This window comes from Vibrio gallicus, assembly GCF_024346875.1.
GTDB classification, from domain to species: domain Bacteria; phylum Pseudomonadota; class Gammaproteobacteria; order Enterobacterales; family Vibrionaceae; genus Vibrio; species Vibrio gallicus.
This window is the reverse complement of the sequence record NZ_AP024871.1, coordinates 1,038,087-1,095,757: the sequence shown is the minus strand read 5'-3', so window position 1 is coordinate 1,095,757 and position 57,671 is coordinate 1,038,087. Positions and strand designations below refer to the sequence as shown.

Annotated in this window: 58 protein-coding genes and 7 tRNA genes (1 of these 65 only partly in view); 30 read left to right on the top strand and 35 right to left on the bottom strand. The window is 44.3% G+C overall.

All coding sequences use genetic code 11. From position 1 onward, the window contains the following. Positions 1-430 precede the first annotated feature (430 nt). Positions 431-1,411, bottom strand: coding sequence for a catabolite repressor/activator (gene cra / locus OCU28_RS05090; RefSeq protein ID WP_261817251.1), 981 nt, complete (start codon positions 1,409-1,411; stop codon positions 431-433). A 295-nt stretch (positions 1,412-1,706) separates the two neighbouring features. Between cra and fruB the strand changes: the two genes are divergently transcribed. From fruB to OCU28_RS05070, 4 genes are all read left to right on the top strand, one after another. Then, entirely contained in the window at positions 1,707-2,837 is a 1,131-nt protein-coding gene (gene fruB / locus OCU28_RS05085) for a fused PTS fructose transporter subunit IIA/HPr protein (protein ID WP_261817250.1), read from the top strand. A 9-nt stretch (positions 2,838-2,846) separates the two neighbouring features. Next, entirely contained in the window at positions 2,847-3,794 is a 948-nt protein-coding gene (gene pfkB, locus OCU28_RS05080) for a 1-phosphofructokinase (protein WP_261817249.1), read from the top strand. Positions 3,795-3,851: 57 nt separating this feature from the next. Continuing rightward, entirely contained in the window at positions 3,852-5,588 is a 1,737-nt protein-coding gene (fruA, locus tag OCU28_RS05075) for a PTS fructose transporter subunit IIBC (protein ID WP_261817248.1), read from the top strand. Between the two features lie 179 nt (positions 5,589-5,767). Further along, positions 5,768-6,556, top strand: a complete 789-nt coding sequence (locus OCU28_RS05070; RefSeq protein WP_261817247.1) for a lipase family protein — start codon at positions 5,768-5,770, stop codon at positions 6,554-6,556. 45 nt (positions 6,557-6,601) lie between these two features. Here the strand turns inward: OCU28_RS05070 and OCU28_RS05065 are convergent. The 10 genes from OCU28_RS05065 to uvrY all read right to left on the bottom strand — a co-directional run bounded on the left by OCU28_RS05065 (position 6,602) and on the right by uvrY (position 10,864). Continuing rightward, positions 6,602-6,675: transfer RNA gene (locus OCU28_RS05065), tRNA-Cys, on the bottom strand. 48 nt (positions 6,676-6,723) lie between these two features. Then, positions 6,724-6,799 (bottom strand) — tRNA-Gly (locus tag OCU28_RS05060). Between the two features lie 40 nt (positions 6,800-6,839). Further along, positions 6,840-6,926, bottom strand: a tRNA-Leu gene (locus tag OCU28_RS05055). 80 nt (positions 6,927-7,006) lie between these two features. Continuing rightward, a tRNA-Gly gene (locus OCU28_RS05050) sits at positions 7,007-7,082 on the bottom strand. Positions 7,083-7,123: 41 nt separating this feature from the next. Continuing rightward, positions 7,124-7,210 (bottom strand) — tRNA-Leu (locus tag OCU28_RS05045). An 80-nt stretch (positions 7,211-7,290) separates the two neighbouring features. Next, positions 7,291-7,366 (bottom strand) — tRNA-Gly (locus tag OCU28_RS05040). A gap of 32 nt (positions 7,367-7,398) precedes the next feature. After that, a tRNA-Cys gene (locus OCU28_RS05035) sits at positions 7,399-7,472 on the bottom strand. Positions 7,473-7,765: 293 nt separating this feature from the next. Beyond that, positions 7,766-8,317: a CDP-diacylglycerol--glycerol-3-phosphate 3-phosphatidyltransferase gene (gene pgsA / locus OCU28_RS05030; protein WP_261817246.1), complete on the bottom strand. Its 552-nt coding sequence runs from the start codon at positions 8,315-8,317 to the stop codon at positions 7,766-7,768. 76 nt (positions 8,318-8,393) lie between these two features. Then, a complete protein-coding gene (gene uvrC / locus OCU28_RS05025; RefSeq protein ID WP_261817245.1) occupies positions 8,394-10,220 on the bottom strand; it encodes an excinuclease ABC subunit UvrC in 1,827 nt (608 codons plus the stop codon). After that, positions 10,220-10,864 carry a UvrY/SirA/GacA family response regulator transcription factor gene (uvrY, locus tag OCU28_RS05020; protein WP_261817244.1) on the bottom strand — a complete coding sequence of 215 codons (645 nt, stop codon included), beginning with the start codon at positions 10,862-10,864 and terminating at the stop codon, positions 10,220-10,222. Before uvrY ends, uvrC begins: the two co-directional genes overlap by 1 nt. A 424-nt stretch (positions 10,865-11,288) precedes the next feature. Here uvrY and OCU28_RS05015 point away from each other — a divergent pair, with 424 nt between their 5' ends. Together OCU28_RS05015 and OCU28_RS05010 are read left to right on the top strand one after the other, a co-directional pair. After that, the gene (locus OCU28_RS05015; RefSeq protein ID WP_261817243.1) at positions 11,289-13,652 is read left to right on the top strand and encodes a DNA polymerase II; all 2,364 of its coding nucleotides are present in this window, start codon (positions 11,289-11,291) and stop codon (positions 13,650-13,652) included. 55 nt (positions 13,653-13,707) lie between these two features. Then, on the top strand, positions 13,708-14,028 hold the full coding sequence (locus OCU28_RS05010) for an HI1450 family dsDNA-mimic protein (protein WP_261817242.1): 321 nt from the start codon (positions 13,708-13,710) through the stop codon (positions 14,026-14,028). A 53-nt stretch (positions 14,029-14,081) separates the two neighbouring features. Here the strand turns inward: OCU28_RS05010 and OCU28_RS05005 are convergent, their stop codons facing one another. Continuing rightward, positions 14,082-14,966, bottom strand: coding sequence for a LysR family transcriptional regulator (locus OCU28_RS05005; protein WP_261817241.1), 885 nt, complete (start codon positions 14,964-14,966; stop codon positions 14,082-14,084). A 109-nt stretch (positions 14,967-15,075) separates the two neighbouring features. On the opposite strand from OCU28_RS05005, the gene OCU28_RS05000 reads away from it, so the two are divergent. Together OCU28_RS05000 and OCU28_RS04995 are read left to right on the top strand one after the other, a co-directional pair. Further along, entirely contained in the window at positions 15,076-15,468 is a 393-nt protein-coding gene (locus tag OCU28_RS05000; RefSeq protein WP_261817240.1) for a CidA/LrgA family protein, read from the top strand. Next, positions 15,465-16,151, top strand: a complete 687-nt coding sequence (locus OCU28_RS04995; RefSeq protein WP_261817239.1) for an LrgB family protein — start codon at positions 15,465-15,467, stop codon at positions 16,149-16,151. Before OCU28_RS05000 ends, OCU28_RS04995 begins: the two co-directional genes overlap by 4 nt. Positions 16,152-16,200: 49 nt before the next feature. On the opposite strand, the gene OCU28_RS04990 is transcribed toward OCU28_RS04995, so the two are convergent. The 6 genes from OCU28_RS04990 to rnm all read right to left on the bottom strand — a co-directional run bounded on the left by OCU28_RS04990 (position 16,201) and on the right by rnm (position 20,282). Beyond that, positions 16,201-16,542 carry a thioredoxin family protein gene (locus OCU28_RS04990; protein ID WP_261817238.1) on the bottom strand — a complete coding sequence of 114 codons (342 nt, stop codon included), beginning with the start codon at positions 16,540-16,542 and terminating at the stop codon, positions 16,201-16,203. Then, positions 16,539-17,237 (bottom strand): pseudouridine synthase, encoded by a 699-nt coding sequence (locus OCU28_RS04985; protein WP_261817237.1) that lies wholly within the window; start codon positions 17,235-17,237, stop codon positions 16,539-16,541. Before OCU28_RS04985 ends, OCU28_RS04990 begins: the two co-directional genes overlap by 4 nt. A gap of 36 nt (positions 17,238-17,273) precedes the next feature. Further along, positions 17,274-17,672, bottom strand: coding sequence for a hypothetical protein (locus OCU28_RS04980; RefSeq protein ID WP_261817236.1), 399 nt, complete (start codon positions 17,670-17,672; stop codon positions 17,274-17,276). 128 nt (positions 17,673-17,800) lie between these two features. After that, positions 17,801-18,700, bottom strand: coding sequence for a 23S rRNA pseudouridine(2605) synthase RluB (gene rluB, locus OCU28_RS04975; RefSeq protein WP_261817235.1), 900 nt, complete (start codon positions 18,698-18,700; stop codon positions 17,801-17,803). A gap of 103 nt (positions 18,701-18,803) precedes the next feature. Beyond that, positions 18,804-19,424: an L-threonylcarbamoyladenylate synthase gene (locus tag OCU28_RS04970; protein ID WP_261817234.1), complete on the bottom strand. Its 621-nt coding sequence runs from the start codon at positions 19,422-19,424 to the stop codon at positions 18,804-18,806. A 3-nt stretch (positions 19,425-19,427) separates the two neighbouring features. Then, positions 19,428-20,282 carry an RNase RNM gene (rnm, locus tag OCU28_RS04965; RefSeq protein WP_261817233.1) on the bottom strand — a complete coding sequence of 285 codons (855 nt, stop codon included), beginning with the start codon at positions 20,280-20,282 and terminating at the stop codon, positions 19,428-19,430. A 371-nt stretch (positions 20,283-20,653) separates the two neighbouring features. Here rnm and OCU28_RS04960 point away from each other — a divergent pair, with 371 nt between their 5' ends. Genes OCU28_RS04960 through trpA form a run of 6 tightly spaced genes read left to right on the top strand, consistent with a single transcriptional unit; the run spans position 20,654 to position 27,316 of the window. Then, a complete protein-coding gene (locus OCU28_RS04960; RefSeq protein WP_261817232.1) occupies positions 20,654-22,270 on the top strand; it encodes an anthranilate synthase component 1 in 1,617 nt (538 codons plus the stop codon). Continuing rightward, positions 22,263-22,859, top strand: a complete 597-nt coding sequence (locus OCU28_RS04955) for an aminodeoxychorismate/anthranilate synthase component II (RefSeq protein ID WP_261817231.1) — start codon at positions 22,263-22,265, stop codon at positions 22,857-22,859. Before OCU28_RS04960 ends, OCU28_RS04955 begins: the two co-directional genes overlap by 8 nt. Positions 22,860-22,874: 15 nt before the next feature. Further along, on the top strand, positions 22,875-23,873 hold the full coding sequence (gene trpD / locus OCU28_RS04950) for an anthranilate phosphoribosyltransferase (protein ID WP_261817230.1): 999 nt from the start codon (positions 22,875-22,877) through the stop codon (positions 23,871-23,873). A gap of 2 nt (positions 23,874-23,875) precedes the next feature. Further along, a complete protein-coding gene (gene trpCF / locus OCU28_RS04945; RefSeq protein ID WP_261817229.1) occupies positions 23,876-25,267 on the top strand; it encodes a bifunctional indole-3-glycerol-phosphate synthase TrpC/phosphoribosylanthranilate isomerase TrpF in 1,392 nt (463 codons plus the stop codon). Between the two features lie 52 nt (positions 25,268-25,319). Continuing rightward, a complete protein-coding gene (trpB, locus tag OCU28_RS04940) occupies positions 25,320-26,510 on the top strand; it encodes a tryptophan synthase subunit beta (protein ID WP_261817432.1) in 1,191 nt (396 codons plus the stop codon). Then, positions 26,510-27,316 (top strand): tryptophan synthase subunit alpha, encoded by an 807-nt coding sequence (gene trpA / locus OCU28_RS04935; RefSeq protein WP_261817228.1) that lies wholly within the window; start codon positions 26,510-26,512, stop codon positions 27,314-27,316. The genes trpB and trpA overlap by 1 nt, the downstream gene beginning before the upstream one ends. A gap of 74 nt (positions 27,317-27,390) precedes the next feature. Here the strand turns inward: trpA and OCU28_RS04930 are convergent, their stop codons facing one another. Further along, on the bottom strand, positions 27,391-28,284 hold the full coding sequence (locus tag OCU28_RS04930; RefSeq protein ID WP_261817227.1) for a LysR family transcriptional regulator: 894 nt from the start codon (positions 28,282-28,284) through the stop codon (positions 27,391-27,393). Between the two features lie 212 nt (positions 28,285-28,496). On the opposite strand from OCU28_RS04930, the gene OCU28_RS04925 reads away from it, so the two are divergent. Then, the gene (locus tag OCU28_RS04925; RefSeq protein ID WP_261817226.1) at positions 28,497-29,531 is read left to right on the top strand and encodes a radical SAM protein; all 1,035 of its coding nucleotides are present in this window, start codon (positions 28,497-28,499) and stop codon (positions 29,529-29,531) included. Positions 29,532-29,586: 55 nt separating this feature from the next. Here OCU28_RS04925 and OCU28_RS04920 read toward each other — a convergent pair whose 3' ends face one another. Beyond that, positions 29,587-29,832, bottom strand: coding sequence for a YdcH family protein (locus tag OCU28_RS04920; protein WP_261817225.1), 246 nt, complete (start codon positions 29,830-29,832; stop codon positions 29,587-29,589). Positions 29,833-29,950: 118 nt separating this feature from the next. Further along, positions 29,951-30,568 carry a DsbA family protein gene (locus OCU28_RS04915; protein WP_261817224.1) on the bottom strand — a complete coding sequence of 206 codons (618 nt, stop codon included), beginning with the start codon at positions 30,566-30,568 and terminating at the stop codon, positions 29,951-29,953. Between the two features lie 161 nt (positions 30,569-30,729). On the opposite strand from OCU28_RS04915, the gene OCU28_RS04910 reads away from it, so the two are divergent. The 4 genes from OCU28_RS04910 to OCU28_RS04895 are packed head-to-tail and all read left to right on the top strand — an operon-like array spanning position 30,730 to position 32,375. Further along, positions 30,730-31,263 carry a septation protein A gene (locus OCU28_RS04910; protein ID WP_261817223.1) on the top strand — a complete coding sequence of 178 codons (534 nt, stop codon included), beginning with the start codon at positions 30,730-30,732 and terminating at the stop codon, positions 31,261-31,263. Next, positions 31,263-31,664 carry an acyl-CoA thioester hydrolase YciA gene (gene yciA / locus OCU28_RS04905; protein ID WP_261817222.1) on the top strand — a complete coding sequence of 134 codons (402 nt, stop codon included), beginning with the start codon at positions 31,263-31,265 and terminating at the stop codon, positions 31,662-31,664. The genes OCU28_RS04910 and yciA overlap by 1 nt, the downstream gene beginning before the upstream one ends. A gap of 2 nt (positions 31,665-31,666) precedes the next feature. After that, on the top strand, positions 31,667-31,963 hold the full coding sequence (locus OCU28_RS04900; protein WP_261817221.1) for a YciI family protein: 297 nt from the start codon (positions 31,667-31,669) through the stop codon (positions 31,961-31,963). Between the two features lie 4 nt (positions 31,964-31,967). After that, positions 31,968-32,375, top strand: a complete 408-nt coding sequence (locus tag OCU28_RS04895; RefSeq protein ID WP_261817220.1) for a GspS/AspS pilotin family protein — start codon at positions 31,968-31,970, stop codon at positions 32,373-32,375. Between the two features lie 61 nt (positions 32,376-32,436). Here OCU28_RS04895 and OCU28_RS04890 read toward each other — a convergent pair whose 3' ends face one another. From OCU28_RS04890 to OCU28_RS04880, 3 genes are all read right to left on the bottom strand, one after another. Further along, complete coding sequence (locus OCU28_RS04890; RefSeq protein WP_261817219.1) at positions 32,437-33,630, bottom strand: ISL3 family transposase; 1,194 nt, start codon at positions 33,628-33,630, stop codon at positions 32,437-32,439. Between the two features lie 121 nt (positions 33,631-33,751). After that, entirely contained in the window at positions 33,752-34,681 is a 930-nt protein-coding gene (locus OCU28_RS04885) for a class I SAM-dependent methyltransferase (protein WP_261817431.1), read from the bottom strand. Positions 34,682-34,698: 17 nt separating this feature from the next. Continuing rightward, positions 34,699-35,370 carry a TIGR01621 family pseudouridine synthase gene (locus OCU28_RS04880; RefSeq protein WP_261817218.1) on the bottom strand — a complete coding sequence of 224 codons (672 nt, stop codon included), beginning with the start codon at positions 35,368-35,370 and terminating at the stop codon, positions 34,699-34,701. Between the two features lie 222 nt (positions 35,371-35,592). Here OCU28_RS04880 and cls point away from each other — a divergent pair, with 222 nt between their 5' ends. Then, positions 35,593-37,047, top strand: a complete 1,455-nt coding sequence (gene cls / locus OCU28_RS04875) for a cardiolipin synthase (protein WP_261817217.1) — start codon at positions 35,593-35,595, stop codon at positions 37,045-37,047. Positions 37,048-37,114: 67 nt separating this feature from the next. Next, a complete protein-coding gene (locus OCU28_RS04870; protein ID WP_261817216.1) occupies positions 37,115-38,320 on the top strand; it encodes a cystathionine beta-lyase in 1,206 nt (401 codons plus the stop codon). 69 nt (positions 38,321-38,389) lie between these two features. Here the strand turns inward: OCU28_RS04870 and OCU28_RS04865 are convergent, their stop codons facing one another. The 3 genes from OCU28_RS04865 to OCU28_RS04855 form a co-directional block, all read right to left on the bottom strand. Continuing rightward, positions 38,390-39,151, bottom strand: a complete 762-nt coding sequence (locus tag OCU28_RS04865) for a transporter substrate-binding domain-containing protein (RefSeq protein ID WP_261817215.1) — start codon at positions 39,149-39,151, stop codon at positions 38,390-38,392. A gap of 79 nt (positions 39,152-39,230) precedes the next feature. Continuing rightward, positions 39,231-39,608 (bottom strand): ribosome recycling factor family protein, encoded by a 378-nt coding sequence (locus tag OCU28_RS04860; protein ID WP_261817214.1) that lies wholly within the window; start codon positions 39,606-39,608, stop codon positions 39,231-39,233. A 146-nt stretch (positions 39,609-39,754) separates the two neighbouring features. After that, entirely contained in the window at positions 39,755-40,516 is a 762-nt protein-coding gene (locus OCU28_RS04855; RefSeq protein ID WP_261817213.1) for a ferredoxin--NADP reductase, read from the bottom strand. 208 nt (positions 40,517-40,724) lie between these two features. On the opposite strand from OCU28_RS04855, the gene OCU28_RS04850 reads away from it, so the two are divergent. Beyond that, the gene (locus tag OCU28_RS04850) at positions 40,725-41,168 is read left to right on the top strand and encodes a hypothetical protein (protein WP_261817212.1); all 444 of its coding nucleotides are present in this window, start codon (positions 40,725-40,727) and stop codon (positions 41,166-41,168) included. Positions 41,169-41,314: 146 nt separating this feature from the next. On the opposite strand, the gene OCU28_RS04845 is transcribed toward OCU28_RS04850, so the two are convergent. The 7 genes from OCU28_RS04845 to pspA form a co-directional block, all read right to left on the bottom strand. Beyond that, positions 41,315-41,908 (bottom strand): DNA-3-methyladenine glycosylase I, encoded by a 594-nt coding sequence (locus tag OCU28_RS04845; RefSeq protein WP_261817211.1) that lies wholly within the window; start codon positions 41,906-41,908, stop codon positions 41,315-41,317. Further along, on the bottom strand, positions 41,908-45,006 hold the full coding sequence (locus OCU28_RS04840; protein ID WP_261817210.1) for an efflux RND transporter permease subunit: 3,099 nt from the start codon (positions 45,004-45,006) through the stop codon (positions 41,908-41,910). Before OCU28_RS04840 ends, OCU28_RS04845 begins: the two co-directional genes overlap by 1 nt. Next, on the bottom strand, positions 45,003-46,088 hold the full coding sequence (locus tag OCU28_RS04835; protein WP_261817209.1) for an efflux RND transporter periplasmic adaptor subunit: 1,086 nt from the start codon (positions 46,086-46,088) through the stop codon (positions 45,003-45,005). The genes OCU28_RS04840 and OCU28_RS04835 overlap by 4 nt, the downstream gene beginning before the upstream one ends. Continuing rightward, on the bottom strand, positions 46,085-47,119 hold the full coding sequence (locus tag OCU28_RS04830; protein WP_261817208.1) for an efflux RND transporter periplasmic adaptor subunit: 1,035 nt from the start codon (positions 47,117-47,119) through the stop codon (positions 46,085-46,087). Before OCU28_RS04830 ends, OCU28_RS04835 begins: the two co-directional genes overlap by 4 nt. Before the next feature lie 200 nt (positions 47,120-47,319). Then, complete coding sequence (pspC, locus tag OCU28_RS04825; protein WP_390623798.1) at positions 47,320-47,703, bottom strand: envelope stress response membrane protein PspC; 384 nt, start codon at positions 47,701-47,703, stop codon at positions 47,320-47,322. Further along, entirely contained in the window at positions 47,700-47,930 is a 231-nt protein-coding gene (gene pspB, locus OCU28_RS04820) for an envelope stress response membrane protein PspB (protein WP_261817207.1), read from the bottom strand. The genes pspC and pspB overlap by 4 nt, the downstream gene beginning before the upstream one ends. Before the next feature lie 8 nt (positions 47,931-47,938). Further along, entirely contained in the window at positions 47,939-48,607 is a 669-nt protein-coding gene (pspA, locus tag OCU28_RS04815) for a phage shock protein PspA (RefSeq protein ID WP_261817206.1), read from the bottom strand. A gap of 216 nt (positions 48,608-48,823) precedes the next feature. On the opposite strand from pspA, the gene pspF reads away from it, so the two are divergent. The 7 genes from pspF to OCU28_RS04780 all read left to right on the top strand — a co-directional run bounded on the left by pspF (position 48,824) and on the right by OCU28_RS04780 (position 55,543). Then, a complete protein-coding gene (gene pspF, locus OCU28_RS04810) occupies positions 48,824-49,789 on the top strand; it encodes a phage shock protein operon transcriptional activator (protein ID WP_261817205.1) in 966 nt (321 codons plus the stop codon). 97 nt (positions 49,790-49,886) lie between these two features. Further along, positions 49,887-51,518: an ABC transporter substrate-binding protein gene (locus tag OCU28_RS04805; RefSeq protein ID WP_261817204.1), complete on the top strand. Its 1,632-nt coding sequence runs from the start codon at positions 49,887-49,889 to the stop codon at positions 51,516-51,518. Next, entirely contained in the window at positions 51,519-52,481 is a 963-nt protein-coding gene (locus tag OCU28_RS04800; RefSeq protein WP_261817203.1) for an ABC transporter permease, read from the top strand. Continuing rightward, positions 52,468-53,355, top strand: a complete 888-nt coding sequence (locus OCU28_RS04795) for an ABC transporter permease subunit (protein ID WP_261817202.1) — start codon at positions 52,468-52,470, stop codon at positions 53,353-53,355. The genes OCU28_RS04800 and OCU28_RS04795 overlap by 14 nt, the downstream gene beginning before the upstream one ends. Next, the gene (locus OCU28_RS04790) at positions 53,356-54,351 is read left to right on the top strand and encodes a peptide ABC transporter ATP-binding protein (RefSeq protein ID WP_261817201.1); all 996 of its coding nucleotides are present in this window, start codon (positions 53,356-53,358) and stop codon (positions 54,349-54,351) included. After that, a complete protein-coding gene (locus OCU28_RS04785) occupies positions 54,348-55,139 on the top strand; it encodes a peptide ABC transporter ATP-binding protein (protein ID WP_261817200.1) in 792 nt (263 codons plus the stop codon). The genes OCU28_RS04790 and OCU28_RS04785 overlap by 4 nt, the downstream gene beginning before the upstream one ends. A gap of 35 nt (positions 55,140-55,174) precedes the next feature. Further along, the gene (locus OCU28_RS04780) at positions 55,175-55,543 is read left to right on the top strand and encodes a DUF805 domain-containing protein (protein ID WP_261817199.1); all 369 of its coding nucleotides are present in this window, start codon (positions 55,175-55,177) and stop codon (positions 55,541-55,543) included. 109 nt (positions 55,544-55,652) lie between these two features. On the opposite strand, the gene OCU28_RS04775 is transcribed toward OCU28_RS04780, so the two are convergent. Then, positions 55,653-56,558, bottom strand: a complete 906-nt coding sequence (locus OCU28_RS04775; protein ID WP_261817198.1) for a manganese-dependent inorganic pyrophosphatase — start codon at positions 56,556-56,558, stop codon at positions 55,653-55,655. Positions 56,559-56,888: 330 nt separating this feature from the next. Between OCU28_RS04775 and cmoB the strand changes: the two genes are divergently transcribed. After that, a protein-coding gene (cmoB, locus tag OCU28_RS04770) for a tRNA 5-methoxyuridine(34)/uridine 5-oxyacetic acid(34) synthase CmoB (protein ID WP_261817197.1) crosses the window boundary here: on the top strand, positions 56,889-57,671 show its 5' portion. Its footprint extends 192 nt past the window's final position; only the first 783 of its 975 coding nucleotides appear in the window; its start codon is at positions 56,889-56,891; its stop codon lies off the right edge, out of view.

Here is a 57,671-nt window from a genome sequence, read left to right as displayed (position 1 = left end):
TCACCGCGAAAAAGTATCAATACATGCTCGTGGGAATATAAAAGCGAACCAACCCTAGCAAAGGTTAGTCAAAAAAGAGTGCCAGCGTTACGCTGTTAGAATGGTAGCTCAAGGCTCAGTAATAACTCGATAAGCCGGAAGAACAAAGCTGATTTTAAAATATGATCGATTCATGTTGGGTGCCTATATCCGCGCCATCACTGGCAATATGTTCCCATCTACCAAACAGAGCTGTTTAGTACCTACCCTACGTGACATCACAATCAGCTTGGAATGCTTATCACGCGTATCCCCCAGAGCCTTTCTGAGATTGCGCAAGAATTTATCAAAAATCAGCGATTGAAGCAATGCTTTTTATGGCTGTTTTTTGTACAAAACGACAAAAAACGGTTGATTTTGCTAACGAATAAAAAAGCATTCCCCAATCTTACTAACCTCGAATCCGAATTTTTCTAGAAATGAGTTCCACACCTGGATTATAACGCTTAGCGGAGGCGTTCAAGGCCAACGCTAGCGCGCTATCACAAATTAGCTCAAACTGCTGTGGCAATGAGTTCACCTTTATCGGTAAGAAGTCCAATAATCGGTTGTCACCAAAGGTGCCAAGTTTAATTTTTGCCATCAATTGTGGCTTGTCAATAAGTACATCCAACACCCCTTCAAGTAAGGTATAAGATGTAGTCACTACAGCATCTGGAATCGTATCGTCCTCAACCCACTTGGCAAACAATCGCTTCCCCTCTTCATTATTAAAGTGTTCACCGTAAGCTACCTGAGACAGCACCCCAGCACCTTTCAGCGCGTTGGTATAACCTAAGTGACGCTCTCTAGAGATACTCAGATCTGGCAGTGCCCCTATTAAGCCTATGCAAGTGGTGTTAGCGTTAATCACTGAGTTAGTCAGTTCAAAGGCCGCGTCATAGTCCTCACTGATGACGCAACTAAAGTGCTCATCATCTAATGAACGGTCAATGGCAATCACAGGAGTACCCCGTTGTTGAACCGGCAAATAATATTCGCTGGCATCCGTTATCGCACTTGCCACAAATAGCGCATCAATACGACGTGAAATCAGAGCTTCCGCGACCAACTTCTCGGTGTGTGGATCATCATCAGAACAGCCGATTAAGATCTGAAATCCGGCTTTTCTGGAATTCTGTTCCAGCAGTTTTGCAATCCGAGCATAACTGGTGTTTTCTAAATCAGGGATGATCAAACCAAATGAACGACTATGCCCAGCACGCAATGACGATGCAGCGTGGTCAGGTCGATAGTTGTGCTGGTCAACCACCGCCATTACCTTTTTTTGAGTTCTTTCCGATATACGGTACTTCTGCGCTTTGCCATTGATTACGTAGCTTGCGGTTGTCTTAGACACTCCAGCAAGCTTCGCTATTTCGTCTAACGTCATGGGTCAGTCCTTTTTGTGCGATGGATCATATAAATGAATTCCAGCCTAGTTACCACGTTGAATTATATGCTGAACCGGTTCAGTATGAAAGCTGAAAGGATTCAGCAACTCACAGTTTTACCAATAAACATGTATTTATGCTGATATGCCATTATCCGTGACATACATACGCTAATACCGATAAAGGGATTTGCTGAATTTTTTACCATTTTGCTGAATCGATTCAGTTAATTGCATTAGTGGCAAACGAACAACTGAGTTGACTCGAGAACAAGAATAACGCAGGTGAGCAAACATGCTTCAATTACACAGCGACAACATCAAACTTAATCAATCATCAAAGGATAAACTTGATGCCATTACAGCCATCGCCGCTGACTTAACCACAAAGGGTCTAGTGGATGACGGCTATGTCGATGGCATGCTAAATCGGGAAGCGCAAAACTCGACTTTTTTAGGAAATGGCATCGCCATTCCCCATGGCACTACCGATACTCGTGATCTCGTGCAACAGACTGGCGTATCAGTTCATCACTTTCCTCAAGGAGTCGACTGGGGTGACGGTAACACGGCCTACATCGCCATTGGTATTGCCGCTAAATCTGACGAGCACCTTGCAATTCTTAAGCAGTTAACCAAGGTGTTGTCTGCTGACGGTATAGAACACAAGCTCAAACAGGCAAAATCAGAAAGTGAGATCATTGCCTTACTTAACGGCGAGGTGCAACTGGAAGCGGAGTTTGATGCATCTCTAATTCAACTGAACTTCCCTGCCACTGATATGGTACAACTGGCAGCCGTTGCCGGGGGGCTACTAAAAAATGCCGGCTACGCAGGTCCGGAGTTGGTTTCAGATTTAGTGACTAAGGCACCCACCCACTTAGGTAAAGGCCAATGGATAGTTAGCAGCAGCAAAGGAGTTACTCGCACTGCCATGGCGGTGGTATCAACCAGCAATCGATGCCAATTAGACGGCATACCTGTACATGCACTTATCGCGTTCGCCGCTTGTAACAATACCCATCAGCAGATGCTAGACAAAATCACCGAGCTGACGTTTAACCAGCAGCAGGATAAATTGTTGGCATTATCAAGTGAACAGCTTGTCGCTCTATTTACCCGAGAGCACCCCATCACCGCTTCAACCGAGGACAACATAGCCGTATTTAGGATTAACAATACACACGGCCTGCACGCGCGCCCCGGCGCAATGCTGGTAGCAGAGGCTAAGAAGTTCGAATCCACTATTAGGGTATCGAATCTCAACGGTGAAGATAAAAGCGTTAACGCAAAGAGCTTGATGAAGGTTATCGCTTTGGGTGCCAAACACGGTCATGAATTGAAATTCTCCGCCGCCGGAGCTGATGCAGACCAAGCCCTTTTAGCGATTGGCAACGCCATCGCATCTGGACTGGGTGAAGGATAAGGAGTCGCTATGAGTTCAATAAATAAAGTCGTTACCATCACATTGAATCCAGCACTGGATTTAACCGGTAGCCTAACGACACTAAATAAAGGGTCGGTAAGCTTGGTTGATCAAGGCTCTCTGCACGCCGCGGGAAAAGGTGTCAACGTTGCTAGAGTGCTTAGTGACTTAGGCGCAGATGTCACTGTAACGGGATTTTTAGGCCGTGATAATCAAGACCAGTTCTGTCGGTTATTTGAAGAAATAGGCGCGCACGATAGATTTATCCGCGTCGCTGGTTCAACGCGCATCAACGTCAAACTGGTTGAAGATACAGGTGATGTGAGTGACATCAATTTCCCGGGCGTTGAAGTCAATGCTAAGGCGATAGCTCAGTTTGAATCCGAGCTTAATGACCTAATGCAATCTCATGATTATTTTGTGTTTGCTGGCAGCTTGCCTCGCGGTATCAGTGCACAACAATGTGCAGACTGGATTGCTCTTTTGCAACACAACGGCAAACGCGTGCTATTCGATAGCAGTCGTGATGCGTTGGCAAAAGGACTTGATTCCAAGCCTTGGCTTATCAAGCCCAATGATGAAGAGCTGGCTGAGTTTGTCGGTCACCCTTTACAAAGCCAGCAACAATGCTTACAAGCCGCACAGTCCCTTGCCAGCAAAGGCATCGCCAACATAGTGGTCTCCATGGGTGCGGATGGTCTGCTATGGCTAGAAAACAACCACTGCTTACAAGCCAAACCACCGCGCATGAATGTGGTAAGCACTGTAGGTGCCGGCGATACGCTAGTTGCCGGGCTATGTTGGGGACACATGCAATCACTGACCAAACAAGAATTACTCTCCTTTGCTACCGCACTTTCCGCACTGGCTGTGAGTCAAGTGGGTGTCGGCGTACCGAGCATTGATGAAGTGACATCTATACAACAACAAATACAAATAAATGAGCTGAGTCATTAGACATCGAATCCTTGATTCTGATTACAAATGACATTAACGGACACAAAGGTCAACCCTATGAAAATTTCAATTATTACAGCCTGCCCTAGCGGCGTCGCAAACAGCATTATCGCAGCCGGATTGCTAGATAAGGCAGCACAGGAACTTGGACATGATGCAACAATTGAGTGCCGCTCAACTGTCATCGAAACTCAACCCCTGACAGAGGCTCAGATCCTAGAATCAGAGGTGGTGGTGATTGCAGCCAATACAGCGGTCGATACTCAACACCTAATCGGTAAAAAGGTCTACGAGGCGGATATTTCTGAGTGTGCCAGCGACGCCAAAGCATTTCTTAACAAAGCAATTTCACAAGCGAGCGTGCTGACCCAAAGCAATTATGTTGCGCCTACCGCTACACACTCTGCGGGTAAGGCAAAGAAGATTGTCGCGATTACCGCCTGTCCAACTGGCGTTGCCCACACCTTTATGGCTGCTGAGGCTTTAGAAGAACATGGCAAGCGTATAGGTCATACCATCAAGGTCGAAACGCGAGGTTCGGTTGGTGCTAAAAACCAACTAACTGCTCAGGAAATTGCCGATGCTGATCTGGTCATTATCGCAGCTGATATTGAAGTTCCCCTTGATCGCTTCGACGGTAAACTGCTTTACAAAACCAGCACAGGCCTAGCACTTAAGAAAACAGAACAAGAAATTGAGAATGCATTTGCCTTAGCTACTCCCTATACACACACGGCTAGCAATAACCAAGCGAACACGGCTGACGAGAACAAAGGAGCCTATAAGCACCTTATGACCGGTGTATCGCACATGCTTCCTGTTGTGGTTGCCGGTGGTTTGATCATCGCGCTATCGTTCATATTTGGTATTGAGGCATTTAAAGAGCAAGGAACACTGGCTGAATCACTCATGACCATAGGTGGTGGCAGCGCATTTGCGTTAATGATTCCGGTATTAGCCGGCTTTATAGCATTTTCTATTGCTGACCGCCCTGGCCTAGCTCCGGGTCTGATTGGTGGTATGCTAGCCAGCTCTACCGGCGCGGGTTTCCTAGGTGGTATTGCGGCGGGCTTCATTGCCGGTTACTGCGCAAAATTCATCGCCGATAAGGTAAAGCTTCCTCAATCAATGCAAGCCCTGAAGCCCATCCTCATCATCCCATTTATCGCGAGCTTATTTACTGGTCTGGTAATGATTTATGTTGTTGGTGGTCCGGTTGCAGCCATCATGGCGGCAATGACGGATTTTCTTAACAACATGGGCAGCGCAAATGCAGTCCTTCTTGGGATTATTCTAGGTGCAATGATGTGCTTTGACTTAGGTGGTCCGATAAACAAAGCTGCGTACACATTTGGTGTGGGTCTATTAGCTTCTCAAACATATGCCCCTATGGCGGCTATTATGGCAGCCGGCATGGTACCCGCGTTAGGCATGGGCTTGGCAACATTTATTGCTAGAGATAAATTTGAAGCAGGTGAACGTGAAGCAGGCAAAGCCTCATTTGTACTCGGTATGTGTTTTATCTCTGAAGGCGCGATCCCATTCGCAGCCAAAGACCCTATGCGAGTCATTCCGTCGTGCATGATTGGCGGCGCACTAACCGGCGCCATATCAATGCTAGTTGGTGCCAAGCTCATGGCACCACACGGTGGACTTTTTGTACTGCTCATTCCTGGTGCTATCACACCCGTATTTATGTATTTAGTCGCCATCGCCGCAGGCACTGCGGTAACTGGTATCAGTTATGCTTTCCTAAAGCGACGTGCGCCAAGTAAACAATTGGCAACCGCATAATGATGATAAGTCCAAATGAGTGGAACTCATTTGGACTTCTTTCTTTCCTGCCTTAATTGTGACCCCATCCATAAATAGTGTAAAAACCCTCGCACTTTCAATGCACTACCATCGCTGTAATATCAAAGTCACAGAAACTGATTATGGTCGAGTAATCACTCATATCGATTTTCAGATTAATGAAACCACTTAAACGTTACCAATACGAAAGATATGCCGTGCTATGCAATCTAGCCTATCCGCGGGTATTTAAACAAACCAAGTATGGATTTGATCCCAATGGGCAACGTATTATCAAAAATCGCTTTGGTAAAACCATGATACGGGTGCTGTGGAGTGCTAACAGCAATGAAGTGGTCGTAGTGATAAAAGGGTCGCATAGTGCCTATGATTGGTTACTAAATCTCGCGCTATGGACAACCAGTGTCAAACCTTTGGGGCTTAACTACCGTATCCATGCTGGGTTTCATCATTTACTCAATCAAGAGAGCCTGCCATCCAAGAATCATGACCATCTTGGTGCGACGGTTGTCGAGCGTTTGGAACTGGCATTGGTGCCGTTAGTTGCAAACGGAAAACGTATAACCATTACCGGACACTCTTCTGGTGGTGCTATCGGTTGCGTCTTTGCTGACTATTTTGAGAAAAAACATCCACGCTCTATCAAAAGAATTGTCACCTTTGGCCAGCCTGCCATCGGTAATTGGCAATTCAAAAAGAACTACAAGCTAGCCCATAAAACTTATCGAATCTGTTGCGATCTTGATATGGTCACCTTTATGCCGCCCCTACCGCTTGTATATTGGCATGTGGGCAAGATGCTATGGCTATATGATGGTAGGATTTATGAAAATACGCCTGGGATTATCCGCTTTTGGCGATCGATATTAAGTTGGCTATTACGTCCATTCTCATATCATTTGATGAGTAAATATATTAGAAATAAGGATTTTTTTGATGAACGATAAATAAGTGATTTGAAACAGAAGATATAAAGAAAGGTAACAAGAATATGGAGGCGCCTCCCGGAGTCGAACCGAGGTCCACGGATTTGCAATCCGCTGCATAGCCACTCTGCCAAGGCGCCATATTCATATAACTTACAGCTTAAGCTGATAGTTATCAATTTTTGATTTGGAGCGACACACGAGGTTCGAACTCGTGACCTCAACCTTGGCAAGGTTGCGCTCTACCAACTGAGCTAGTGTCGCATTCCTAGGCTAGCAGCCTAAAGCTGCAAGCTATATAAGATGGTGCCCCGGGCCGGACTTGAACCGGCACAGCGCGAACGCCGAGGGATTTTAAATCCCTTGTGTCTACCAATTCCACCACCAGGGCACGCAAAACTTGTTGCGATGGGTAAGACACCATCTTGTTACAACTGATAACATTAAGTTGACAGCTATAACCTATTTATTTGGAGCGACACACGAGGTTCGAACTCGTGACCTCAACCTTGGCAAGGTTGCGCTCTACCAACTGAGCTAGTGTCGCATTCATATAGCTGACAGCCTATAGCTGCAAGCTTTATAAGATGGTGCCCCGGGCCGGACTTGAACCGGCACAGCGCGAACGCCGAGGGATTTTAAATCCCTTGTGTCTACCAATTCCACCACCAGGGCACGCAAAACTTGTTGCGATGGGTAAGACACCATCTTGTTACAGCTGATAACGTTAAGTTGACAGCTATAACCTATTTATTTGGAGCGACACACGAGGTTCGAACTCGTGACCTCAACCTTGGCAAGGTTGCGCTCTACCAACTGAGCTAGTGTCGCATTCTGATAGCTATACGCTATTAGATAAAATATGGAGGCGCCTCCCGGAGTCGAACCGAGGTCCACGGATTTGCAATCCGCTGCATAGCCACTCTGCCAAGGCGCCTCTGAAACCGAAGATGTTTCGCTTCGGTATGGGGAGGCATTTTACGGATTCACTGGTGTGAGTCAACACAATTTTTAAATTTTGGATTCGTTTGCTCGCTTTACAAACAAACTTAATTTAACTGCTTAGATATCTAGCAATTAGTGACTATATTTCGACTAGTTTGCTGCTTATTTATTCAGAGCGTAATCGAGTAACTTACTGTATTCACAATGCTATTAAAACAGAAGTGAAGCCTAGAGCGTAAAAAACCCTATTTAGCCATAAAAAAACCAGCCGAAGCTGGTCTTATACTATTCTGATTCAAGGAGATCGGGTTTCGCCGCTTTAAGGTATTGCATCATTGAATAGATAGTGAGTATGGTCGCTACATACAGTGAGACAAACCCAAGCCATACCATCCAATCATCATAGCGCCAGATCAGTACCCACAATGCGAACATCTGTGAAAAGGTTTTCACCTTCCCTATCCATGACACTGCCACATTAGAGCGTTTACCAATCTCTGCCATCCACTCTCTTAATGCCGAAATTATGATTTCTCTTGCGATCATAATAATAGCGGGAATAGTAATCCACAAAGAAGCATAGTGCTCGGCAATCAACAGCAGTGCCGTTGCTACCATTACCTTATCCGCTACAGGATCAAGAAAGGCGCCAAATCTGGACATCTGTCCAAGCTTTCTAGCCAATACGCCGTCTAGCCAATCCGTAAAACCGGCGACCCAAAATACCATGGCCGCGACAAACGGAGCCCATGTAAAAGGAAGATAAAATACGACCACAAATACAGGGATCAATATCAGGCGAATCATGGTGAGGATGTTTGGTATTGTTAGGCGCATTTTAGTGACTCTACGAGCACGATTTAACACGTGCGTTGATGACATATCAAGTTAGGTTAATGGTGCGGCATTTTATCTAGTGTTGCAACGCCTGAAATATCTTTTCTGCTAAAGAATTGCTAATACCGGGAACTTTGGCGATTTCTTCGACAGTTGCGCGTTTTAATTCCTGTAAGCCCCCCATATGTTTCAATAAAGTTTGACGACGTTTAGGGCCAACGCCATCAATTCCCTCCAAAGAGCTGGTTCGACGCGTTTTCCCCCGCTTAGCTCTATGCCCTGAGATGGCATGATTGTGACTTTCATCACGAATATGTTGCATCAGGTGAAGTGCAGGTGCATCGCTGGCAAGATTAAATTCTTCACCCTCGGGCGTTATCATAGTCTCCAGACCTGGTTTACGTGTGACCCCCTTGGCAATACCGATAATACGCGGTTTCTTAGGCCACAGATCCCAATACTGACCAATAACTTCTACCGCTCGCCCAAGCTGCCCTTTACCGCCGTCGATAAAGATAATGTCTGGGATCTTATCTACATCGAGCTGTTTTGAATATCGACGCTCCAAAACCTGTCCCATAGCCGCATAATCGTCACCACCGGTAATACCCGTAATATTGTAGCGGCGGTATTCTTGCTTAAGAGGACCTTCCTGATTAAACACCACACAAGAAGCTATCGTACTCTCACCCATGGTATGGCTGATATCAAAACATTCCATACGACGAATAGACTCCATATTCAAAACGCTCTGCAATTCCTTAAAGCGCTTAGAGATGGTCATCTTATGGTTTATTTTGGTAGTGATCGCATTCAAAGCATTGGTATTAGCAAGGCTCAAATAACGTCCTCGTGTACCGGTAGGATTAACATGAAACGTGACTTTCCTACCTGCCATATTAGTTAACACTTCTTTAAATGCATCTTGTTCAGCCAATAGATCCTTGGCAAAGATAAGTCGTGAAGGTAGCCCTCTTCCCTCTGATTGATTCAGGTAATACTGGCTTACAAAGCTATAAAATATTTCATCTTGCTGGCTGTTATATGGGATCTTAGGAAAGAAACTGCGGCTGCCCAAGATCTTGCCTTGGCGGATCATCAAAATGTGTACACAAACTACACCTGATTCTTGCGCATAACCAAGCACATCTATGTCATCAAGGCTATCTTCGGAAACAAACTGCTGTTCTTGGATGCGTCGAATAGCTTGAATTTGATCGCGATACTTAGCCGCCTCTTCAAATTTCAGCGTCTTGCTTGCCATGTCCATACGTTCAATAAGCTGCGTAATAACTTGCTTGTCTTTACCTTGCAAGAACAGCGTTACCCAGTCTACTAATTGTGCATACTCTTCATTTGATATCACTGAACTCACGCAAGGTGCGGCGCAACGACCAATCTGATACATCAAACAAGGACGAGTGCGATTACCATATATGGAGTCTTCGCATTGACGCATGGGGAGTATTTTTTGCAGTAAATGTAAGGTTTGGCGTACTGCCCCCGAATCTGGGTAGGGACCAAAATATTGTCCTTTACGCTTCTTTGCCCCGCGATGGAGAGACAGTCTTGGGTGCTTATGATTACTAATGAAGATATATGGATAGGATTTATCGTCACGTAGTAAGACATTATATTTTGGCAGATACTGCTTAATATAATTGTGCTCAAGGATAAGCGCTTCGGTTTCGGTGTGGGTGACGGTGACATCAATATGTCGGATATGGGTAACCAGGGCGCGCGTTTTTTCGTTATCAAGCTTGCTTCGAAAATAGCTGCTTAAGCGTTTTTTAAGGTCTTTGGCTTTACCAACATAAATAACAACCTGCTCGGCGTTATACATTCGATAAACGCCGGGCTGGTTAGTTACTGTTTTTAAAAAGGAAGTTGAGTCGAAACTCACTAAAGTGTCTCTGCGTCGAGCATCCCGTGACGAATAGCCAAGTGCGTTAATTCAACATCACCACTGATATCTAGTTTGTTGAATAAACGGTAACGATAACTATTTACCGTTTTAGGGCTCAAGCTAAGCTGTTCTGAAATATCAGTAACTTTTTGACCTTTAGTTATCATCAGCATGATTTGAAGTTCACGCTCAGATAGGTCCTTAAATGGGTTATCAGAAGAATGCGACACCTGACTTAACGCCATTTGTTGAGCAATTTCTGGTGAGATATATCTCTGGCCACTGTGCACCATACGGATAGCATTCACCATCTCGTCTGGGCCTGCACCTTTAGTCAGATAGCCCGCCGCTCCTGCTTGCATAACCTTAGTCGGAAACGGGTTCTCTGTATGTATCGTAAGCACGATGATTTTAACATCAGGATTAAAACGAAGAATTTTTTTGGTTGCTTCCAAGCCTCCAATTCCGGGCATATTCATGTCCATTAAAATGACGTCAGTATGGTTACTGCGACACCATTTTACCGATTCTTCACCGCTATCAGCCTCTCCGGCTACGTTCATGCCACGGACGTCTTCAATAATACGTCGTATCCCTGTGCGAACTAGCTCGTGATCATCTACAAGAAAAACATTAATCAAGCTTGTATCTCCACACTAATTTTATTGTTCGCAAAGCCAGTCAACTGATTCACAACTAACAAATTCAACTTTTTATACTAATCAATGGTCCAAAACACCAGCAAATATGCTGAATTGACACTCAGTTGACAACATTTGAATGCGCTAATTATGAGCCATACCAATAAATTTTGGTATTTTCGACCAATTTTTGGTCTTATGACAAAAAGCTCGTATGCCTATAGTTGCAGGTACGTATCTACCTTCAACACACTAAACATCTTGTATCAGGATATTACGATTCCCTATCCTAATTCAACCTAGATCATCATCTAGTATGAATTAATATTAGGATTTGTGCGAAGCAACTACATGAATTCTATTCAATTGCGTTTTACAAAGCGTGATAAGATCATTCACCTCACTTTTTCTATAGGTTGTAACCGTGCGCAGAGGATTCATATTAACTCGTCAAGCTCGTGATATTGGGACTACCTCGCAGATAGACCTGTGGATTACAACCGCTACCGGTCCGGCTTTGGTTCAGGTGACAGATCAGGAAAGTGTTTTCTTCATTCACACCTCTTTGCAAACCGACGTCGAAGCACTGGCTGCAACTCACAATATCCGCTGTCGCTTTCGGGCTTTGACGCTTGAGACTTTTGCACTTGAAACCGTCACTGCCTGCTACCTGTCAACACAAAAGGAGGCGCGACACCTTGAACAGTTGCTCAATCAAGCTCAGATACCCCTGTTTGAGGCGGATATCAGGTTAGCCGACCGCTACCTGATGGAGCGATTTATTCAAGGCCAAATTGAAGTCGAAGGCAATGAAACTCAAGTAAATGGTTACCTCAAAATCACTCAAGCACAATGCCGTGCATGTGATGGATACCTTCCTCACCTAAACATGGTCTCATTGGACATTGAATGTTCAGCGCAAGGTATTCTCTACTCGGTAGGTCTGGACTGTCCTACTGACCAACGCGTTATCATGATTGGCAAGGCTCAACCAAGTCCATCGCTAAATATTGAGTGGGTTACGGACGAAAAAGCACTACTACAATCATTGGTAAATTGGTTTGACCAATTTGATCCAGACATTATTATCGGCTGGAATGTCATTGGCTTTGATATGCGCTTATTGCTAGAGCGTGCAAAAGAGCAAGGTGTACGATTTTCGATTGGTCGAGGCCAACAACAAGGGCGCTATTGGCAGACTGCACAGAATCAAAATGGGTTTATCAATATCCCAGGCCGAGTAGTAATTGACGGTATTGATGGTCTTAAGTCCGCCACATACTCTTTCGATTCTTGGTCCTTGGAAAACGTGTCAAGGGAATTGCTACAGCAAGGCAAGGCCATTCGCAACCCGACTGATCGTATGGACGAGATCAACCATATGTTTCATCACGATAAGCTAGCACTAGCCAAATATAACTTTCAAGATTGCGTTCTGGTGACGCGCATTTTTGAGCATACTCACCTTCTCGATTACCTAATTGAACGCGCTAAACTGACAGGGTTGTCATTAGATAGACTGGGAGGAAGCGTTGCTGCATTCTCTAACCTATATCTCCCAAGGTTACATCGTAGCGGCTATGTTGCCCCTAATTTGGTGTCAGAGAATTGGATTGCAAGCCCAGGAGGGTTTGTGATGGATTCTCAGCCAGGGTTATATGACTCGGTATTGGTACTCGACTTTAAGAGCCTGTATCCCGCAATCATACGCAGTTTCCTGATTGACCCTATGGGCCTAATTGAAGGACTTAAAGTTGAGATTGGCAATAACGATAACCAAGCGGTACCCGGATTTCGCAAAGCGCAATTTCACCGTTATAAACATCACCTTCCCCAACTCATCGAGCAGCTTTGGCAAGCACGAGATAGAGCTAAACAAAAAAATGATGTGGCCTTTTCAACCGCAATCAAGATCATCATGAACTCGTTTTACGGTGTGTTGGGCTCAAGTGGTTGCCGCTTTTTTGATACCCGCCTTGCGTCATCGATTACCCTTAGAGGGCATGAAATAATGAAAACCACTCGTAAATTGATCGAAGATCAAGGCTACGAGGTTATCTACGGCGATACCGATTCAACCTTCGTATCACTAAAGGACAGTTGCTCCAAACAGCAAGCAGACCAAATAGGGAATGCACTGGTAACTCATATCAATCTATGGTGGAAAGAACATCTACGCCAAGAATACAATCTTAAGTCACAGCTCGAATTGGAATACGAAACCCATTTCAATCGATTCTTTATGCCCACAATTCGCGGCTCTGAAACGGGGTCAAAGAAACGCTATGCGGGGCTCATCATACGCGATGACGACAGACGAATTATTTTCAAGGGACTTGAAAGTGCCCGCAGTGACTGGACTGCATTAGCGCAACAGTTTCAATTGCAATTATATACCCTAATATTTGACGATAAAGACCCAACTGAATATGTTATGCAGACCGTTGAAGCCATTGAAAGTGGGCATTTCGATGACAAATTAGTATATAGAAAGCGTCTTAGACGCCGACTGCATGAGTATCAAAAGAATATCCCACCTCAAGTGCGCGCCGCACGGCTTGCCGATGAAATAAACCACAAACTTGGACGTCCACTGCAGTATCAAAACCGTGGCCGCATTGCGTATGTGATGACATTGCAAGGGCCAGAGCCTCTTGATTACCTCAAGCACCCAATTGATTATCAGCACTATATCGACAAACAGATAAAACCCGTAGCGGACGCTATCTTGCCCTTTGTTGGACTGAAATTTGACGATATCAATGCACCACAATTGGGGCTATTCTAATTGCAACGAGTAAACCCTATGCGTACAATCGCCGAAAATAGTACGAGGATTAAAGATGACTGAGCTTCTCTCATACGACGATAGCATAGACACTGCCTATGATATCTTCTTAGAAATGGCACCAGATAACCTAGAAGCGGCAGATGTCGCCCTATTCACTCTTCAGTTTGAAGAACGCGGCGCAGCTGAGCTAGTTGAAACTGGTGATGATTGGATTGCCCATGTTGGCTTTGAGGTTGATAAGGAGATCTATGCTGAGATCCGTATCGGGTTAGTCAATGAACAAGACGATGTACTAGATGATGTTTTTGCGCGCTTACTCATATCTCGCGACCCTGAACATAAGTTTTGTCATATCCTATGGAAACGTGACTAACCGCTTGCTATGACAAACACTCCTGTTATTTTATTGACCCATAACAGGAGTGGCTACTGGCTCATTTTAGCTCGACTTCTTACGAGTTCTACGAAGGCTTCACTTGCCTTGGATAGGTATCGGTCTTTATCCCACATTAATGCAATCTTCCAATTTAGATCATCCGCTAGCGTTCTAAAACAATAGTCATCAGCATTCAGCTTCAAGCAAATGGGTTTTGGCATAAAGCTCACCCCGCCTCCACTTTTGACCATTGCTGCTAAAAAATCCCACTGGCTACTCTTTACTCCAATTTTAGGCTTAAACCCTTTTTTGACACACAACTGTTCAATAATTTGAGTAATCGTAAATTCAGAGGTGTACAGATAAAACGGGATATCTTGCAATTCACTAAGGCGTAGAGGTTGCTCTCCTTCCCATTGAGGATGTTTCGGTAACACCACATAGATGGGATAGTCATCCAGTAGTTGGTACTCGAACTGCGGCTTATGGGTAGGAAGCATAGAAATAGCGACATCAATTGCGCCATCAATCAAGGATTTTTCAAGCCTGCGACCACCACCTTCTACAATCGATACATCGATATTCGGATATTGACCTATAAAATCTTGCAGTAACTCGGAATGCAGATGTCCCACCATAGGTGGTATACCAATTGTAATATGCCCCGCTTTAAGCTGTTGCATATCTGCAAGCTTCAATTCCATTTCAGAGAAACTGGCTAAGATCGATTTTGCATAATGATAAACAACCTCACCAGATTGGGTAAGCTCAATCTCTCTTCCCCTACGATGGACCAAGGATTGTCCATAGTTTTCTTCTAATGCTTTCAAAGCCTTACTAATAGTTGGTTGCGTTACAAACAACATTTCAGAAGCGCGGGTGAAATTATTACATTCGACCAAGGTGACAAAATAACGCAGTTCTTTGGTGTTCATCGCTGATCATTCCTTTATGGAATACTTCTTAAGTATATTATTCATTGGATGAACAGATATCAAGCGGTAATAATTCGGGTGTCAAAATAATAAACCTGGACACTGAACAATGATTCACGCGGCAAAACAGCATTTCATTACCTTCTCACAAGTAACATTACTGTGCCTTTTTTGGATGGGGTCAAATTTGTTGGTGAATCAGCTCCATATCCCGCTGCCAGCTAACGTATTTGGGATGTTCGCCCTACTGCTATTGCTTAGTTGTAATCTAGTCAAAGTAAATTGGTTTAAAGCTGGGTCTACGTGGCTGATTGCCGAAATGCTGCTTTTCTTTATCCCGGCGGTAATTGCTATCGTCAATTATCAGGATCTGTTCCTCAGCCAAGGCTTGAAGATTATGGCGGTCATTGGTATCAGCACGATATTGGTACTTGCGGTTACCGCACTGGTGGTTGATAAACTTTACCACTATGAGTTGCGAAAAATGGAGGATAAGCAATGAGCCATTCAATGATCACTATTGCTTGTTTCGTTGTAACAATTGCTTGTTACTATCTCACTAAATTACTGCATAAGCGCTATCAAAAGATCTGGTTGATCCCATTAGTATCAGTGCCATTCATCTTAGTAGCACTTGTTATTAGTCTGCACATCGCTTATCAGGACTATATTGGTGATTCACACTGGTTGGTATGGATGTTAGGCCCTGCAACCGTCGCCTTCGCTGTTCCTGTTCATGAGAATCGCAAAATTATTGTTCGCCACTGGTTATCCATCTCGGTTGGCGTAATCGCAGCAATTATTACCGCCATCAGTAGTACTGTCTATCTGAGTAAGTTTTTTCATCTGTCAGAGGTGCTTCAGCGTAGCCTCGCAGTTCGTTCTATCACGACACCATTTGCAGTTGTTGCATCTAAGGAGCTCGGTGGTAAAGCTGACCTTACTGCCATCTTCGTCGTCTTAACGGGTGTATTTGGCATCATTTGTGCTGAAATAATCCTAGGGTTCATCCGCATTAAGTCCCCTCATGGAAAGGGAGCGGGTCTAGGTGCATGCGCGCACGGCTCTGGTACTGCAATAGCCTATGGCATTCATTCCGAGGCGGGCACCGTGGCTAGCCTAGTGATGCTATTTTCTGGCGTGGCAACCGTATTGATTGCACCCTGTTTATCAGGATTGTTTTAGTTAGCAATAGCAGATACCCCATGGACTGGTTCGTGGGGTATTAAAGCAGTTACAAAGAGATGCTCTCTAGCAACCGTTTCACATCCTCAACGGTTGTTGGACGCACAATCCGCGCCACTTCTTGCCCCTGTCGCAGCAAGATCAAGGTTGGCCATAGCTTTACATTAAACGCCCGCCCTAATCTTTTTCCTTTGCCATCAAATACCTTGATATGTGCGATATCAACCACAGTATCTAATGCTTTGTTTACTACTGGCTCTGCGGCTTGACAATGTGGACACCACGGTGCACCAAATTCTAGAATAGCCGGTTGTGTAAGTGCTTGTAAATCCTCAATACTTGGTGCTTGCTCTGCATAAATTGGATTGAATCCTATCTGATATCCGTTCATGGTTGCTCCTTAGTTAATGCAGCAATTTCTCCGCGACTCAAATAGCGCCACTGGCCAACCTCAACATCAAGTTTCACCTCACCAATAGCCTCGCGGTGCAATCTAATAACGCGGTTTCCCACCGCAGCAAACATACGTTTAACCTGATGAAATTTACCTTCGGTGATGGTGAGCAACACCTCTTTGGGGCTGATAACATCTAAGATTGCAGGCCTTGTCAGCTGCTCCTCTCCCTGCAACGCAATCCCCAGTTTGAACCTATGCGCTACATCTTCGGTAATCGGGCGAGATAATCCCACTCGATACACCTTACTGCACTTTTGTGCCGGACTGGTGATGTTAAATGACCATCGTCCATCGTCTGTAATCAGCACTAAACCCGTTGTATCTGCATCTAATCGACCTGCAATATGCAGTTCAGAAGGGTTATCAACCGTTAGGAAATTAAATAACGACGGATAGACCTCATCGATATTAGAACAGATGGTACCAGCAGGTTTGTGCATTAAAATGTAGCGAAAATCACGCAGATTCAGTCTAACGTCGTTTAAAAATATCGAATTATTCTCGTGCACCTGAGTTGACTCAATAGTGGTGATCTCACCATTAACTCGAACCAACCCACAATGAATGACATGATGTGCTTCGGATTTGGTCAACTCGGTACTTTTACACACAAATTTATCAAGGCGCATAATCAACAACCTTCAAGGTAGAACGCGATCTCATACTTAGTATCTCTGAGAGTTCACGCCTAGTTCTTGCTCTATAGTACGCGACAGTTTTAAAACCCAGTTATTATAATTGCGGTGGATCGTTCCATTGTTATACTTTAGGTTACGGCTGTCTTTATAGAAGATGCTAAAAGAGGTCTCGTCGTATCGGATCTCAACGGATGCAAAATGGGAGCGCACTGAGATATCAGCGACGATTAAACCCGGTTCAACGACACGCGGCACCCAGCCACGTTTTTTGGCACCACTAAAAATAGCATCACGTACAACATCCATAGATAACCGTTGACCATTCTCTAGAGTTGGTACTGGCGTTCTTTCAATATTTAATACCGGTTTACTAACACAGCCAAGCATAAAAAAACTCAGCATCATTACTAATACTATCTTGTTCACGTTATTACCTCAGGGTTTTACCATCTTCACTACAAGTAATTGTAACGGCATTAAATACAATGCGATCACTAAATTTATTACCGGCATAAAAAAAGCGACCCTATGGGCCGCTCTGTTCAATATTAGGATTAGCGTCGCGTTTTCTTAGATTTACGTTGCTGGCCAGAACCGCTGGTTGTAACGCGTTCTTCATGGCGGCGTACTGCACGGCGAATCTTTTGAGAGCGAGAACGCTCACGAGAGCGAGAGGTGTTTTGCTTTCTCTCTTCTAGAAGAGTAGCCTTCTCCGCTGGTAGCTCGACAAGTTCACGCAGATAGTTAACCTGTTTCAGGCTAAGTTCCATCCATCCCCCACGCGGTAATTTCTTCTCTAGGAAGATATCACCATAGCGAACACGCTTAAGTCGGCTTACTGTGGTGTCTTGTGATTCCCACAAACGACGAACCTCACGGTTTCGACCTTCGTTGATCACCACATAGAAGGTATGGTTCATACCTTCACCGCCAGCATGCACTATGTCTTCGAAGCGAGCAGTGCCATCTTCAAGTTCAACGCCACGTACTAGGTTACGAATTTTATCTTCGCTAACGTCACCAAATACACGTACTAAGTATTCACGTTCCACCTGACGACTTGGGTGCATTAGACGGTTTGCAAGCTCACCATCGGTTGTGAATAACAGCAGCCCTGAGGTGTTTGCATCCAAACGGCCTACTGAAATCCAGCGTGCACCGCGAATCTTAGGTAAGCGATCAAATACAGTGCGACGACCTTCTGGATCGTGACGAGTACACAATTCACCTTCCGGCTTGTAATAAGCCAGCACACGACACACTACTTCCTCTTCCGCTTTGATCGACACGTTATGTCCATCAATGCGAACGATCGCGTTTTCATCTTCTAGTCGTTCACCCAAAGTAGCTACTTGACCATTTACACTAACACGACCTGATTTAATCAAAGTCTCAAGCTCACGACGAGAACCGTGTCCCGCTCGCGCCAAAATCTTTTGTAATTTTTCGCTCATTAATTTGCCTTTATGTCGTCTTCACAGACGTCGAGAGTAGTAGTTGAGTCGCCAAATTGGCGCCGCGCATTATCGCAAAAACTAACGCACATTTCACGTCTATTTATTCAAAAGGTGTCGAATCTCCGGCACCTTGACGTAAAACAACAGGATCGTCGTCACTAAAATCAATCACAGTCGTTGGTTGCTCACCTAGGTAGCCACCATTGATGATCAAATCAACCACGTTTTCCAGTTTATCTCGAATGTCTTCAGGATCAGATTCCGCGACATCATTGCCCGGTAAGATAAGCGTAGTCGACATCATTGGTTCTCCCAATGCATCTAATAAATCTAGTGCGATTTTGTTATCTGGCACACGAATACCTATGGTTTTTCGCTTGGCATTCATTAGTCTGCGCGGAACCTCTTTGGTTCCTTTAAAAATAAAGGTATACGGGCCTGGGGTATTATTCTTTAATAAACGGAATGCTGAGTTATCAACTCTGGCATACAGTGACAGCTCAGAAAGGTCACGACACAACAAGGTAAAATTATGCTTATCGTTCAACTTACGAATGCGGCAGATAGTCTCTAACGCCGTTTTATTCTCTAGCTGGCATCCCAACGCGTAGCCCGAATCAGTTGGATACACCACTACACCACCATTGCGAATAATAGCGACCGATTGAGTAATTAGGCGTGCCTGAGGGTTATCGGGATGAACATAAAAATATTGACTCATTGCTTATTCCTCTGTATTCGATGCAAATTGTGGTATTTGCTCCCATACAGGCGTCACACCTGATGGTAACCACAAATTCCTTCCCAGTTCCATCCACGGAGAGGGGTAATGAAAGTCAGAACCTTGGGAAGCTAATAGGTTGTATTGTATAGCATAATCCGCCAAATTGCGTCGCTCTTGCTGACTTTGTTGAGGTTGCGCAACCTCCATTGCGTCTCCACCAGCCTCACAAAAGGCACTCATAAGACGCTTCTGCCATTTCGCGGTTAAATCGTAACGCCCCGGATGAGCAAGGATAGCCTGCCCACCAGCAGCGTGAATAGCCTCGACCGCTTCACTCATTGAACACCATTGCGGTGGCACATACCCCGGCTTGTCTCGAGTTAGAAACTTTTTAAATACCTGTTGCATGGTTTTGGCATGGCCATTATCAACCAACCATTTGGCAAAATGAGCACGGGTGATCGGAGCATCACCGGCCAATGCTGCTACCTCTGGTAGTGGATCCACTTTGAGGTGCTTAGATAACCGATACCCTATCAACTTAGCTCGCTCTATCCTACGTGCTTTTTGACGGTCGATTAACTCAAGTATGGCGCGACAATCAAGCGCAATATTCAACCCAACGATATGGATATCCTTATTCGACCATAGGGTCGAGATTTCAATACCATTGAGTAATGTAATATCCAAGCCTTGCTGAGCAATATGATTAGCTGCCTCTTCTAATCCTTCAATGGTGTCATGGTCAGTAATCGCCAAAACGCCCACCCGCCGCTCAACGGCTCTGTCCACCAAATCGGATGGTGAAAAGCGCCCATCTGACGCTGTAGTATGTGAATGAAGATCAAAAATCATATTTATGCTTGACTTTATCCTTGCGTACTAGTTAACTAGTACGCAGTTAATTTATGGAAAGATATCCCCTATGCTTATTAAGATGATACAGCAACTTGAGATGAACGAAACCAAAAGCCTTTTGGATTCGCGCTCTATTGTATCTAAAGCATGGCGTTGGTGGCTGCAAACATAAGCGAGCTACGGATTCGAGTGCATAAATGAAAAACACTCAGGCTCGCATTGATATGCGGGCCTTTTTTATTCATTGGATTTAATTTGTACGAAAAACACCCAAAAAAGCAGTTTCCGATTTATCGCGTGTTTAAGTGAGCAAAGTTTAAACCAAAATCAGCCGAACACCTTTGGGTAGAGCGAAAGAATATGCGACTATGTCACTCAATAAAAGTATCAATTTACAAGGAGGTCTTGTGAGACAGACCATCAAAAATATTCAACTCGGTGAACTTGAGTTGCATCAAAGAGACGTACTGTACTCTCAAGACCCTACTGAGTTGTTTCACCACTTATGTAATGGTAAAGATGATACCCTACTTCTTGAGTCTTCAGAGATCGAATCAAAGCAAGATCTCAAAAGCCTGCTGTTAGTTGACGCCGCGATGCGTATCGAATGCCGTGGGCATACGGTGGTACTCACTGCCAACAGCAACAATGGCCAAGCTCTACTAAGGCGAGTAATTGAAAATCTTAATCCTGATTTCGTTACCAGCCACAGTATAAACCAACTGCACGTTGAATTTCCTGAACCTGATATCAACCTTGATGAAGACAGCCGATTACGCCAGCCTTCTTCTTTTGATATGTTGCGTATTATCAAACACAGCTTCGACTGTCAGCAGCATGACCGCATGGCGCTGTTCATTGGTGGCCTTTTCGCCTACGACATGGTGGCGAATTTTGAGCCGCTAGGCAACGCCGAAGAAAACAGCCAATGTCCTGATTATGTATTTTATGTAGCCGAAACATTAATCGTTATCGACCATCAATCTCAACATGCTCATCTGTATGGCACCCTTTTTGATGCGACTGATTCAAATAGACAAGAAGTTACAACGCGTCTAGACGATATCCAACAACAAATGCAATCGGTTGTTGCGGCGCCAAAAGCAACCATCTTGCACACCTGTGATGCCACACCAAGTATGAGCGATGAAGCATTTTGCGACATAGTGCGCGACATGAAACAGTACGTAATTAAAGGGGATATTTTTCAGGTCGTCCCTTCACGATACTTCTCTTTACCTTGCCCATCACCTCTTGCGGCATATAAGCAGCTTAAAAAGAGTAATCCGAGCCCTTACATGTTCTACATGCAAGACGAGTTATTTACTCTATTTGGAGCCTCTCCTGAGAGCGCGCTGAAATACGATCAACAAAGCGATCAAGTTGAGATTTATCCAATTGCAGGAACACGTCGCCGCGGTAAAAACGCAGACGGTTCAATCAATAAAGACCTAGACAGCCGTATCGAACTCGAACTGCGCAGCGATAAGAAAGAAAATGCCGAACATATGATGCTGGTCGACCTTGCTCGAAACGACGTGGCACGTATCTCTAAAGCCGGTACGCGCCATGTTGCAGACCTGCTCAAGGTTGACCGTTACAGTCATGTGATGCATTTAGTCTCGCGTGTGGTTGGTCAGCTTCGTCCCGATTTAGATGCACTGCATGCCTATCAAGCGAGCATGAATATGGGCACCTTAACCGGCGCACCAAAGATCCGTGCAATGCAACTTATTCGCGATGTAGAAAAGCAGCGTCGTGGCAGTTATGGCGGTGCTGTGGGTTATATGAATGGCCATGGCGACCTTGATACCTGTATCGTGATTCGCTCGGCCTATGTTGAGCAAGGCGTTGCCAAAGTACAAGCCGGAGCCGGTGTGGTGTTTGATTCTGACCCGCAATCCGAAGCCGACGAAACACGCGGTAAAGCACAAGCTGTTATCAGCGCAATTCAACACGCTCATACCGAGGTATCAAATGGCTAATATCTTATTTATCGATAACTTCGATTCTTTTACTTACAACCTAGTTGACCAGTTTAGAAGCCTAGGACACCAGGTTACCATCTATCGAAATCAGATCTCTATAGATGTCATTGAGCAAGCTATCGCGGCAGTAACCGATCCTGTGCTTTTGCTCTCTCCTGGCCCTGGCGCACCAAGTGAAGCCGGCAACATGCCTGCTATTATTCAAAAATTCAAAGGCCAAGTACCTATTATCGGTATTTGCCTTGGTCACCAAGCAATTGTAGAAGCCTATGGCGGCGTAGTTGCTGGCGCAGGTGATATCGTACACGGTAAGGTTTCGATGATGGAGCATTCTGGACACTCAACTTATCAAGGACTGCCCTCCCCGTTTGCTATCGCTCGCTATCACTCGTTAGTAGCGACCAAGGTGACTCAAGAATTGACTGTAACTGCGGTAGTAGATGACTTGGTTATGTCAGTGGTACATGAACAAGACAAGGTGTGTGGATTTCAGTTCCATCCAGAGTCTATTATGACAACATACGGTGCAACCCTACTTGAGAACTCAATTGCATGGGCTTTAGATAAGCCAGCCACAGCAGACTAATTACAAGGAAGAACAATGCAACAGATCCTGGAAAAGCTCTATCAACAGCAAAGTCTGACCCAAGCAGAAAGCCAACAGCTTTTTGACCAAATCATCAAGGGTGAGGTAGAGCCACTGGTATTAAGCTCTGTGTTGACTGCGCTAAAAATCAAAGGTGAAACCCCACAAGAAATTGCAGGCGCGGCGAAAGCACTGCTGGCTAATGCCCAGCCTTTCCCTCGACCAGAGTTCGACTTCGCCGATATCGTAGGTACTGGTGGCGATGGCGCAGACACCTTTAATATTTCAACTACAGCCGCATTTGTAGCGGCGGCCGTTGGTCTTAAGGTTGCTAAACATGGTAATCGCGGCGTATCAAGTAAATCAGGCTCTTCTGATTTACTTGATTCCTTTGGCATTAACCTAGCTATGAGCGCTCAAGACACCGCACAAGCGGTCAATGATATTGGGGTAGCATTCTTATTTGCACCGCAGTATCACCAAGGGGTGAAACATGCAATGCCAGTGCGTCAGGCTCTAAAGACTCGTACCATTTTTAATATCCTTGGCCCATTGATTAACCCAGCGCGTCCTAATATTGAACTGATGGGTGTATACGATGAAAGCTTAGTCGCACCTATTGCGCAGACCATGCTACAGATGAACATGAAGCGTGCTGCGGTTGTTCATGGTAGCGGGCTTGATGAAGTGGCTATCCATGGTCGCACTACGGTTGCAGAAATCAAAGACGGAGTAATTGAATATTACAGCCTCACTGCGCAAGATTTTGGTCTAGATAGCTACCCTCTTGAACAGCTAAAAGGCGGAACTCCCGACGAAAACCGCACCCTAGTTACCCATCTCTTAACGGGTAAAGGCACACCGGCTCAAGAAGCGGCTGTTGCGGCTAACGTAGCATTGCTAATGCGTCTATTTGGTCATGAAGACCTAAAGGAAAATGCAGCCAAAGCAATCGACGCAATGCGCACTGGCAAAGCATATCAACTTGTACAACAACTGGCAGCTAGAGGTTAATCATGTCCGAGCATATTTCCCAGACTAATCGAGATATGGCGCAAGTACTGGCTAAAATCGTAGACGATAAAGCGATATGGGTACAGCAGCGTAAGCTTCAGCAACCATTAGAGAGCTTCAAAAACCAACTGCAACCTTCGGACCGCAGTTTTTATGACGCCCTGAGTGGCGACAGCACTAAGTTTATTTTAGAGTGTAAAAAGGCCTCTCCGTCTAAGGGGTTAATCCGAGATCATTTTGACCTAGATTATATCGCCTCTGTTTACGCCAATCATGCCTCTGCTATCTCAGTGTTAACCGATGAAAAATACTTCCAAGGCAACTTTGAGTTTTTGCCACAGGTAAAAAAATTAACCACTCAGCCAGTGCTGTGCAAAGACTTCATGATAGATACCTATCAGGTTTATCTTGCACGACATTATCAGGCGAATGCAATCCTATTAATGCTGTCGGTACTGGATGATAAGCAATATGCAACCTTAGCTGAGGTTGCTCATAGCTTAGGCATGGGGGTGTTAACAGAAGTAAGTAATGAGCAAGAGCTTGAGCGCGCCATTAACCTTAAGGCCAAAGTTGTTGGTATTAATAACCGCAACCTACGTGACCTCAGCATTGATCTTGAGCGTACTAAACGATTAGCACCTAAGTTGCCACAAGGCACCATCGTTATTTCTGAATCTGGGATCTACAATAACCAACAGGTGCGCGATCTTGCTCAATTTGCTAACGGCTTCCTGATCGGCAGTTCACTGATGGCAGAGCAAAACCTTGAGCTAGCCGTACGTAAAGTACTCATCGGTGAAAATAAGGTATGCGGGCTTACCCATGCGGATGACGCGGCGAAAGCCTATCAGGCGGGTGCGGTATATGGTGGATTAATCTTTGCTGAACAGTCAAAGCGTAAGGTTAATGAAGAAACAGCGCGCATGACGATGAGCGGTGCACCATTAAAATATGTTGGTGTATTCCAGAATCACTCTGTGCAACAAGTTTGTGATCTGGCTAATGCCCTAGAGCTGAACGCTGTTCAGCTTCATGGTGACGAGGATCAACAGTTTGTGGATGACCTAAAACACGATTTGGATGGCGACATAGAGATCTGGAAAGCCTACGGCGTAATGGATGACATGCCATCATTTATTAACAATGTTGACCGTCATCTACTCGACTCCAAGGTAGGAAACCAGAGCGGCGGTACTGGTGAAACCTTTGATTGGACAAAAATCAAAGATAAAAATGTTATGCTAGCAGGTGGATTAAATCCCGATAATGTTGCTCAGGCTGCGACACTGGGTGTGAAAGGCTTAGACCTAAACTCAGGAGTCGAGTCTGAACCGGGCAAGAAGAGTAAACAAAAGCTAGAGCAAGCTTTCCAAGCGATTCGTAATTACTGATTTATGTGTTAGCTTCAATTGAGGCTAACCAACACTTTTTAAGGAAACAATGATGGCAAAATTAGATGCCTACTTTGGTGAGTTTGGTGGTCAATACGTGCCGCAAATTCTTGTACCGGCGCTTGATCAACTTGAACAAGCCTTTATTGATGCGCAGCAAGATCCTGAATTCCGTAGTGAATTTATGACTCTACTTCAAGAGTATGCTGGCCGCCCTACGGCGCTGACCCTGACTCGTAACCTGACTAAGGGCACAAAAACTAAGCTATACCTAAAACGTGAAGACCTACTCCACGGTGGTGCGCACAAAACCAACCAAGTTCTTGGACAAGCGTTACTTGCTAAACGTATGGGTAAAACAGAGATCATTGCCGAAACAGGCGCAGGTCAACACGGCGTTGCAACTGCATTAGCATGTGCCTTACTTGATCTTAAATGCCGCGTGTATATGGGGCAAAAAGACGTTGAACGCCAAAGTCCAAACGTATTCCGTATGCGACTAATGGGGGCTGAGGTTATTCCTGTTCACTCAGGCTCTGCCACCCTAAAAGACGCGTGTAACGAGGCATTAAGAGATTGGTCCGGAACCTATGAGACCGCGCACTATTTACTTGGTACTGCCGCAGGTCCTCACCCATTCCCAACCATAGTTCGTGAGTTCCAACATATGATTGGTGAAGAGACCAAACACCAGATCTTAGCTCGTGAGGGTCGTCTACCAGATGCCGTTATCGCGTGTGTTGGCGGCGGTTCGAATGCAATTGGTATGTTTGCAGACTTTATCGAAGAGACTGATGTGGACTTAATTGGCGTAGAGCCTGCTGGTAAAGGTATCGATACCGATATGCACGGTGCTCCGTTGCGACACGGTAAACTGGGTATCTTCTTTGGTATGAAATCACCACTGATGCAAGATACTCATGGCCAGATCGAAGAGTCTTACTCTGTCTCAGCCGGCCTTGATTTCCCATCAGTTGGGCCGCAACACGCACACCTCAATGCTACGGGTCGAGCAACCTACGAATCTATCACCGATGATGAAGCACTAGACGCATTCCAGTTGCTTGCGCGTAAAGAAGGAATAATCCCGGCGCTCGAGTCCTCTCACGCACTTGCTCACGCACTTAAAATGGCGCAAGAAAACCCTGATAAAGAGCAACTACTGGTGGTGAACCTTTCAGGACGTGGTGACAAAGACATCTTCACTGTAAATGATATCTTAAAAGAGAAAGGAGAGCTGTAATGGACCGTTATGCCGCGCTATTTGAGCGCTTGGAAGCTAAAAATCAAGGTGCATTCGTTCCTTTTGTTACCATTGGCGATCCAAACCCTGAGCAATCTCTTGCGATCATGAAAACCCTCGTAGATTCAGGTGCAGACGCCCTTGAATTAGGCATTCCATTTTCAGACCCACTCGCTGATGGCCCAACCATTCAAGGCGCGAACATTCGTGCACTTGAATCAAAAACAACCCCTATTATCTGTTTTGAGCTGATTAAACAGATCCGTAGCCAACACCCTGATCTACCAATTGGTCTATTGGTTTACGCAAATCTTGTATTTGCCAATGGTATCGATACCTTCTATCAAGCCTGTGCGAAAGCGGGTGTTGATTCGGTGTTAATTGCCGATGTTCCTACCGGTGAAAGTGCTGACTTTAACGCTGCGGCTAAAAAAGCGGGTGTGCATGCTATCTTTATTGCACCACCAACAGCAACCGATGAAACCCTAAAAGACGTGTCAACGCTCGGTGGCGGTTATACCTACCTATTGTCACGCGCAGGGGTTACCGGTGCAGAAACTAAAGCAAACATGCCAGTTAAGCATATGCTAGATAGATTGGCACAATTTGATGCACCACCTGCGCTACTGGGCTTTGGTATCTCTGAGCCACAGCAGGTTAAAACTGCCATTGAAGCGGGCGCAGCGGGCGCAATCTCTGGCTCTGCTGTAGTTAAAATCATTGAATCTAGCTTAGACAATCCACAAGCTACCTTAGACAATCTGGCCAGTTTTGTCAGTGATATGAAGGCAGCCACACAGAAGTAACACAACCGCTGTGTATTAAAGGTGAGCCTCGAGCTCACCTTTTTTATTTTTGCGTCTCTACCTTTGTTACAAAATTATCTATCCCAATACGGCGGACTACCAAAGTAATCAACAAAATAATCAATAAACGCACGTACCTTAGGCGCTAGCAAGCGTGAGCTTGGGTAAACCGCCCACAATGCTGATGTTGATGCCAATGGAGTATGCTCCAGTATGGGTATTAGCTCCCCTTTTTGGAGCTCTTGATAGACACACCAAGTTGAACACATCGCGATACCAAGGCCATCACGGCAAGCATCACGTACCGCTTCACCATTATCTATTCGTAATCTTCCTGGGATCTTAACTGACAGCGTCTGTTCATCGGTATTAAATACCCACGACTCGAGACCCGTTAACTGAACGCAATCATGCTCTTTGAGCTCGCTTGGGTGTTGAGGTATGCCATGTTGCTCAAGATACGCCGGCGAAGCACAGACAATCCGCTTATCATCTGCCAATTTTCGTGCGATAAGGGTGGAGTCTTTGAGCTGTGCGTTACGAATCGCAATATCAAAGCCACCCTCCACCATATCGATAATTGAATCTGATAAACGCAGGTCAACGGTTATTCCAGGATACGCCTGTAAAAACCCTTTAATTCCAGGAATAAGGTGCAGTCTCCCAAACGATGCAGAGGCAGTAATACGCAATGTTCCAGAAGGCAAAGCATCACCATTACCTACTGACGCTCTTGCCGCTTCTACGCTCTCTAGAACCTCTTGCGCATGGGGTAAAAATGCCTCTCCTTCTTCAGTCAATGACACCTTACGCGTGGTTCGGTGCACTAAGCGAGTTTCTAAGGCGCTTTCCAGTTTATTGATATAGGTACTTGCAACCGCAGGTGAAATACCAAGCTCTTTGCCTGCCTGACTAATATTATGCGTAGCAGATAAGCGTACAAACAGTTTCAAATGCTCTAGATTCACGGCTCATTCTCAACTAAAACTAAATAATACTCTCATTCTATACCTAATCTCCCATCTACGTCGTTATCTTTATCAAATGTTTTTTGAAGATGTCTCTACCTTTAGGCGGTTAATATACAAGCCACATCCATTTAGAATAGCGACCATACATCCCTCTTAGTCACATCTTCCGGCTCAAACCGTGTCGGGTAAAGAAATAGGAATACATCGATATGCTCGAATTTGAACAAGGGCCTATTCGTCCCCCTTCAGAAGCCAACAGCTTACTCATTCGCACCACCCAGGGCTGCCCTTGGAACAAGTGCAACTTTTGTACCCTGTTTAAGGGAGTTGAGTTCTCAATACGCCCTGTTGAGGATATAAAAAAAGATATCTGGGCTGCTAGAAGGTTCTATGCGGGCAAATCTTTTGATTCTTGTTTCCTGCAAGATGGCGACTCTTTTGCCATGCCGACAGAAGATCTGCTTGATGTATTGGCAACCTTAAAGCAAGCCTTTCCAGAGCTAAAACAGATAAGTTCATACGGGCGCGCGCAAACAATGATTAAGAAATCCGCGCAAGAACTTAAGGCTATCTGTGATGCTGGGCTAAATATGCTCTATTGCGGCCTAGAATCAGGCTCGGTAGAGGTGTTAAAGCAAGCTAAAAAAGGCATTACGCCAAAAGCAATTATCAAATCCTCACAACATGCAAAAGCTGCGGGTATGCAAATGATGGTATTTGTCTTACTTGGTCTTGGTGGGAAAGCGTTATCGAAACAGCATGTATCTGAGACCGCGGCGGTATTAAACGCCATCCAACCCGATGAGATTCGACTACTGTCGCTTGCCATTAAATCCGATACTGAACTCGATAATCTGGTGCAAAAAGGGACATTTGAACCACTAAGCGAAACAGAAATGATCATTGAGCAAAGAAATATACTAAGCGCATTGGATCTTAAATGTAGCCGTTATGGAAATTACCACGGTATCAATATCCTGACCGAGGTAAACGGGCAACTCCCCCATGATAAAACAGCCATGCTTGAGGTTATTGACCAGTACTTAGCTATGAACGAAACCGCTCAAAATAACTTTGTGCTGGGTCGACGATTGAATTACTACACGCATCTAACGGATATGAATAATCAGTTGATGTCCGATACCATACAGCAAGAGATAACACGTATTTATCAACAATATGGTAACGATGCACAATCGCGCTTCGAGGAACTGTTTGCCACTCTAAGACAACGCATGATTTAGTGACGCTGTCACGCAAAGGAGTTCTAAATAAGGCCTCATTACGAGGCCTTAACGGTTAACCTTTAGCCGCTATCAGTCTTTGATATAGCGAATCTTTTAGCTCTGCCCTATTGTGCTTAAGTTTATGCATGGCTTCATCTTCAATTGGATCGCCATTGAGTTCTAAAACTCGGATCTCTTTGTCCATGGCCGTATATTGCTTATTATCTTTGGCAAATACCGCATCGCTTTCTAATAGACTTACAATTAAGTCTGTATGTTCAGGAAAGTCATTTACTAGAGAGTGTGTTTCGCCCAGCATAGGTTACCTCAGGTGTCGTGAAAAATTTATCAAGTGAATATTAAATGTAGCACCTTCTAACAAACCTAGCCTAGCGGTGAGCATTTAATTTATGAGACAGTCATCTTGTACCAATTTGTCATTGTGCTATTAACGCATTGATCTGATTTAAGGTTTTATCTGGGTCTTGGTATTCAATCTGCAATGGGGTCAATGTCGAACCCGCCTTTAAGAATAGAGATGGGAAGCTATTCCCACCAATAGAGCGACACCATGCAATCTCAGTGGTGAGTTCTTGCTGCAACTCTTTGCTATGTAATTGGCTTAGAAACCGTGTTCTATCTAACCCAATTTCCTCTGCTAATGTACCTAATACATCATCATCACTTGGATTTCTTGCCTGTAGATAATACGCCCGCTGGATGGCTGCATACATCTGCAACTCAAGACCGAACTGACGCGCGATTAGACAAGCACGGCAAGCGGGATACGTGGAGCGACGTGGCGTATTTTGAGTCCAAAAATCATAGTTAAACTGTGTACCTAACTGAGATTGAATTCGTTGCCAGTAGGATTGAATTTGCCCCCGCATCTCAAGCGGCATCGGTTGCGCTGAGTCCGGTGCTAGTCCCCCTACTAGGTATTTCACTTCTACTTTAGGATCTAGCTTTGAGGTGATAATTTCCCAAGTTGGACGATAACCCCAACACCACGCACACATAGGGTCATATACATAATATAACGTTGCCTTACCCATCTCACATCCCTGTAAAACTCAAGTTAAACCACAGCATAACAATTGAAAACGCTAAATAGCCAGCTATCTATTCCAATTCGCTGTCAACAATGTGCTAGCACCTCTGTATTTCAGAGCCCCATTTAGGTAGACTGACGCAAACGTAAATGCTGTACAGAAACATGAAACAAATTCTCGACTTTATCCCTCTTATAATATTCTTTGTGTTATACAAAATGTATGACATTTATACTGCAACTGGCGCTTTAGTTGTCGCGACTGCAATTCAATTAGTCGTAACCTATATTATCTACAAGAAAGTAGAAAAGATGCAGCTAGGCACATTTGCTATGGTTGCCGTATTCGGCGGCATGACTCTGTTCTTTCACGATGCTAATTTCATCAAATGGAAAGTCACTATCATCTATGCGCTGTTTGCTATAGGTCTAGTTGCTTCTCAATTTATGGGCAAGCCCCTGATTAAAGGCATGCTTGGGAAAGAACTCTCTTTGCCACAAAGTGTATGGAACAAGATCAATTGGGCATGGGTGGTATTTTTCAGCGCCTGTGCACTACTGAACATCTATGTTGCGTTCAACATGCCACTCGATGTTTGGGTAAACTTTAAGGTGTTTGGGCTACTGGCTGCCACACTCTTTTTCACCCTCTTAACCGGTGCTTATATCTATAAACACATGCCAAAGGAAAGCGAATAATGTCAGAATCACGTACACCAACTGGCGAGCTATTACTTCGCACATTGGCGATGCCTGCTGATACGAATGCCAATGGAGATATCTTTGGCGGATGGCTAATGTCGCAACTGGATTTAGCTGGCGGAATATTAGCAAAAGAGGTCTCAGAAGGCCGCATTGCGACGGTTTCTGTCTCTAGTATTACATTCAAGCACCCCGTTTCGGTTGGTGATGTGGTATGTTGTCATGGCTACTGTGCACGAATTGGCAACACCTCTATGTCAATTCATCTCGAAGTATGGAATAAAAAAGTAATGGGTGACCGCACTGGTATTCGCGAGCTGGTCTGTGAGGCGACGTTTAATTACGTTGCCATAGACGAAAACGGTCGCCCTCGCCCTGTACCTAAGAAAAAGGACTAATCATGTTGTACGTTATTTTCTCTCAAGATATCGAAAACTCTCTCGAAAGACGCCTTTCAGTTCGACAAGCACATCTTGCACGACTGCAACAATTACAAGATGAGGGTCGTCTATTAACTGCAGGCCCTATGCCGGCTATCGATAGCGAAAACCCAGGAGAAGCTGGTTTTACAGGTTCGACAGTTATTGCTAAGTTTGATTCTGTAGAAGATGCTCAAGCATGGGCTGATTCAGACCCTTATATCGATGCAGGTGTGTATCAAAACGTGATTGTTAAACCTTACAAGAAGGTATTCTAACGCTATGACTATCAATTTTAAGAAACTGTTATTGGTTCTTTTTGCAGGTTCACTTATTGCAGGCTGCGCCTCATCTGATGAAAAACAGAAAGCGCTAGAGCTAAAAGCAGACCGCCGTGCAGATATTTTGGCATCCAGCCTCCCTATTACCTACGGCCCGTTAACCATTGCCAGTGCAAAATCTAAAAACTCGACTGTAATTATTGAGATGCTTTATAATCAATCGGGAAACAAGCCTGCTAACCAACTTATTGACAGTGCTGCTACCTATTATTGCTCTTCTAAAGAGGTACGAGCATCAATGGATGAAGGCGTAAACTACGCTATCAAAATCCGCAATAACCGCGGACAATTGGTGGTTGAAAAAGTGATAACTAGCGACAGCTGTAAGGTTCAGCCAGATAGCAACTAGTATGGCAAAACGAGGCCAGAATTAAGAAAGCCCTGAACATTGTTCAGGGCTTTTATTAGGTTCATCGCGGCTTTCCGGGGAAGGCCGCTTTTATCTTCATAAAGAAGTAATCCGTATCTCGGTACCCATAGCCCATTCTTTTGATTAGCTTGATCTTGTTATTAATCCCTTCCAAGGTGCATGTATTTAAATGATACAAAGCTGAAGACACTATCCCATGAAGGTACGGTTTCAGCTTTTTAGCGAAGTTTATGAGCGGTTTTACTCCGCTTTCATGGACTTGCTGCCACCATATTTCCCAAAGGTCTTTGGCTTGTTTTTCCGAGTCGCAGTACCAGAGCTCCTTGAGCTGAGCACCAAGTAAATGGGTCACCATTAAGTCACGGTTAACCGCAAGTATTTCATCCAGGTAACTTTGTTGCTTAGTATTTAAGTTCTCTCTATTTTTCAGTAATACCCAACGTGAGCGCTTGACCCAACGCCGTGCACTTTTGTCATCTTTAAGTTGGTTGGCTTGATCTACTCGAACTCTATCCATAACTTCTCGACCAAACTTAGCGACGACATGAAAAAGGTCATAGACAATACAAGCCTTTGGACAATGAGCTTGAACCTCTAGGTCAAAAGCGGTGTTCATATCCATTGCCACAACTTCGATATTTTGAGCATGCTCTCCAAGCATTTCAAAGAACGGACGTATATCTTTACGACTTCTACCTAGACCAATCCAAAGTACTTGATGCGTTTGTGCATCGGCGATAACAGTGGCGTAACGATGCCCCTTGAATATGGCAAACTCATCCATGACCAGTTGACGCAAACAACCCCAAGGAACCTCAGGTACGACACGCTTCAGACGTTGCTTATCTATTTCTTTGATGGTGTGCCAGTGCACCCCAGTAAGCTCTGAAATGTGTTTGATGGGTAGCAATGGTAATAGATTCTCAATGTAATCAATCAGCCGATTGGTAAGGCGAGAATATGGCTTAACCCAAGAAATAGACTCAGTCTTGATACCACAATTTGAACACCTGATGCGCCGAGTTTGAACGAGTAATTCGACGGGTGTGCCTAGCATCATCGCATCCTTAAGCGTTCGCCACTGAGTGTCATGAATAGAGTCAGAAACTTGACCACAAGAACAGTATGCAGGGGTATCAGGAATTAAGGTGATAGAGATGAATGAATCAGTTTTATAAGACTTTACGATCTGAAAGCCTTCCCAGAACGACGATAGGAAAGTATTATTCGGCATGAAAACGGTAGTTTGTAAAAGGTTGTGTTTGGCGATGTAACCTTACCACTAACTACCGTTTTTGTTTTCAGTTCCCACTAATCCGCGATGAACCTTTTATTATGTTATCTAGCTAAAAATATTAACGTTTAAATAACTGCACCTTCAGGCTAGCCTCGTTATCAATATCAGCAAACTCTGCAGGGTTGTCCAAGCGACGTACATATTCAAGCTCAGGCGCACAGACTTTCATCGCATCCACCACAAAATCTGAGCTAACTGCCGGGGAGTTAGCACATGCCAATACTTGACCGGATTCAGTGAGAAGATCAGGCAGTCGACGCAGGATTTTTTGATAATCCTTAGTCAATGCAAAACTGCCTTTTTGAAACGAGGGAGGATCCGAGATAATGATATCGTAAGGTCCGAATCGTTTTAGCTTCCCCCAAGATTTGAAAATATCATGCGCTAAGAATTTTACCTTGCTTACATCTTGCTGGTTTAGATTATGATTATCTCGCCCTCGGGTTAACGAAGAGCGCGCCATATCAATATTTACCACCTGAGTAGCACCACCAGCAATCGCCGCGACGGAAAAACCGCACGTATAGGCAAATAGATTAAGCACCGACTTACCTTGTGCATGCTGTTTAACCCAATCTCGCCCATGGCGCATATCTAAAAACAAGCCAGAATTTTGATTGGATTTTAGGTTCATTAAGTACTTTAAACCCGACTCTGTGACTTCAACGCCATTGGGCACCTCACCAAAAAGCACCTCGGTTGGAGCTCCTTCAAGATGTCGATGCTGCACAGAGATAGACAATACATTCGCTACATCAGAGCACGCTTGCACAGCTAGCAAGCCTTGCTTAAGTTGCGTTTCAAACTGCGATGACACAGGTTTAAATACCTGAACCATAAGATGACCGCCAACCCAATCACAAGTCAGCTGTTCGAGTCCAGCAAACAAGCGACCGCGGCCGTGAAATAGTCGTCTGACTTCATCAGGTGATTGATTAAGCCCATGCTTAATCTGCTCAAAGAAAAGTGGCAGTGCCTTTTCATCCATAGTTACATTCATTGTTATTATACCTTGGGCCAATTAAGCAGTTCAGGGCTTGCCCATTGGGTTATTTGTTGTTCAAACGATGTCCATAATTCGCCATTACCTAACGGCGAATTACGATATTGATAGTGCTGGCCTTGAAATTCAAACGCAAGCCCATAAGCGTGCAGATAGCCCCTATCAGCAACACTGCTTGGGTTGTAGATAGCATCCCCAATGATGGGGCTACCGATAGACTTCAATGCGACACGAATTTGGTGAGTTTTCCCCGTTTTGGGCTTACATAGAAATAATCGCTGACCATCGGCGGCCGCTGAGAAAAACTGAGTCATTGCCGGGTTAATATTGGTTGGCAGAAGCTTCCACGCAGAGCGACGACTCTTTGACATATCCCCCTTGATTAGGCCTTGTTTTTTCTTTGGCTTTTTATCAGATAATGCCAAATAAAATTTCTCTACCTTACGCTGCGCAAAGGCTTGAGATAGCTCACTGGCTGCACGTTGCGAGGTCGCCAACAGCAATAGTCCCGAGGTCATTTTATCCAATCTATGCACCAGATATAGATGCTCAAAGCCTAACTGTTGCTGCAGTTCCATTAACAATGAGCTTTGTTGATTGTCTTTATGCACACTTACCTGAGGATGCTTATTGATTATGATAAAACCCGGTTGCTGATCTATAAGGTCAAACATTCGCACCTACTCAAAAATATTCTATCGCCAGATTATATACGGATAGCCATTAAAATGAGACAAAAAGCGCATTTCAGCGTGGCATTTCATCCAAACCTTCAAATTTTACAATTATGCATCTCATCAATTGCGAGCAACATAACACCTCACACTTAAATCGACACAAAGCGATAATTTCCGTATACACTAACCATATTAAGTATTTGAATAATAAAGAGCAAAATGGAAGGTGTTTATCACGTATTAACCCTTATCGGGTTAGCCGTGTATTGGATATTAGTAGCGGGCGTCACTGTTCGTGTGGTGATCAAACGAAGTTCTGTCAGCGTCTCCTTAGCTTGGCTAATGATTATCTACATACTACCTATTATCGGTGTTCTTTTTTACTTCTTGTTTGGCGAGCTCAACCTTGGACGCAAACGAGGTGATCGCGCACGTGCAATGTTTGAACCTTACAAGGCTTGGTTCTATCAGTTGCTCGATTGCAATGCCCATCTACCCGAAAAAACACCCACTCATATTACTCATATCGATGACCTATGTACTAACCGTATGGGGATCCCAGCTCTGTGTGGCAACACCTTATCGCTACAAGATACCCCTGAAAAAATATTAAAGTCGATGGTTGAAGATATACAACAAGCCAAGCATTCGGTGCGGATGGAGTTTTATATCTGGAATGAAGGGGGGCTTGCAAACTCCGTCGCCTCAGCCCTAATTCAAGCCGCAGGTCGCGGCGTAAAGTGCCAGGTACTGCTTGATGCTGCCGGAAGTCGAAAGTTTTTCAACAGTGCCTGGTATAAGATGATGAAAGCGGCGGGAATAGATATCATTGCCGCGCTACAAGTGAAGCCTTGGCGACTGTTTTTACGTCGCCTTGACCTAAGGCAACACCGTAAAATTATCGTTATCGATGACAACATTGCATATACCGGTTCCATGAATCTAGTTGACCCTGAACACTTTAAACAAAATGCGGGGTTTGGGATGTGGGTTGATATTATGGTGCGAATCACCGGCCCTACGGTTAACGTATTGTCTGCCATCCATTGCTGGGATTGGGAGGTGGAAACTGGTGACAGGAGCTTTCCAGCCCAACCCGAATGCAATATTGAACAAGATCATCTCCTTCATCCGATTCAAGTTGTGCCTTCAGGGCCCGGTATGCCTGACAATCTGATTCAGCAGGTACTCAATATTGCTATTAGTCGTGCCAGTCATTCGGTGACCTTTACCACCCCCTATTTTGTGCCTAGTGCAGAGCTTCTGGAAACCATCCGCACCACGGCTCAGCGAGGGGTAAGGGTAGAATTAATCTTACCTAAGCGTAACGATTCCATCATGGTAGGTTGGGCCTCTAAATCCTATTTTTCTGAATTATTGGCGGCAGGAGTAATAATTCACGAGTTTGAAGGTGGCCTTTTACATACCAAATCAGTGGTCATTGATAAGCAATATTGCTTGGTAGGTACAGTAAACCTAGATGTGCGCAGCCTGTGGCTTAACTTTGAGGTTACGCTAGTGGTAGACGATGCCGAATTTACGCAACAGTTAGACTGGCTGCAAGAGCGTTATATTGAACAATCGACTGTGATTAATGCCGAGAGGTGGAGTAAACGAAGCCTACTACACCGCTTTTTAGAGCGCTGTTTCTATTTGTTTAGCCCAATACTGTAGTTTTTGCTTGCACTGATGTTTTGGCTCTGGTTTCATGGAATGAGTCGTTAAATTCCAAGGAAGAAAGATGTCAAAAAGCACCACCTCAGTTGGTAAAACCACACAACTTATCAATGCTGGCCGCGAGAAAAAGTGGACCCATGGTGTGGTTAACCCGCCGGTACAACGCGCGTCTACTATCATATTTGACACCGTTGCAGAAAAGAATCATGCGACCATAAATCGAACCAACAAAGAGCTGTTTTATGGACGTCGTGGTACTCAAACTCACTTCGCCCTTCAAGATGCGATGGTTGATCTAGAAGGCGGTCACGGCTGTGCTCTATACCCTTGCGGTACCGCTGCAATTTCCAACGCCATCCTGGCGTTTGTTGAAGCAGGAGACCATATCTTAATGGTTGATACCTGCTACGAGCCGACTCGCGACTTTTGTGACACTATGCTAAAACGTTTAGGGGTCGAAACCACCTATTTTAGCCCGACGATCGGTGCCGAAATCGAAGAGCTTATCCAAGACAATACCAAGATTTTATTTGTAGAATCGCCAAGCTCCATCACTATGGAGGTACAAGACGTACCGCTTCTGGCTAAGGTTGCGCATAAAAAAGATATCATTGTCATGCTAGACAATACATGGGCAGCTGGTTTGCATTTCTCTCCGTTTGAGCATGGGGTTGATATATCAATCCAAGCGGCAACCAAATACATTGTTGGACATTCTGATGTCATGCTTGGCACCGCGATTGCTAACGAGGCATTGTGGCCTCAACTTCGTGAACACAGCTACCTGATGGGGCAATGTGTTTCACCAGATGATGCCTACCTTGCACTGCGTGGTATTCGTACCCTAGACCTTCGCCTAAAACAACACCAGCAAAGTAGCCTACAAGTCGCGAAATGGTTAGCCCAAAGACCTGAAGTAGATCATGTTCGCCATCCTGAACTTGAAAGCTGCCCTGGGCATGAATATTTCAAACGTGATTTTACTGGTGGTAACGGACTATTTTCATTCGTTATGAAATCACAAAATGTACAAGCGACCACAGCGTTACTTGATGGAATGAAGCACTTTGGTATGGGCTATTCGTGGGGAGGTTATGAAAGCCTGATCCTTGCCAATGAACCTCGTTCATTTAATAGCCTGCGCACGGTGGCAAATCCTAACTTTAGCGGAACCCTATTTAGAATCCATATCGGATTAGAAAATGTTGAAGATCTGATCCACGACCTTGAAGCTGGACTTGAGCGATATAACGCGGCGCTCACCAAGTAACCGAACAATAAAAGGGTCAGTTAATACTGACCCTTTTTGTTTGTATTCGACTTGCACTGAAGATAGCCATTATTTAAGCGCGTTTTGGCGCATTAACTGCTGTTGAACACCTTGTAGCTGCATTTCATCCATCATAAAGTTCACTGTATTTAACAGACGCTGCTCTCCCTTAGGTACTAGATAACCAAACTGGCTTTTAGTAAATGGGGCATCACAACCTGCCGCTTGCAGATTGTTATTAATACTTTGATAGTACAGCGCTTCTGGGGTTTCAGTGACCATTAAATCAATTTTACCACTCGCAACTGCTTTAGGTACATTGAGATTATTTTCAAAGGTAGTCGCACTTGCTTTGGCAAGGTGTTGCTTAGCAAACGCTTCATTTGTACCACCAAGGTTATACCCTACCTTAACCTGTTGTTGGTTAGCTTTAGCAAGGGTATCAAATTTGTCAGCATTGCCTTTTTTAACCAAAAAGCATTTACCAAATGTCATGTAACCTTGTGTTTGTTCCGCTTGCAATTGGCGTTGCATCTTACGGGTGATTCCACCCATCGCAATATCATACTTTTTTCGCGAGAGACCAATCAGTAACTCGTTCCAACTGGTCTCTACAAACTCAACCTTCACCCCAAGCTGCTTAGCCATGTATTTAGCGACATCGATATCATAACCACTAAGTACTTGGCCATCGTGATAAGAGAATGGGCGATAATCCCCTGTCGTACCAACCTTAAGCACCCCAGATTTTTGGATATCATCTAAGCGATCAGCGTGTACTACACCAACAGCCATGAAGCTAAGAAAAAAACCTAACATGAGTTTGTTCATAGAAATGTTCCCGATATGTTCTATAGAGTTAAATATACAACAACTCCAAAAATTTAATTCAAAATTTACGATTGCTTGTTTATAGGCCCAGCTCTATTCGAGCACGTCTTACCTCAACAAGCTCACAACCACTAAACTCCGCTAATTCAGCAATGGTTAAGTGAGGCTTTTCTACTAGCAAACGCTGTAATATCTGGATCGGCGTTTCAGTAATATTCGCCTTTAGAATCGGGATGATTTTTGAGAGTAAATAAGCCTCTTTGACTAGATTCAATTGATCAACAGCATCACAAAAGCACTGAATATCAGGCCAAAGGCCTGTTAGTACCCAGTTTCGAGAGCGTCTGATACGTTTTAGATGACAATTATAATTGTCAGCTAGTACCTTTAAGCGCGCCACATCGCTGCCGCCGACTCGATGTATCAATGAGGGAAGTGGAATGGAGATTGGGTCCATAAAAGGGGTGGTTGATGAGTCCTATCCGCTAACTTAACCTATCATCTGCCAAAATCAATGACATTTGCACCCACAGCCTAAAACTAAGCCGTCAACAAGGACTGTGGTTAGGTATAATACAAGGTTATTGGTAGAACTCTCTTTACTTACCAGTAGTTTTCACAGCTAAAGTGCCCTGCTTTGCGCCTTAGATGCTTATGATAGCCTCTATCTTGTAGCACTGCGCTGGTCGAACGCACCATCGCGGGATTGCCGCATAAATAAAGGAAGCTCTTTTCAAAATCCAAATTAATCCCTACTGCCGATTCTAACTCACGATTTTTAATCAAGTCAGGTATATGTCCGCTCATCACACCATCGACTTGCTCTCGGGATACAATCGGCACATATTTCAACTGAGGGTATCGAGATGCGAGACCCTCGATTACCTCTTTATAGGTTAAATCTGATTCAAATCTTGCGGCATGGACTAAGATAACCTGCTGATAACGCTCAATAAATCCCACCTCGGTTAGCATGGAAATAAATGGGCCTAACCCTGTTCCCGTTGATAGTAACCACAACTGAGAAGCGGTGTCTGGGATCTCAGTGGGCACCATATATCCGGCGCCTTCTAATCCCACATAAACGGGGTCTCCAACCTCTAACAGGTGCAATTGCGGAGACAATTTCCCATTTAAGTCAGTCACAATAACGAACTCAAGTTCAGAGGTTTGTTGGTAATCTTGGGGGGAATTAACAATTGAATATGCACGCCTGATTAATTCCTCACCAGAATTAAACAAACCTAGCTTAGTAAATTGCCCTGCATTAAATGGGTGGTTATCAACCTTAATACGAATGGAAAATAAGGAATCACTCCAGTAGCGTTTAAATGTTACACAACCTATCTGAAAACTCTTCAACACTTGCCTATTCTCCCTCAATTAGTTGAACGTCACAATATATTGACTACCAAAAACAATAATCTTTAAAACCAATAACTTAACCACGGCCTTTGCAAGAAAATATGACTAAGATCACAAAAACATGAACACTACCAAGATCACTCTTCGCCTTTTAATGCCTCGTTTTCGGACAAAATATCAACAAATAACAAATCAAATAAGGTTTCTCATGAAATTTCCTAATCTACAAACTGGCGACACCGTATTTGTTCTTACTCCAATTTGGACAGAACAAAGAGGAAATTCATCTTCAAACCACCAAAAATATTTTATTCCTTATACGGTTTCAAAGGTCACTAACCAATTCTTTGATATTGAAGAGCTAGGTCGCTTCAAAAGAGAAGATGGCCAAACCCACGGTGTCAGTCGTTTTGACAACCAAGTTTATACCTTAGGTGAAAAAACTGAACACTATGGTGTTGTAAGAGACCAGAGTATAGAGCACCGCGAAGCATGTGTTACTCAAAAACTGATCGATGAAGTGAACTATATGATCACACGCTATACCGTCAATCATAAAGTTCTCGATAATCAGGAACTGCAGACCTTGTACTCATTACTTAACAAAAATGCTGAGCAATTCTCTTCGTTCCGAAAAACTGAAGCAGCATAAGTAATAGCGATTATCAAAATACAAAAATAAGCTGTCGAAATCATACCTCGAACAACGAGGCGATTAGGCAGCTTATATTAAAGCGTAATATAGGGTTAAATTACGTGAGACGCACGTCTAAAAACCCTAGTCCTAGAAAATAGATTCTAATGCTGCTTTGCCGGACATGACACTATATGGTCATCAACCATACCTACCGCCTGCATAAAGGCGTAACATATGGTTTCCCCTACAAACTTAAACCCTCTTTTCTTCAAAAACTTGCTCATTGCTTTTGATTGCTCGGTAAACGCAGGTATCTCATTGAGCGACTGCCAATGATTTGTTACCGGTTTATGGTCTACAAACTGCCATAGCGCATGACTTAACGAACCAAACTCGCGTTGCAAAATAACAGCTGCGCGTGCATTGCTATAAACTGATGCTATTTTTCCTTTATGGCGTACGATATCGTAGTTTTCCTTGATGAACTCTACGTTACTGTGGTCAAGCTTAGCCAACTCATCAATATCAAAGTTCAAAAACGCTTTTTGATAACCTTCACGCTTTCTCAAAACCGTTAACCAACTCAGACCTGCTTGCGCGCCTTCTAGGGTTAGACACTCAAATAAATGCCTATCATCAAAGCTAGGTATGCCCCATTCATTGTCGTGATAATGTCGCTCAATCTGGGTGTTTTGTGCCCACCCGCACGTGCCGTCATCTGGCGCTATGAAGGTGGATTGCTGTGGTTTACTCATTACACCTGCTCTATCTTGATGTTGTGAAATAGACGATATAACACAGGTACCACGATAAGTGTTAGTACCGTTGCAAATCCTAACCCAAACATGATGGTTACAGCCATAGGCTTAAAGAAGATATCTGGAAGCAGCGGTATCATGCCCAAAATAGTGGTAATTGCCGCCATACACACAGGGCGAACGCGACTTAACGCCGCCTCAACAACCGCATTATAGGGTTCTTTACCGGAGTGCATTTCAACCTCTATCTGGTCTATCAATACAATTCCGTTCTTAAGTAGCATTCCCGAAAGACTTAAAAAGCCCAATAGCGCCATAAAGCCAAACGGGGTATCCAATACCAGCAATCCAGTAGCAACACCAATCACCGCCAGTGGCACCGTCATCCAAACTATTAATGGCTCTTTTACCGAATTAAACAAAAATACCGTTATTAAGAACATAAACAGATAACCCATAGGCATCGTTTGGAATAACGAAGCTTGAGCATCTCTAGATGACTCATACTCCCCGCCCCACTCAAGGCTATAACCCGACGGTAATTGTATGGCTTCAATCTGATCTTGTAGGCGTTTTTGCAATGTTGCGGCGGTCTCTTCACCTAATAGATCGGGGTCGGCCATGATAGTTAGCATGCGTTTGCGGTTCTTACGCACAATCAGAGGATCTTCCCAGCGCACTTCATATCCCAACATAATTTGCTGTAATGGAATATATTCACGCAGTGCTGGGCTCCAGATTTTCAAGCTCTCTATATTACGAAAATCTACGCGCTCTTCTTCGGTTAATCGTCCAACAATTGGCATTAGCGTCGTACCATCACGGTATACACCAATCGATTTTCCAGAGAATGACATTTGCAAGAAATCATCCATATCAGACTTAGTAATACCGTAACGGCGCGCCTGACTCTCATTGAAGATAGGCTCTAGCACTTTGGTACGCTCACGCCAATCATGACGAATGTTGGTTGTACCAGGATCGGCGTTCATAATGTCAATCACCTGTTTTGCAATAGTACGCAAAACCGTTGGGTCTGAACCAATCACTCGAGCTTCAATTTTCGCTCCTCCCCCAGGACCAAGCTCAATTTTTTTAAGCTTATAATTTACCTCCGGAAAACTGCTTGCGATATATTCTCGATAGCGCTTCATCAAATCATCAAGCACCTCGTAATTAGCCACACGAGTAACAATTTCACCGTACGATGCGTAGGATTTTTCTGGAGTATAAGTCAGCATAAAGCGTTGCAAGCCTTTACCTGCCGTCGTTGTTACATGCTCAACCCCTTCTTGCTCCAATAACCAACTCTCAATCACCTTAAGTTTGGTATTGGTGGTGCGGATATCGGTCCCTTCCGGTAGCCAGATGTCTGATAAGAACATTGGTGTGGTTGATGATGGGAAGAATGCCTGCTTGATATAAGTAAAGCCATATAGACTCCCCATCAGCAGGCTGACTAATACAATCACGGTTAACCACGCACGTCGCATGCAAAAATCGAGAAACTTCTTATAAATGACAAATACAAAGCCGTTATACGGGTCACTATTGGCATCGTGTTGCTGTTTTTGCCCTCTAAAAAAGATATCTGCAAAAAACGGCGTCAATGATATCGCTGTAAACCACGATAGCATCAAGGAGATAAGGAGAACGGTGAATAGCGTGCCGCAGTATTCTCCGGTCGAATCTTGCGAAAGACCGATAGGAGCAAACGCTGTTACCGCAATCACGGTCGCACCAAGTAATGGCCACTTCGTTTGGGTCACAATATCGGTTGCCGCTTGCAAGCGTGTTCTTCCCCGCTGCGTTCCGACCAGTATTCCTTCGACGACGACAATGGCATTATCCACCAGCATCCCCAGTGCTATCACTAATGCACCAAGGGAGATACGTTGCAGTTCTATATCTAGGTAGTTCATAAACACAAACGTACCCAAAACGGTTAATAGTAGGATCAGCCCAATCAATAAACCTGACCGCAACCCCATAAAGAACAGCAATACCACAATGACAATGGCAACCGCTTGACCTAGGCTGACTACGAAACCGCTTACTGATTTGTCTACTTCTTTGGGTTGGCTATAGATCTCTTGTATATCAATACCTACTGGCTGTTGATATTTAAGCTCTGCCAGTCTTTTATCAACCATCTCACCAATACTGACTACATTAACTCCAGCATTAAATGAGACCCCCATATTAAGCGCGAGATTGCCTTTGAAGGTAATAATATTCGATGGCACATCGACATAACCTTTTTTTACCTGAGCCACATCTCGAAGATAAATCAGCCCTTCGGTGGTTTCATCGGTAATAATCAGATCGCCAAGCTGTTCGACATCCTGAAATTCGCCTGTTGGGTGAATACGAACATATTCATCGTCAACTCGAATCGCACCCGCGGGAGCAATAATATTTTGCGTACTCAACAGGTTAAAAACCGTATCTGGTGATATTCCAAGGCTAGTTAAGCGCTTCATCGACATCTCAATGAATACTTGCTGTTGCTGATCACCGGTTACTGACACCTTACTTACGCCATCAACCAACTCCAATTCACGCCGTAAATAATCCACGTAATCCAGGAGCTCTTTGTTGGAATAACCTTCCCCGGTAACCGCGAGTAATATCCCATACACATCACCAAAATCGTCAATAACCGAAGGCGGATTTACCCCTGGAGGTAGTGAGCCTTGAATATCATTCACTTTGCGACGCAGTTCATCCCATATTTGCGGAAGATCATCCGGGCCATAGTTGTTCTTCATGGTGACGGTTATCTGTGATAAACCGCGGCTAGAAATAGAATTAACCTCATCCACATAGGTTAACTGTTGAATGGCTTTCTCAATTGGATAGGTCACCTCTTCTTCAACTTGCTGCGGGGTAGCTCCGGGGTATGAGGTAACGACCATAGCATCCTTGATGGTAAATGCGGGGTCTTCGAGTCTTCCTAATCCAAAGAAAGCGAAGGTACCACCTATCAAGAATATAAGGGATATCATCCAGCTAATTACTCTATTATGAATAAAGTATGCCGCAATACCTTTGATATCTTCATCGTTAGACTGCTCAGCGACTTCCTTGCTCATTGTGCAGTCTCCTGTTTAATCACCTTCACTGACGCTCCCTCTCTCAGTTGCGCTAATCCCTTAACAACTAGGGTTTCCTCTCCCACCAGTCCGCTTATTACCTGAACCGTATTATTATTTATATTACCCAGTTCTATTTGCTGTTTGCGTACCTTATCGCCCTCTAATAACCATACGTATTTCTCGGTTCTATCTAGGCTGTCTCCATCCATATTCACTACGGCGCTAAATGGAACCTGAGTACCAATACTGACATTTAGGCCTGCGTCACTACTCTTGGCTGTCACCTCAACTGCCATCCCATCTAAAATCAGTTCTTTTTCAGGCATCGGCATAGTTAAGGTTACGTTGTAAGTTCCCGATTTAGGGTCCGGTTCTGTAGTAAATTCCTTGATTGTCGCCTCATACACATTGCCACTTTGTACTTTAACCTTCGCCACTACCTTTCGAAGGTCTCTTTGAGTAGGCTGATGAATAAACAGACGGTCGGGAATTTGGATCAACACCTCAATCTCTTCGACACTATGGATGTTTACAATCTGTTGTCCAACTTGGATATTCTCGAATCGGTCAATATTCACCCGGGAAATTACGCCATCAATAGGAGCCTGTAATGAGGTAAATTTTAGATGCATCTTAGCGAGTTGCAGCTGCACAAGTGCAATCTGACGCTTGGCAGCCAATTCATCAAATTGGGATTGTGCAAGTAATCCTTTTTTAACCAGAGGTCGCGAGCGACGATACTGACTGTTAATGGCGTTATATGAAGCACGCGCGGTATCGACATTAATATTAAAATCACGGGTATCAAGCCGCGCAATAAGGTCGCCCTTCTTTACGATATCACCTTCATTTACGACTAGCTCTACCACCTCTCCTGCAACCCTAAAGCTTAAATGAGAGCGGTGCGCCGCATGTGCGACCGCGGGGAAAAATAAGCGATCTGTTACTGTATGCTTTCCTAATGCCATGACCTCAACATTTGCAATATGGGAAATCGGCTCTACTGCCTTACGCTCGCACCCCAAAAGCCCCATAAAAAGCGTTACAATCAGCAAGGGTTTCATTAATTGAACCATCATAGTCCGCGCTCCTTAATCCACTCTCTGACCTTCATTCCAGATTCAAGCTCGGTGACCCCCGACACAACAATCTGGTCGCCATCAAGTAAACCACTGGTGACAGCACCTTTATCATCGGTCGACACCGCGACTTGCTCTACCTGAGATTGCTCATCAATACGCCATACACATTGCTTTTCACCGCATTGGTATAACGAAGTAGTAGGTAATACAGATGCGCTAGAACGCGGGATCAAGGTATGAATATGGCCAGACATACCGGGTAAAATGCCAATGTCTTTGGGACGCTGCATTATCATAGTTACTTTATAACTGCCGGTTGCGGGATCAGATTCGGTATCAATTTCTTGGAAAGTAAGGGGGAATTCACGGTCGGGAAAGGAGTCAAACACCATTTTAGAATGCACACCACCACTATTGCTAAAGCGGCTAAAGAGTGAATCTGGTAGCTGAAAAATCACTTTTAATAACGCATCAGATTGAATATTCATCACCCCGTGTTTGGCGGAAACATATTCAAAATTATCAATATTGATAATTGAGATAGTCCCCTCAAACGGCGCTATCAGCTTTGCATAGCTGTAATTCGCATCCGCTTGTTCAAACGCCGCCCGCGCAGATTTTTGATTCGCAACAGCTTGATCAAATTCTTGCTCTGACACCACCTTATCTTTGATCAGGGTTTGCATACGCTTAAACTGAACATTTGCCAGAGTAAAATTGGCTTTGGCTTGCGAGCGAAGCAGCTTATATTCTTCATCATCAAGGCGCGCTAATACCTCACCTTGTCTCACCTGTTGACCCGCATTAACAGGCAGGTCTATTAACTCCCCTGGAACGCGAAAAGCCAAAACCGCACGGTCTCCCGCGCTGGAAGTTGCTGGGAAAACCCGTTCAAAAGGCTTGTCTCCCACCGATACGGTAAAAAATTTTGCTGGCCGAGATTCAGGCTCTGGGATGGTGTCTTTTTCTTTCGAACACGCTGATATCCCTAAAGCGCACACTGATAATGCAATCCAATGGAGGCGCATAACTCATCCTTGTTTAATTACTTCTATTAAACATAGATGTATCAATATGTTAACGCCATTTTTATTACATAAAATATCAACTAATTAACGATCAATGAGTTGGGTAGAAAGCGGTAGGTTAGCAATACTTTATGGTGAGCATTGAAAGTATCGGTATATTTGATTGTGATAGTGAAAACGAAAAGCCTTTCTGATGCGCACTACAGATCGCGAAAAGCCTTGTTGGTTTTATAGGTGTCCGAGGTTACATAAGCCTCTAGTGACCGTAGGGAGCCTTCCATGTGCTTGAAATCCGTATCCAGTATATTTAGTAAATCCTGCGCTGAACGTCCTGATTGCCAACTTTTTTGCTTCATCTGATGGTCAAACTGCTGTTGATTTGATTGAAAAATCTGTGGGGTTTGTTTTTCTAACATTAGGCTGGCTGCAAAATACACCAATACCATTAAAAAACCACCACCTAACAAGGTTGCCGATACCACTAAAATGCGTACCACCCATACTTCTAACCCAAAGCGCGCAGCGACGCCCGCGCACACCCCAGAGAGTTTTCCATTATGAGTATCCCGATACAATCCATTCATGATTTATTTCTCCACTCAGGCGTTTGCGCATCAAGCAGACTCTCTAAAATGTCTATCCGTTGCTTCATCTGTATCGCTTGAGTAGAAAGCTGTTGCAGCTGCTCTCTTTGCTGGTCAGTCAATCCTCGGTCAAGCTTACGTTGGCTACGATAATGTAAAATTAGCCATAAAGGCGCAACGAAGATTAAAAATATAGCGAGTGGTATTGCAATCAATGCTGTCGACATTGCGCCCCCTATTGGTCTTTATTGATATTTTGCTTCATTTTTTGAAGCTCTTTTTCTATTTCATCATCAGCGCTAAGTTCAGCGAACTCTCTATCCAATGATTTGTGTTCATCGTTTAGCTCATAGCTTTCAGCATCGGCCTCTAGACGGTCAATTTTCTTTTGATACTCTTCAAATTTTGCCAGTGTATCTTCGGTACGACCACTGTGTAAGTGTTGTTGAACCTGCTTACGACTGTTAGCCGCATTTTGACGCATCACCAGTGCCGACTGCCTAGAGCGCGTTTCAGTGATTTTGTTCTCGAGTTTACTCACCTCACCGGTAAGCTTAGAGATTGTTTCCTCGACTAAGCTTTGCTCTGCATGCAAACCCTGCAGTAATTTGGCGACCCGCTGCTTTTCAATTAACGCAGCTCTTGCAAGTTCTTCTCTACCTTTACTTAACGCAAGATTGGCTTTGTGTTGCCATTCTTCAATTTGAGTTTCAACCTGTTCAACGCGTCGGGATAGATCTTTTCTTTCAGCTAACGCCTTGGCCGAATTAGTACGCACCTCAACCAAGGTATCTTCCATCTCTTGAATAATAAGACGAATCATCTTTTCAGGATCTTCTGCTTTATCCAATAAGGCATTGATATTTGAGTTGACGATGTCTGCAAAGCGCGAAAAAATACCCATTGTTTCTCCAACCTAAATCAGTTTATTCCTCCATTTTACATTCAAATCGAGTGCCAAGTTTTTACATACTCAACAGATAATCCTGAAACTTGTTTTTAAACAATAAGTTAAAAACAGGAACTGCGTTACAGAATTCACATTAGTCAATCATTTGCACTTGACTAATCTCAAGGATGGCAAAATATTAACCATATTATGGTTAATTTGGCTAATAACATGAAACAACAAACCCTTTTGGGACAGTCCAGTGCTTTTTTAAGTGTATTAGATAAGGTGTCGCGTGTAGCCGCAATTAACCGGCCAGTGCTTATCATTGGAGAACGTGGCACAGGTAAAGAGTTGATTGCTCGACGGCTGCATTATCTGTCTCAACGTTGGGATAAACCGTTAATTAACCTCAATTGTGCAACCCTCAATGAGGGCGTGGTTGATTCGGAGTTGTTTGGACACGAAGCTGGCTCGTTTACTGGTGCCAAAGGGCGCCATCAAGGACGCTTTGAGCGTGCAGAAGGAGGAAGCCTGTTTTTAGATGAACTGGCAACCGCCCCTTTATATGTACAAGAGAAACTACTGAGAGTCATTGAATACGGCGAATATGAACGCGTCGGGGGCACCCAAAAACTCGAGTGTAATGTGCGCCTAATCTGTGCAACCAACGCCAACCTGCCTGAGTTGGCTCAACAAGGAGAATTTCGAGCCGATCTCCTTGATAGGTTAGCATTTGATGTTTTAGTTCTGCCACCCTTAAGAGATAGGCAGCAAGACATTCCACTATTAGCCGAGCACTTTGCCATCAAGATGTGCCAAGAATTGGGCTATGAACTCTTTGCAGGATTCAGTACTCGCACCCTACAAAGTCTGATCGCCTACCCGTGGCCAGGTAACGTACGAGAGCTTAAAAATGTTGTGGAGCGGGCTGTATATCAAAACCCTAACCCTGAGTTGGCCATTGATACACTGGTATTTGACCCTTTTACTTGTGCTAAGCCCACTCAAGAGCACCACACCTCTACCTCAATCACTCTTCCGCTTAACTATAAACAGTGGCTTTATCAGCAAGAGAGCCAAATACTTACCCAAGCCTTAGCACAAGCTAAACATAACCAGAAACAAGCCGCGCAATTATTAGGTTTGAGTTACCATCAATTTAGAGGAATGTTGAGAAAATATAAAATGGTTTAGGATCAACAATTAAACACGCCTTTGATATTGGAGGTTATCTAGGATAAATGCTAAATTAGCTAGATCAATTCAAGAAAAATCTTTGGTGTTTCACCATATGAAAGCTGACTTTTGGCGAGTAACTAAAACCGCGGTCCTGTTGATTACAGGCATAGTCCTTATGGGCTGCGACGATACAGCGGATAATAATCAGATCAAACAAGATGGTTTTATCTTCTGTGGTCAAGGTACACCACAATCATTGAACCCGCAGCGAGTGGACAATGATATTGCTGCAGAAGCGCTTGCCCCTCAACTGTTCAATACCTTAGTTGAGTTATCTAAAGACGACCAAAAACCCAAACCAATGCTTGCTAGCAGTTGGCAAATAAGCGATGACAAGACGGTATACACCTTTACCCTTCGTCACAATGTAAGCTTTCAGCACACAAAATGGTTTACACCAACACGCACAATGAATGCCAGTGATGTTGTGTTTACGTTTAATCGAATCTTAGATAGCCGACACCCCTTTCACTATGTTGGCAGTGCTCAGTATCCGTGGTTTACTGGGATCGGATTTGGCGAAACAGTTAAAAGCATTGAGGCCCTAGATGACAGCCACGTTAGGTTTACCCTTAATCACCCTGACAATACATTTTTAGCCAATCTATCAACTATCTATACAGGTATCCAGTCCAAAGAGTACGGCGATTTATTGATAAAATCCGACCTAAAAGGCTACATTGATAGTCATCCTGTGGGTACTGGCCCCTTTTATTTGGATGGTTTTAGTGTTAATGACTATATTCGCCTGCGCCGCAACGAAAATTACTGGCGTGGCATGCCTAAAATGAAACAGGTAGTATTTGATATCTCCTCACGCGGCACAGGCACTCTAGCCAAGTTATTACGCAATAAATGTGATGTCTTATATGCTCCTAAATCAAGTCAAATACCGACCATTCAACGTAACCCAAGTCTTGTGTTGCAAGCTCACCCAAGCATGAATGTGTCGTTTATTGCATTACATGCCTTTCATCCCGCCCTTAGCGACCCAAGAGTAAGAAAGGCAATAAGCCTTGCGGTTAACCGTGAAGCGATTATCGAGTCCGTATATTATGGCTATGGTACACCGGCCTACTCTATTCTACCGCCAGAATCTTGGGCATATAACAATGACACCACATCGATACGATATGACCGGAACTATGCTCGAGCACTATTGCGCGAAGCAGGTTATAGCAAGGGTTTAGAGCTTTCCATTTGGGTTCAAGTTGAGCCTACGGTATACAATCCAAGCCCTCGAAAAGTCGCTGAATTACTGCAATCAAACTTTGCGGATATTGGCATTAAGCTAAATATATTGCTTGATGAGCGCCTAACAAGAACACAAATTCGCGAGCGAACATCGGCAGACATGGTTCTTACGGGTTGGAGCGCAGATACAATGGACCCAGATAACTTTTTCAGGCCACTGTTATCATGTGATGCGCAAAATGCAGGACTAAACATATCCACTTGGTGCAATTCCGATTTTGATTTTTTACTCGATCTGGCAAAGGAAACCACCGAACAACGATATCGTTTGAATCTCTACCGACAGGCTCAGAATATATTAAATCAAGAGGTGCCTATTGTGCCTATAGCGCACGGCATGCAGTTTCAAGCCAAACATAATTCACTTAAGGGCTTTGATACCAGTGCCTTTAATACCTTGAGTTTTGAGAATGTAGAGAGGGAACAATAAGTGTTTATCTACACCATACGCCGTCTCAATCTCTTCATCATTACCCTACTCATTTTATCTTTGATTGGGTATTCGATTTTACGACTCGATCCGACATCGCCTTGGGCTATCAACGACTTCTGGCCTGGCTGGCAGGAGTACCTGACACAATTGTCACACCTAAATCTAGGTAACAATGCCAATGGCGAGCCTGTGTTTAATGATGTACGTATTGTATTTAGTGCGACACTTGAGCTTTGCACCCTGGCCTTCGTACTTGCTCTGTGTATCGGTCTCCCTTTGGGAACGATAGCCGGCGTTCGTATGAATAAATGGTCGGATAGAATTATTTCTTTCATTTCGATGGCGGGATATTCAGCGCCACTATTTTGGGTCGCTTTGCTTTTAGTGATGCTTTTCTCCCTACAGTTGGAGTGGTTACCTATATCAGGTCGCTATAACCTTTTGTACGATATCGACCATGTCACTGGCTTCTCATTAGTCGATGCGTGGCTAAGTGACTCTCCTGATCGCAAAGCTGCGTTTAGTAGTGTTCTTAAGCACCTTATCTTACCTGCATTCGTGCTAGCACTCGCCCCTACTACGCAGTTTATTCGACTCATGCGCGCCTCCGTAGCAGATGTGATTGGGCAAAACTATATCCGGGTAGCTAAAATAAAAGGCTTATCCCGCGCAGAGATCATGTTTCAACATGTATTGCGAAATGCGATTCCACCGCTGTTACCTATGATTGGAGTACAGCTTTCCAGTATGCTGACCTTTGCTATTATCACCGAGTCTATTTTTAACTGGCCTGGAATTGGGCGCTATCTATTAGATGCCCTTGCGACTCGCGACTACGTGGCGATACAAGCTGGGGTTATGGTGGTTGCTACCTTCGTTCTAGCAACACAAATCCTGTCCGAATTGGTCGGCACTCTTATCAACCCACTAGCTCGTAAGGAATGGTATGCTAAACACTAGTGTGTATCTGGAAGAGAACATTCCAACCCAAAGAGAGCGCTTTTGGCGACATTTTCGTAGCAACAATTTGGCTATGTTTGGGCTATGGAATCTCGGTGTTATTGCGATTATCACTCTAACCGCAACCCTAATATCACCCCATGACCCAATTGTTCAGTCTTCGGTTCTGCTACAACCCCCCTCTTGGGCAAGAGAAGGTAGCATCGAATACTTCTTAGGAACGGACGACCTTGGCCGCGATATTTTATCTAGACTATTGATGGGTTCGCAGCTTACGATTGGCTCTGCATTATTGATTACCTTTATTGCCGCAATCGTCGGCAGTACTATCGGTGCACTTGCAGGCATGACTCGCGGGTTACTATCTAGCATATTAAATCACCTGCTTGATGTGGTGATGTCTATTCCATCCTTATTACTAGCACTGATTTTTGTGGCCTTCTTAGGGACTGGATTGGTACCTATTATGTTGGCAATCGGCCTTGCGCTTATACCGCGATTTATTCGCTCTGCCTATCAAAATATCCATGCTGAAGTCGACAAGGATTACATTATGTCGGCGAAGTTGGATGGTGCCGATAATTGGTATTTGTTGACAGTTTCTATCTTACCTAATGTTTTGACCGCATTTGTGGCTGAGTTTACCTTTGCATTAACTATCGCCATTTTGGATATCACTGCGCTTGGTTTTCTTGGTCTTGGTGCACAAGCCCCAAGCCCAGAATGGGGAGCGATATTAGGTGACTCGGTAGAGCTCATCTATCTTGCCCCTTGGACCGTTGTATTACCTGGTTTAGTTATTATGTATACCGTTATTACGATTAACCTTGTCGGTGAAGGCATGCGTGACGCACTTAATGCGGGAGTTGAATAGATGCCAGTTTTAGACTTTCGACACGTTACGATAGAAATTGAAACGCCTCATGGCCTAGTAAAGGCCGTTGACCGAATGAGTATCACCCTAAATGAAGGTGAAATTCGCGGGCTAGTAGGTGAATCGGGTTCAGGAAAGAGCTTGATAGCAAAGGCTATCGTTGGCCTAAGCAAACACAACTGGCGGGTTACCGCAGATAGAATGCGGCTAGGTGATATCGACCTTTTATCCCTCAACCGTAGGGAGCGTAGAAAGGTTATCGCCGAGCAAATTGGCATGATATTTCAAGAGCCATCTACCTGCTTAGACCCGAGTGAGCCGGTTGGTCAGCAATTAGCTGAATCTATTCCATCAAGAACATTCAAGGGTAAAATTTGGCAACGTTGGGGATGGCGCAAAAAAACATCGATTGCCCTGCTGCACAAAGTCGGTATCAAAAACCACTCCCGCGTTATGCGCAGTTATCCCTATGAGCTTACCGATGGTGAGTGTCAGAAGGTGATGATTGCAATGGCGATTGCGGCCAAGCCTAAAATATTGATTGCCGATGAGCCGACCAATGACCTTGATCCTATCACTCAAACACAAATCCTTAAGTTGTTGAGCCGCATGAATCAGGTTAACAATACGACGTTACTGTTAATAGGCCATGATCTTGCCACTATTACCCAGTGGGCAACTAAGATCACGGTTATGTATTGCGGTCAAAGTGTCGAATCGGCGCCAACCGAGAAGCTTTTAAACGCACCTAAGCACCCTTACACCCAAGCACTGCTTGAAGCGGTGCCCGATTTTAATGGTTGGTTACCACATAAACAAAAGCTGCAATCGCTGTCTGGTAGTATCCCTCCCCTTCAGCACCTTCCTATTGGATGCAGATTGGGGCCACGCTGTCCTTATGCCCAACACCGTTGTGTAAAAGCGCCACAATCTAAAAAAGAGAAAGACCACAAATACAACTGCCACTTCCCCCTAAACACTAAGGTGAAAGCATGAGTTCGCTGTTAGAGGTGCGCAACCTCAGTAAAACGTTTGTCAATCGATACGGACTATTTCGTAAGCAACACCTTGAAGCGGTAAAGCCGGTTAGCTTTTCTCTTGAGCCGGGGCAAACCTTGGCTCTGATAGGACAAAACTCCTCAGGAAAGTCTACCTTAGCCAGAATGCTAGCTGGGGTTATCGAGCCTACGTCAGGGGAGATATTTGTTAACGGTGAAAAACTGGAACATAAAGATTATTCTACCCGCTGCAAATTGATTCGAGTCATATTTCAAGACCCTAACTTATCGCTCAATCCTCGAATTCAGATAGGGAAAATCTTAGAGGGGCCACTAAAAAGAAACACAAATATGCCGCCTGAGGCGAGAAAGAAGCGCGTCCATGACACATTGCGCCGCGTTGGACTGCTACCAGAGCATGCCTATTTCTATCCTCAGATGCTCGCTGCTGGGCAAAAACAGAGAGTCTGTATTGCACGCGCTCTTATCCTGCAGCCTTCTATAATAATAGCGGATGAGGCTCTTAATGGCTTAGATATGGCAATGCGCTCACAGATCATCAACCTGTTATTAGAGCTGCAAGATGAGATGGGCGTTTCCTTTATCTATGTGTCACAACAAATTGGAATCATTAAACATATCTCCGATAAAGTCATGGTCATGGCGCAAGGTGATGTGGTTGAATCTGGTGATACATTGCAGGTACTAAGTGAGCCTCAGCATTCTATTACGCAAAAATTAGTCGACAATCATTTTTATAAGAACCGAAACTACAATCGCTGTTAGGCATAACTGCTTGTAAGTGTAATAAGGAAGAGTATATGAATTGGTACATCATGGCGTTAAAGAAATACGCTACATTTAGCGGGCGTGCGCGTAGAAAAGAGTTTTGGTACTTCTTTTTAATCAATATGTTAGTTGGATTTTCACTGGCATTTGCTGATCAATTAATGGGCAATTTAAACCCAGAAACTGGTCGTGGGTTATTAAGCGGGATCTATACACTGTTTATGTTTATTCCCTATATTGCAGTTGGCGTGCGCAGACTGCATGATACAAACCGCTCTGGATGGTGGATGTTGATTGTTCTAATTCCAATTATCGGAATTATCGCGCTGCTGATTTTCATGGCACTAGATAGCGATTCAGACAGTAATCAATATGGTGCTAGCCCTAAATCATTAGCTTAAAACACTCATAAGTGTTTATAACAGACAAAAAAAAGCCCCATACATTTATATCATATGGGGCTTTTTCTAAATTTGAATTAGCACACTAGGCTAAATCGACACTGAACAATTAAACCAGTTCAGCTTGCAACCATGGCCAGCCTTGCTTCTTACGGCTAAGGGTGTTTTCCATCATTAGCACACCATTATCGGCATGCTTATTCAGTTTTTCAGCCCACTCGCCTTTAAACAATAGACGAGTTGTTGCCGTGGTGATGTCGGTTAACATTACTGCTGCAAACGCTAAATCTTGCTCTGCACAACGACGCTCTAAGTCTTGCTCTAACGCTTCAATTTGACCATCTACTTGCTCAAGAGTCGCAAGTTCAATCTGACCAACAACAACATCACGACCATTAAATGGGTATGCTTTTAGGTCTTTTTCTACTAGCTCTGCTGGAGACAAACCTTCAATATCAGTTTTTGCAATAAGAAGTGCCTTAATAAACCCTTCTAGGTCTTCAACACCTGCAATTTTCGCTAGCGCTTCAACCGCATCTTTATCTTTTTGAGTACACGTTGGAGATGCAAAGCCTACCGTATCAGACAGGATTGCAGACATCATTGCTTTTGCAATTGCAGGAGCAATTTCAGTGCCTTCGATATTGAACATATTAAACAATACTGTACAAGAACAGCCTACTGGCCAGATCCATGCTTCTAATGGGTTAACTGTCATTACATCACCAAGGCGGTGGTGATCGACAATGCCTAAGATCTCAGCTTGCTCCACATCATCCGGAGCTTGAGCAAGATCGCTATAGTCAACTAGCCAGATCTTTTCACCCGCTACAGAGTCACGAAATTCAGGTTGTTCAAGGCCCGCTTGCTCTAGAATATGTTGAGTCTCACGGTTGATTTCTCCTTGGCGAACAGGCTTTGCATCTAAGCCACGCGCTTTGAGAAGTTCCGTTGCAGCAAGTGCCGCGCAAATGCTATCGCTATCTGGGTTTTTATGACCAACAACTAAAATCATCACTAATCCTATAATGGTTTATCTAATGTTACGTCTATTATTAAACGTGGTAATGTCACTATTATACCCAATCAACCACAAGTTACTAGCAATTGCATATGAGATGCATAGCGACAATTTATTCCTCTATTGTCTTGCTAAACATAGTCAGAGATTGGCTAGATTAGTTGCATAAACCACGCTTTGATGGTGAATCACGCTGCTAAGCCAACAAACATTCATCATTTAACTCAAATTTGACATCAATAAGCACAGAACCTCTATCAATTTTGGTCACTGCGGTGTAAGGTTTTCGACGCTTAAGATTCGTTGACTAACAAGTTGAAATACATGTTTAATTTCGCCAATTTTTACCAACTCATTGCCCAAGACACGCGCTTGCACTCTTGGCTAGAAATATTACCCAAGCAGCTGATTGACTGGCAGCGAGCTGAACACGGTGATTTTGATCGCTGGATACGAGCGCTCAATAAGATCCCCGAGCTAACACCCGATAATATAGAGCTAAAATATGAGGTTAGCGTTTCTAATTCTCAGCCATTGATTGAAGGTGAGAAAAAGAAGCTAGAGAACCTGCTCAAGACCTTCCATCCTTGGCGCAAAGGTCCATTTACCCTGCATGACATTCATATCGACACCGAGTGGCGTTCTGACTGGAAATGGGATCGATTACTTCCACATATTACACCTTTGAAAGGACGCTCAGTATTGGATGTCGGATGTGGCAATGGCTACCATATGTGGCGTATGCTCGGTGAAGGTGCACGCCTTTGTGTGGGAATTGACCCTTCACATCTATTCCTCGTTCAGTTTGAAGCAGTGCGTAAATTGATGAACAACGATCAGCGAGTTCATCTGCTACCACTTGGAATAGAACAACTGCCAGAGCTTAAGGCCTTCGATACCGTATTTAGTATGGGCGTGCTTTATCATCGCCGCTCTCCCCTTGACCACATAATGCAGCTCAAAAACCAACTGCTGCCTGGCGGCGAATTGGTTCTTGAGACCTTGGTTATCGACGGAGATGAGAACGCAGTCTTAGTTCCAGCTGATCGCTATGCCCAGATGCGTAATGTCTATTTTTTCCCTTCCGCTAAAGCATTAAAGGTTTGG

What these genes read in the sequence shown, in the direction of transcription:
- cra (WP_261817251.1), bottom strand. Translation starts at nt 1,411, where the DNA reads ATGACGTTAGACGAAATAGCGAAGCTTGCTGGAGTGTCTAAGACAACC.
- fruB (WP_261817250.1), top strand. Translation starts at nt 1,707, where the DNA reads ATGCTTCAATTACACAGCGACAACATCAAACTTAATCAATCATCAAAG.
- pfkB (WP_261817249.1), top strand. Translation starts at nt 2,847, where the DNA reads ATGAGTTCAATAAATAAAGTCGTTACCATCACATTGAATCCAGCACTG.
- fruA (WP_261817248.1), top strand. Translation starts at nt 3,852, where the DNA reads ATGAAAATTTCAATTATTACAGCCTGCCCTAGCGGCGTCGCAAACAGC.
- OCU28_RS05070 (WP_261817247.1), top strand. Translation starts at nt 5,768, where the DNA reads ATGAAACCACTTAAACGTTACCAATACGAAAGATATGCCGTGCTATGC.
- pgsA (WP_261817246.1), bottom strand. Translation starts at nt 8,317, where the DNA reads ATGCGCCTAACAATACCAAACATCCTCACCATGATTCGCCTGATATTG.
- OCU28_RS05010 (WP_261817242.1), top strand. Translation starts at nt 13,708, where the DNA reads ATGACTGAGCTTCTCTCATACGACGATAGCATAGACACTGCCTATGAT.
- OCU28_RS05005 (WP_261817241.1), bottom strand. Translation starts at nt 14,966, where the DNA reads ATGAACACCAAAGAACTGCGTTATTTTGTCACCTTGGTCGAATGTAAT.
- OCU28_RS05000 (WP_261817240.1), top strand. Translation starts at nt 15,076, where the DNA reads ATGATTCACGCGGCAAAACAGCATTTCATTACCTTCTCACAAGTAACA.
- OCU28_RS04995 (WP_261817239.1), top strand. Translation starts at nt 15,465, where the DNA reads ATGAGCCATTCAATGATCACTATTGCTTGTTTCGTTGTAACAATTGCT.
- OCU28_RS04990 (WP_261817238.1), bottom strand. Translation starts at nt 16,542, where the DNA reads ATGAACGGATATCAGATAGGATTCAATCCAATTTATGCAGAGCAAGCA.
- OCU28_RS04985 (WP_261817237.1), bottom strand. Translation starts at nt 17,237, where the DNA reads ATGCGCCTTGATAAATTTGTGTGTAAAAGTACCGAGTTGACCAAATCC.
- rluB (WP_261817235.1), bottom strand. Translation starts at nt 18,700, where the DNA reads ATGAGCGAAAAATTACAAAAGATTTTGGCGCGAGCGGGACACGGTTCT.
- OCU28_RS04970 (WP_261817234.1), bottom strand. Translation starts at nt 19,424, where the DNA reads ATGAGTCAATATTTTTATGTTCATCCCGATAACCCTCAGGCACGCCTA.
- rnm (WP_261817233.1), bottom strand. Translation starts at nt 20,282, where the DNA reads ATGATTTTTGATCTTCATTCACATACTACAGCGTCAGATGGGCGCTTT.
- OCU28_RS04960 (WP_261817232.1), top strand. Translation starts at nt 20,654, where the DNA reads ATGTCACTCAATAAAAGTATCAATTTACAAGGAGGTCTTGTGAGACAG.
- OCU28_RS04955 (WP_261817231.1), top strand. Translation starts at nt 22,263, where the DNA reads ATGGCTAATATCTTATTTATCGATAACTTCGATTCTTTTACTTACAAC.
- trpD (WP_261817230.1), top strand. Translation starts at nt 22,875, where the DNA reads ATGCAACAGATCCTGGAAAAGCTCTATCAACAGCAAAGTCTGACCCAA.
- trpCF (WP_261817229.1), top strand. Translation starts at nt 23,876, where the DNA reads ATGTCCGAGCATATTTCCCAGACTAATCGAGATATGGCGCAAGTACTG.
- trpB (WP_261817432.1), top strand. Translation starts at nt 25,320, where the DNA reads ATGGCAAAATTAGATGCCTACTTTGGTGAGTTTGGTGGTCAATACGTG.
- trpA (WP_261817228.1), top strand. Translation starts at nt 26,510, where the DNA reads ATGGACCGTTATGCCGCGCTATTTGAGCGCTTGGAAGCTAAAAATCAA.
- OCU28_RS04925 (WP_261817226.1), top strand. Translation starts at nt 28,497, where the DNA reads ATGCTCGAATTTGAACAAGGGCCTATTCGTCCCCCTTCAGAAGCCAAC.
- OCU28_RS04920 (WP_261817225.1), bottom strand. Translation starts at nt 29,832, where the DNA reads ATGCTGGGCGAAACACACTCTCTAGTAAATGACTTTCCTGAACATACA.
- OCU28_RS04915 (WP_261817224.1), bottom strand. Translation starts at nt 30,568, where the DNA reads ATGGGTAAGGCAACGTTATATTATGTATATGACCCTATGTGTGCGTGG.
- OCU28_RS04910 (WP_261817223.1), top strand. Translation starts at nt 30,730, where the DNA reads ATGAAACAAATTCTCGACTTTATCCCTCTTATAATATTCTTTGTGTTA.
- yciA (WP_261817222.1), top strand. Translation starts at nt 31,263, where the DNA reads ATGTCAGAATCACGTACACCAACTGGCGAGCTATTACTTCGCACATTG.
- OCU28_RS04900 (WP_261817221.1), top strand. Translation starts at nt 31,667, where the DNA reads ATGTTGTACGTTATTTTCTCTCAAGATATCGAAAACTCTCTCGAAAGA.
- OCU28_RS04895 (WP_261817220.1), top strand. Translation starts at nt 31,968, where the DNA reads ATGACTATCAATTTTAAGAAACTGTTATTGGTTCTTTTTGCAGGTTCA.
- OCU28_RS04890 (WP_261817219.1), bottom strand. Translation starts at nt 33,630, where the DNA reads ATGCCGAATAATACTTTCCTATCGTCGTTCTGGGAAGGCTTTCAGATC.
- OCU28_RS04885 (WP_261817431.1), bottom strand. Translation starts at nt 34,681, where the DNA reads ATGGATGAAAAGGCACTGCCACTTTTCTTTGAGCAGATTAAGCATGGG.
- OCU28_RS04880 (WP_261817218.1), bottom strand. Translation starts at nt 35,370, where the DNA reads ATGTTTGACCTTATAGATCAGCAACCGGGTTTTATCATAATCAATAAG.
- cls (WP_261817217.1), top strand. Translation starts at nt 35,593, where the DNA reads ATGGAAGGTGTTTATCACGTATTAACCCTTATCGGGTTAGCCGTGTAT.
- OCU28_RS04870 (WP_261817216.1), top strand. Translation starts at nt 37,115, where the DNA reads ATGTCAAAAAGCACCACCTCAGTTGGTAAAACCACACAACTTATCAAT.
- OCU28_RS04865 (WP_261817215.1), bottom strand. Translation starts at nt 39,151, where the DNA reads ATGAACAAACTCATGTTAGGTTTTTTTCTTAGCTTCATGGCTGTTGGT.
- OCU28_RS04860 (WP_261817214.1), bottom strand. Translation starts at nt 39,608, where the DNA reads ATGGACCCAATCTCCATTCCACTTCCCTCATTGATACATCGAGTCGGC.
- OCU28_RS04850 (WP_261817212.1), top strand. Translation starts at nt 40,725, where the DNA reads ATGAAATTTCCTAATCTACAAACTGGCGACACCGTATTTGTTCTTACT.
- OCU28_RS04845 (WP_261817211.1), bottom strand. Translation starts at nt 41,908, where the DNA reads ATGAGTAAACCACAGCAATCCACCTTCATAGCGCCAGATGACGGCACG.
- OCU28_RS04840 (WP_261817210.1), bottom strand. Translation starts at nt 45,006, where the DNA reads ATGAGCAAGGAAGTCGCTGAGCAGTCTAACGATGAAGATATCAAAGGT.
- OCU28_RS04835 (WP_261817209.1), bottom strand. Translation starts at nt 46,088, where the DNA reads ATGATGGTTCAATTAATGAAACCCTTGCTGATTGTAACGCTTTTTATG.
- OCU28_RS04830 (WP_261817208.1), bottom strand. Translation starts at nt 47,119, where the DNA reads ATGCGCCTCCATTGGATTGCATTATCAGTGTGCGCTTTAGGGATATCA.
- pspC (WP_390623798.1), bottom strand. Translation starts at nt 47,703, where the DNA reads ATGAATGGATTGTATCGGGATACTCATAATGGAAAACTCTCTGGGGTG.
- pspB (WP_261817207.1), bottom strand. Translation starts at nt 47,930, where the DNA reads ATGTCGACAGCATTGATTGCAATACCACTCGCTATATTTTTAATCTTC.
- pspA (WP_261817206.1), bottom strand. Translation starts at nt 48,607, where the DNA reads ATGGGTATTTTTTCGCGCTTTGCAGACATCGTCAACTCAAATATCAAT.
- pspF (WP_261817205.1), top strand. Translation starts at nt 48,824, where the DNA reads ATGAAACAACAAACCCTTTTGGGACAGTCCAGTGCTTTTTTAAGTGTA.
- OCU28_RS04805 (WP_261817204.1), top strand. Translation starts at nt 49,887, where the DNA reads ATGAAAGCTGACTTTTGGCGAGTAACTAAAACCGCGGTCCTGTTGATT.
- OCU28_RS04795 (WP_261817202.1), top strand. Translation starts at nt 52,468, where the DNA reads ATGCTAAACACTAGTGTGTATCTGGAAGAGAACATTCCAACCCAAAGA.
- OCU28_RS04790 (WP_261817201.1), top strand. Translation starts at nt 53,356, where the DNA reads ATGCCAGTTTTAGACTTTCGACACGTTACGATAGAAATTGAAACGCCT.
- OCU28_RS04785 (WP_261817200.1), top strand. Translation starts at nt 54,348, where the DNA reads ATGAGTTCGCTGTTAGAGGTGCGCAACCTCAGTAAAACGTTTGTCAAT.
- OCU28_RS04780 (WP_261817199.1), top strand. Translation starts at nt 55,175, where the DNA reads ATGAATTGGTACATCATGGCGTTAAAGAAATACGCTACATTTAGCGGG.
- OCU28_RS04775 (WP_261817198.1), bottom strand. Translation starts at nt 56,558, where the DNA reads ATGATTTTAGTTGTTGGTCATAAAAACCCAGATAGCGATAGCATTTGC.